Annotated in this window: 49 protein-coding genes and 1 tRNA gene (1 of these 50 cut by a window edge); 33 read left to right on the top strand and 17 right to left on the bottom strand. The window is 69.1% G+C overall.

Translation table 11 applies throughout. The features are described from left to right. A protein-coding gene (locus BpN12_RS30730) for a sensor histidine kinase (RefSeq protein ID WP_246795887.1) crosses the window boundary here: on the top strand, positions 1-727 show its 3' portion. The gene continues 632 nt to the left of window position 1, outside the view; 727 of the gene's 1359 nt are visible here — the last part of the coding sequence; its start codon lies off the left edge, out of view; its stop codon occupies positions 725-727. A 363-nt stretch (positions 728-1090) separates the two neighbouring features. Here the strand turns inward: BpN12_RS30730 and BpN12_RS30725 are convergent, their stop codons facing one another. Further along, positions 1091-1828 carry an NAD-dependent epimerase/dehydratase family protein gene (locus BpN12_RS30725; RefSeq protein WP_246795886.1) on the bottom strand — a complete coding sequence of 246 codons (738 nt, stop codon included), beginning with the start codon at positions 1826-1828 and terminating at the stop codon, positions 1091-1093. A gap of 291 nt (positions 1829-2119) precedes the next feature. Between BpN12_RS30725 and BpN12_RS30720 the strand changes: the two genes are divergently transcribed. Next, complete coding sequence (locus BpN12_RS30720) at positions 2120-3274, top strand: methionine aminotransferase (RefSeq protein WP_246795885.1); 1155 nt, start codon at positions 2120-2122, stop codon at positions 3272-3274. Positions 3275-3665: 391 nt separating this feature from the next. Beyond that, a complete protein-coding gene (locus BpN12_RS33350; protein ID WP_280529150.1) occupies positions 3666-4721 on the top strand; it encodes a methyl-accepting chemotaxis protein in 1056 nt (351 codons plus the stop codon). A 140-nt stretch (positions 4722-4861) separates the two neighbouring features. Here BpN12_RS33350 and BpN12_RS30710 read toward each other — a convergent pair whose 3' ends face one another. From BpN12_RS30710 to BpN12_RS30690, 5 genes are all read right to left on the bottom strand, one after another. Next, positions 4862-5221, bottom strand: coding sequence for an LBP/BPI/CETP family protein (locus tag BpN12_RS30710; protein WP_246795884.1), 360 nt, complete (start codon positions 5219-5221; stop codon positions 4862-4864). Between the two features lie 508 nt (positions 5222-5729). Continuing rightward, positions 5730-5806: transfer RNA gene (locus BpN12_RS30705), tRNA-Met, on the bottom strand. A gap of 114 nt (positions 5807-5920) precedes the next feature. Beyond that, positions 5921-7579, bottom strand: a complete 1659-nt coding sequence (locus BpN12_RS30700) for an MFS transporter (protein WP_246795883.1) — start codon at positions 7577-7579, stop codon at positions 5921-5923. A gap of 245 nt (positions 7580-7824) precedes the next feature. Continuing rightward, positions 7825-9402, bottom strand: coding sequence for a sensor histidine kinase (locus BpN12_RS30695; protein ID WP_246795882.1), 1578 nt, complete (start codon positions 9400-9402; stop codon positions 7825-7827). A gap of 27 nt (positions 9403-9429) precedes the next feature. Next, entirely contained in the window at positions 9430-10161 is a 732-nt protein-coding gene (locus BpN12_RS30690; protein WP_246795881.1) for a response regulator transcription factor, read from the bottom strand. A gap of 198 nt (positions 10162-10359) precedes the next feature. On the opposite strand from BpN12_RS30690, the gene recA reads away from it, so the two are divergent. Next, the gene (recA, locus tag BpN12_RS30685; protein WP_280529149.1) at positions 10360-11442 is read left to right on the top strand and encodes a recombinase RecA; all 1083 of its coding nucleotides are present in this window, start codon (positions 10360-10362) and stop codon (positions 11440-11442) included. Continuing rightward, complete coding sequence (gene recX / locus BpN12_RS30680) at positions 11442-12443, top strand: recombination regulator RecX (RefSeq protein ID WP_246795880.1); 1002 nt, start codon at positions 11442-11444, stop codon at positions 12441-12443. Before recA ends, recX begins: the two co-directional genes overlap by 1 nt. A 178-nt stretch (positions 12444-12621) precedes the next feature. Here the strand turns inward: recX and BpN12_RS30675 are convergent, their stop codons facing one another. Beyond that, positions 12622-12873, bottom strand: a complete 252-nt coding sequence (locus BpN12_RS30675; protein WP_246795879.1) for a hypothetical protein — start codon at positions 12871-12873, stop codon at positions 12622-12624. A gap of 373 nt (positions 12874-13246) precedes the next feature. Here BpN12_RS30675 and sucC point away from each other — a divergent pair, with 373 nt between their 5' ends. The 11 genes from sucC to BpN12_RS30620 all read left to right on the top strand — a co-directional run bounded on the left by sucC (position 13247) and on the right by BpN12_RS30620 (position 27325). Next, positions 13247-14413 carry an ADP-forming succinate--CoA ligase subunit beta gene (gene sucC, locus BpN12_RS30670; protein ID WP_246795878.1) on the top strand — a complete coding sequence of 389 codons (1167 nt, stop codon included), beginning with the start codon at positions 13247-13249 and terminating at the stop codon, positions 14411-14413. A gap of 67 nt (positions 14414-14480) precedes the next feature. Beyond that, entirely contained in the window at positions 14481-15362 is an 882-nt protein-coding gene (gene sucD, locus BpN12_RS30665) for a succinate--CoA ligase subunit alpha (protein ID WP_246795877.1), read from the top strand. Between the two features lie 362 nt (positions 15363-15724). After that, the gene (locus BpN12_RS30660; RefSeq protein WP_246795876.1) at positions 15725-16426 is read left to right on the top strand and encodes a TerC family protein; all 702 of its coding nucleotides are present in this window, start codon (positions 15725-15727) and stop codon (positions 16424-16426) included. Between the two features lie 176 nt (positions 16427-16602). After that, complete coding sequence (locus tag BpN12_RS30655) at positions 16603-17211, top strand: pilin (protein ID WP_280529148.1); 609 nt, start codon at positions 16603-16605, stop codon at positions 17209-17211. A 277-nt stretch (positions 17212-17488) separates the two neighbouring features. Continuing rightward, positions 17489-19270, top strand: a complete 1782-nt coding sequence (locus tag BpN12_RS30650; RefSeq protein ID WP_246795875.1) for a PglL family O-oligosaccharyltransferase — start codon at positions 17489-17491, stop codon at positions 19268-19270. 261 nt (positions 19271-19531) lie between these two features. Next, the gene (locus BpN12_RS30645) at positions 19532-19993 is read left to right on the top strand and encodes a DUF2501 domain-containing protein (protein ID WP_246795874.1); all 462 of its coding nucleotides are present in this window, start codon (positions 19532-19534) and stop codon (positions 19991-19993) included. Between the two features lie 108 nt (positions 19994-20101). Then, complete coding sequence (locus BpN12_RS30640) at positions 20102-20464, top strand: TonB family protein (protein ID WP_246795873.1); 363 nt, start codon at positions 20102-20104, stop codon at positions 20462-20464. Between the two features lie 605 nt (positions 20465-21069). After that, positions 21070-23796 (top strand): type VI secretion system Vgr family protein, encoded by a 2727-nt coding sequence (locus tag BpN12_RS30635; protein WP_246795872.1) that lies wholly within the window; start codon positions 21070-21072, stop codon positions 23794-23796. Positions 23797-23814: 18 nt separating this feature from the next. Then, positions 23815-24981: a DUF2515 family protein gene (locus BpN12_RS30630; protein WP_246795871.1), complete on the top strand. Its 1167-nt coding sequence runs from the start codon at positions 23815-23817 to the stop codon at positions 24979-24981. After that, entirely contained in the window at positions 24974-25924 is a 951-nt protein-coding gene (locus tag BpN12_RS30625) for a hypothetical protein (RefSeq protein WP_246795870.1), read from the top strand. The genes BpN12_RS30630 and BpN12_RS30625 overlap by 8 nt, the downstream gene beginning before the upstream one ends. A 273-nt stretch (positions 25925-26197) precedes the next feature. After that, a complete protein-coding gene (locus tag BpN12_RS30620; RefSeq protein WP_280529147.1) occupies positions 26198-27325 on the top strand; it encodes a porin in 1128 nt (375 codons plus the stop codon). A 102-nt stretch (positions 27326-27427) separates the two neighbouring features. On the opposite strand, the gene moaC is transcribed toward BpN12_RS30620, so the two are convergent. Further along, entirely contained in the window at positions 27428-27907 is a 480-nt protein-coding gene (gene moaC / locus BpN12_RS30615) for a cyclic pyranopterin monophosphate synthase MoaC (protein ID WP_246795869.1), read from the bottom strand. Between the two features lie 153 nt (positions 27908-28060). Here moaC and BpN12_RS30610 point away from each other — a divergent pair, with 153 nt between their 5' ends. Beyond that, entirely contained in the window at positions 28061-29746 is a 1686-nt protein-coding gene (locus BpN12_RS30610) for a M48 family metalloprotease (protein ID WP_246795868.1), read from the top strand. Positions 29747-29757: 11 nt separating this feature from the next. On the opposite strand, the gene BpN12_RS30605 is transcribed toward BpN12_RS30610, so the two are convergent. From BpN12_RS30605 to BpN12_RS30585, 5 genes are all read right to left on the bottom strand, one after another. Further along, positions 29758-30381, bottom strand: a complete 624-nt coding sequence (locus BpN12_RS30605) for a DUF2946 family protein (protein WP_246795867.1) — start codon at positions 30379-30381, stop codon at positions 29758-29760. After that, the gene (locus BpN12_RS30600) at positions 30374-31420 is read right to left on the bottom strand and encodes a hydrolase (protein ID WP_246795866.1); all 1047 of its coding nucleotides are present in this window, start codon (positions 31418-31420) and stop codon (positions 30374-30376) included. The genes BpN12_RS30605 and BpN12_RS30600 overlap by 8 nt, the downstream gene beginning before the upstream one ends. 16 nt (positions 31421-31436) lie before the next feature. Continuing rightward, a complete protein-coding gene (locus BpN12_RS30595) occupies positions 31437-31883 on the bottom strand; it encodes a nuclear transport factor 2 family protein (protein ID WP_246795865.1) in 447 nt (148 codons plus the stop codon). 93 nt (positions 31884-31976) lie between these two features. Further along, a complete protein-coding gene (waaF, locus tag BpN12_RS30590) occupies positions 31977-33017 on the bottom strand; it encodes a lipopolysaccharide heptosyltransferase II (protein WP_246795864.1) in 1041 nt (346 codons plus the stop codon). Positions 33018-33124: 107 nt separating this feature from the next. Continuing rightward, entirely contained in the window at positions 33125-33319 is a 195-nt protein-coding gene (locus tag BpN12_RS30585) for a zinc-finger domain-containing protein (protein WP_015876899.1), read from the bottom strand. A 372-nt stretch (positions 33320-33691) separates the two neighbouring features. On the opposite strand from BpN12_RS30585, the gene BpN12_RS30580 reads away from it, so the two are divergent. From BpN12_RS30580 to BpN12_RS30540, 9 genes are all read left to right on the top strand, one after another. Further along, complete coding sequence (locus tag BpN12_RS30580) at positions 33692-34486, top strand: AzlC family ABC transporter permease (protein ID WP_246795863.1); 795 nt, start codon at positions 33692-33694, stop codon at positions 34484-34486. Next, complete coding sequence (locus BpN12_RS30575) at positions 34483-34806, top strand: AzlD domain-containing protein (RefSeq protein ID WP_246795862.1); 324 nt, start codon at positions 34483-34485, stop codon at positions 34804-34806. Before BpN12_RS30580 ends, BpN12_RS30575 begins: the two co-directional genes overlap by 4 nt. A gap of 230 nt (positions 34807-35036) precedes the next feature. Beyond that, positions 35037-36233: a phosphoglycerate kinase gene (locus BpN12_RS30570; RefSeq protein WP_246795861.1), complete on the top strand. Its 1197-nt coding sequence runs from the start codon at positions 35037-35039 to the stop codon at positions 36231-36233. 259 nt (positions 36234-36492) lie between these two features. Then, positions 36493-37929, top strand: coding sequence for a pyruvate kinase (pyk, locus tag BpN12_RS30565; RefSeq protein WP_042625894.1), 1437 nt, complete (start codon positions 36493-36495; stop codon positions 37927-37929). A gap of 268 nt (positions 37930-38197) precedes the next feature. Further along, complete coding sequence (fba, locus tag BpN12_RS30560; protein ID WP_246795860.1) at positions 38198-39262, top strand: class II fructose-bisphosphate aldolase; 1065 nt, start codon at positions 38198-38200, stop codon at positions 39260-39262. A gap of 125 nt (positions 39263-39387) precedes the next feature. Beyond that, positions 39388-40278, top strand: coding sequence for a phosphoribosylaminoimidazolesuccinocarboxamide synthase (locus BpN12_RS30555; protein WP_246795859.1), 891 nt, complete (start codon positions 39388-39390; stop codon positions 40276-40278). Positions 40279-40317: 39 nt separating this feature from the next. After that, positions 40318-40836, top strand: a complete 519-nt coding sequence (gene purE / locus BpN12_RS30550) for a 5-(carboxyamino)imidazole ribonucleotide mutase (RefSeq protein ID WP_246795858.1) — start codon at positions 40318-40320, stop codon at positions 40834-40836. Positions 40837-40903: 67 nt separating this feature from the next. Beyond that, entirely contained in the window at positions 40904-42097 is a 1194-nt protein-coding gene (locus tag BpN12_RS30545) for a 5-(carboxyamino)imidazole ribonucleotide synthase (RefSeq protein WP_246795857.1), read from the top strand. 12 nt (positions 42098-42109) lie between these two features. Next, on the top strand, positions 42110-43198 hold the full coding sequence (locus BpN12_RS30540) for an L-threonylcarbamoyladenylate synthase (RefSeq protein WP_246795856.1): 1089 nt from the start codon (positions 42110-42112) through the stop codon (positions 43196-43198). Between the two features lie 97 nt (positions 43199-43295). Here the strand turns inward: BpN12_RS30540 and BpN12_RS30535 are convergent, their stop codons facing one another. The 3 genes from BpN12_RS30535 to dacB form a co-directional block, all read right to left on the bottom strand. Next, complete coding sequence (locus BpN12_RS30535; protein WP_246795855.1) at positions 43296-44438, bottom strand: SGNH/GDSL hydrolase family protein; 1143 nt, start codon at positions 44436-44438, stop codon at positions 43296-43298. 41 nt (positions 44439-44479) lie between these two features. Further along, positions 44480-45445 carry a sterol desaturase family protein gene (locus BpN12_RS30530; protein WP_246795854.1) on the bottom strand — a complete coding sequence of 322 codons (966 nt, stop codon included), beginning with the start codon at positions 45443-45445 and terminating at the stop codon, positions 44480-44482. A gap of 339 nt (positions 45446-45784) precedes the next feature. Further along, positions 45785-47341 (bottom strand): D-alanyl-D-alanine carboxypeptidase/D-alanyl-D-alanine endopeptidase, encoded by a 1557-nt coding sequence (gene dacB / locus BpN12_RS30525; RefSeq protein ID WP_246795853.1) that lies wholly within the window; start codon positions 47339-47341, stop codon positions 45785-45787. A gap of 143 nt (positions 47342-47484) precedes the next feature. Here dacB and BpN12_RS30520 point away from each other — a divergent pair, with 143 nt between their 5' ends. From BpN12_RS30520 to BpN12_RS30500, 5 genes are all read left to right on the top strand, one after another. Then, positions 47485-48147, top strand: a complete 663-nt coding sequence (locus tag BpN12_RS30520) for a response regulator (protein ID WP_042625885.1) — start codon at positions 47485-47487, stop codon at positions 48145-48147. Positions 48148-48150: 3 nt separating this feature from the next. Then, positions 48151-49470: an ATP-binding protein gene (locus BpN12_RS30515; protein ID WP_246795852.1), complete on the top strand. Its 1320-nt coding sequence runs from the start codon at positions 48151-48153 to the stop codon at positions 49468-49470. A gap of 110 nt (positions 49471-49580) precedes the next feature. Next, positions 49581-51074: a DegQ family serine endoprotease gene (locus BpN12_RS30510; RefSeq protein ID WP_246795851.1), complete on the top strand. Its 1494-nt coding sequence runs from the start codon at positions 49581-49583 to the stop codon at positions 51072-51074. 148 nt (positions 51075-51222) lie between these two features. Then, positions 51223-51648: a carboxypeptidase regulatory-like domain-containing protein gene (locus tag BpN12_RS30505; RefSeq protein WP_246795850.1), complete on the top strand. Its 426-nt coding sequence runs from the start codon at positions 51223-51225 to the stop codon at positions 51646-51648. A 198-nt stretch (positions 51649-51846) separates the two neighbouring features. Beyond that, on the top strand, positions 51847-52563 hold the full coding sequence (locus BpN12_RS30500) for an SRPBCC family protein (protein ID WP_246795849.1): 717 nt from the start codon (positions 51847-51849) through the stop codon (positions 52561-52563). Between the two features lie 99 nt (positions 52564-52662). On the opposite strand, the gene BpN12_RS30495 is transcribed toward BpN12_RS30500, so the two are convergent. After that, positions 52663-53307, bottom strand: a complete 645-nt coding sequence (locus tag BpN12_RS30495) for a TetR family transcriptional regulator (protein ID WP_246795848.1) — start codon at positions 53305-53307, stop codon at positions 52663-52665. A gap of 426 nt (positions 53308-53733) precedes the next feature. Between BpN12_RS30495 and BpN12_RS30490 the strand changes: the two genes are divergently transcribed. Then, positions 53734-54981, top strand: coding sequence for an efflux RND transporter periplasmic adaptor subunit (locus BpN12_RS30490; RefSeq protein WP_246795847.1), 1248 nt, complete (start codon positions 53734-53736; stop codon positions 54979-54981). 13 nt (positions 54982-54994) lie between these two features. Continuing rightward, a partial coding sequence (locus BpN12_RS30485; protein WP_246795846.1) for an efflux RND transporter permease subunit occupies positions 54995-57671 on the top strand: 2677 nt, incomplete at its 3' end.

Below are 57671 nucleotides of genomic sequence, written 5' to 3'. Positions count from 1 at the left end.
CGAGCTGCGGCCGATCGTGAGCGCGTTCAACCAGTGCCTCGAGATCATCGAGAAGCAGACCGCGATGCAGCGGCGCTTCATCGCCGACGCCGCGCACCAGCTGCGCACGCCGCTCACGCTGCTCGGCACGCAGCTGCAGTTCGCGCGCCGCCAGCACGATCCCGAGCAGGTGCAGGACACGCTGAAGGCGATGGACCGCAGCAACCGCTCGCTGGTCGCGCTGACCAACCAGCTGCTCACGCTCGCGCAGGCCGAGGCGGCCGACTACGCGCAATACGCGGGCGTGAAGGTGGACCTGCGCGAGGTCGCGACCGGCACGATCGAGCAGCTCGCACTGCTCGCGCAGCGGCGCCGCGTGGAACTGGTCGCGCGGCTCGACGCGCCGGCCGCGTTCGTGAACGGCAACGAGCAACTGCTGGCGGTGCTGGTGTTCAATCTGGTCGACAACGCGATTCGTTATTCGCCCGAGGGCGGCACCGTCACCGTCTCGCTCGAAGCCGCGCCCGAGGCGGTGCGGCTCGCCGTTGGCGACGAGGGGGCGGGGATTGCCGCCAGTCTGCGCGAGAAGGTGTTCGAGCCGTTCTTTCGGGCTTCCGCGCTGCCCGGCAGCGGGCTCGGGCTCGCGATCGTGCGCGAGATCGCGCGCGCGCATCGGGCGACGCTGCGGCTTGAAGACGGGGCGGATGGGCGCGGGTTGCTGGTGACGGCGGTGTTTCCGGTCGGATGAGCGTGAGAGTCGTGCTCTCGTGGTTCGGCGCTGCCCGGCAGCCGGGTCGGGCTCGCGATCGTGCGCGAGATTGCGCGCGCATCGCGCGACGCTGCGGCTTGACGACGAGCCGGGCCGGCGCGGGCTGCCCGCTGCGGCGGCGTTTTCGGTCAGCCGAGTGGCCGGCTGACCGGGTTTTCGGCCGGGCGGGTCTCGGTTGGCCGGCACCGCTTCGGTTTGACGGCGTCCCGCCGGCGCTCATCGGCCGCGATCCGGCGGCATCGGATCGAGCGCGAATGCGCCGGGATTCGGTTCGGCCTCGGTTTGCCTCGTGCCAGCGTGTCGAGCCTGAGCGCCGCTTCCGGCGCGGCCGCTCACGGGCGCTCAGACCTGCGCGTGTGCCTCGCCCGGCACCCAGCCCAGTTCACGGCGGGCCTTCTCGTTCGACACCTCGCCGTTGTCGTCGACGATGTTGAACACGCCGGTGGCCTTCTTCTGCAGCACCAGCAGCGCCGCGCGCGCCGCCTCGTTCACATGCAGCGCCGGCGCAGCCGGCGGCGTGTCGGCGCCCGTCTCGGGGCCGTAGAGGCGGCCATAGCGCAGCGCCGTGCCTTGCAGCCCCGGCGTGTGCAGCACCGCCTGTTCGAGCGCGGCCACCCCGCCCACCGAAATCTTGCGGGTGCCTTCGGCCTCCAGGTCGAGCGGCTGCGCCTCGCCATACGGCTTCTCGCCCAGCGACGCGAACGCCCAGGCGATGCTCTGCGCGATCAGGCGCTGGCAGCCCGCGGCCAGCGCCGCCTGCACGAGGTTGCGCGTGCCTTCGCCGCGAATCCGCGCGTTGTTGACGATCGCCTGCGCCATCTGCGACGGGTCGAGGCCGGCCGGCAGGTCGGTCAGCTGGTGGATCACCGCGGCCGGCGCGATGCGGCGCAGCTCGCTCGTGAGCCGCTCGGCGTCGAACACGTCGACCACCACCGGCTCGGCGCCCAGGCGCGTGAGCAGCGCCGCGCGCTCGGCATGGCGCGTCGCGCCGTAGACCTGATAACCGGCTTCGACCAGCAGCGGCACCAGCACGCGGCCGATCACGCCGGTCGCGCCGGCAACGAACAGTTTTTCACTCATGACATGGGCTCCCAGGTTCTTCGATGGATTCGATGGCTTCGACGGTGCCGCCTCGCGGGCGGCGCATGACGGGAAAGCCTAACGTGATCGATGGCCCGCTGTAAGGTCCAAATTCGGTGAAAACGACCGGGACATGCGCGAGCGGGCCGGGCCATGCGAGGGCGCCGGACCGGCCGGCGCGAAGCCCGCGCCCCGGCCCGCCCCGTGCCGGCCGCGTTGCGCGGCGTCCGGCGATATGCCAACCTTGTCGCCCGCCGACCAGACCGCCGCCCAGACCGAGGAGTTCACCGAATGCGCAATTCGTGCCGGATCGAGACCAAGCTGCCCCAAAGCGGCATTTCCGTCTTCTCCCGCATCGCGGAGCTGGCCGCGCGTCACGATGCCGTGAACCTGTGGCAGGGCGCGCCGTCGTTCTCGGCCGATCCGGCGCTGATCGCCGGCGCCGAGCGGGCGATGCGCGCGGGCCTGAACCAGTACGCGCCGATGGCCGGCTACGCGCCGCTCAAGGCGATCCTCGCCGAGAAGACCGAGTGCCTGCACGGCGCGCGCTACCGGCCCGACAGCGAGATCACCGTGACCGCCGGCGCGAGCGAGGCGATCTACGCCGCGATCGCGGCGCTCGTGCATGCCGGCGACGAGGTGATCTTCTTCGAGCCCGCGTTCGAGGTGTACGAGCCGTCGATCCGGCTGCAGGGCGCCACGCCCGTGGCACTCGGCATCTGCCTCGACACGCTGCGTATCGACTGGGACGAGGTGACCGCCGCGATCACGCCGCGCACGCGGATGATCATCGTCAACACGCCGCACAACCCTACCGGCGCGCTGCTCGACGCCGACGATCTCGCGCGCCTCGCCGCGCTCACGCGCGACACCGACATCGTGATCCTGTCCGACGAGGTGTACGAGCACATGGTCTACGACGGACGCGAGCACCTGAGCCTCGCGCGCGATCCCGAGCTGGCCGAACGCAGCGTGATCGCGCTGTCGCTCGGCAAGACCTATCACGCCACCGGCTGGCGCGTCGGCTACTGCCTCGCGCCGGCCGAGCTGACCACCGAGATCCGCAAGGTGCATCAGTACGTGGTGTTCTCCGCGCCCGCGCCGCTGCAGGCCGCGCTCGCCGAGGCGCTGGCCGAGCCGCAAAGCTACCTCGGGCTCGCCGCGTTCTACCAGCGCAAGCGCGACCTGCTGGTCGAGTCGATGGCCGGCTCGCGACTCGCGGTGATGCCGAGCGCCGGCGGCTTCTTCATGCTCGCGCGCTTCGATCACTTCTCGGGGCTGCGCGACGACGCGTTCGTGATCGAGATACTCGAAAAGTACGGCGTCGGCACCATTCCGCTCGCGAGCTTCTATCAGGACCGGCGCGATACCGGCATCCTGCGCCTGAGCTTCTGCAAGGACGACGACACGCTGCGCGAAGGCGGCCGACGGCTCGCGGCGATCTGATCCAGGCGCGCCTCGCGGGACGGTTCGACGGGTTCATCGATTCGTCCTGATATCGTCGATTCCACCGCATGCGCTGCGGCGCGACCCTGCGAAATCGATGCCACGCGATGATGCGCACGCCTTGATGAGCGGCACGCGCGTGGTGCGCGCATGCACCATGCACGAGGCTGGCCTGCTGCGGCTGCGCGGTCGGTCATGGCGGTCCTGCCTTGGCATGCGGCCTCGTACAACGTTGCGGCCGCATGAAAATCCCTTGTGAATACAACCGAATAGTCACGTGCGCGGTGGCGCTGCCAGATTTTCGCGCGCGTGGTTTGCGTAAATTGGTCTGTTGTTTGCTCTGATACGACGGCAGCACGCTCCCGCCCATCGGACACCACGGGGAATAGACATGGCCAATCCACGCGAAATCGTCGATTTGACGCATGCAGTCAGAAAGCTCGCCACCGGCAAGATCGGCGACATCAACGACATCAATCGGGAGACGACGTTCCTGGCGCTGAACGCGCTGATCGAGGCCGCGCGAGCCGGCGAAGCGGGCAAGGGCTTCGCCGTCGTCGCGAATCAGGTCAAGCAGGTGTCCACGCGCATCGGCGAGATCACCGAGATCCTCAACAAGGAACTGGCGGGCTCGCTCACGCGGCTCACCGAGCTCGGCGACAGCATGATCGACCGCATGCACGTGCTCGACGGCCAGCGCTGCGCCGACCTCGCGCTGAACATGATCGACATCGTCGATCGCAACCTCTACGAACGCTCCTGCGACGTGCGCTGGTGGGCCACCGATTCCGCGCTGGTCGACTGCGTGACCTACGACAGCGACGAACTGAGCCGGCATGCCGGCGAGCGGCTGTCGGTGATCCTCGACAGCTACACCGTCTACAAGGATCTGTGGGTGGTCGATGCCGAGGGCGTGGTGGTGGCGAGCGGGCGTGGCGCGACCTACCCGGTGGCCGGGCAGCATGTCGGCAAGGCGGGCTGGTTCGACGCCGCGCTGCGCACCGCGAGCGGCGCCGACTACGTGGCGTTCGACGTCGAGACCCAGCCGCTGCTCCGGAACGCGCAGGTCGCCACCTACGCCACCGCGATCCGCGAGGGTGGGGAGGCGAACGGGCGCGTGCTCGGCGTGCTCGTGATTTTCTTCGACTGGGCGCCGCAGGCCGCCGCCGTGGTCAAGGGCGTGCGGCTCAGCGAGGAAGAATGGACGCGCACGCGCTGCCTGATCGTCGACGCGGCGGGACGCGTGATCGCCAGTTCGGACGGGCGGGGCGTGCTGCAGGAGAGCTTCCGGCTGCGCGCCGACGGGCGGACGGCCGGGTTTTATCGCGATGCGGCGAACCGGACGACGGTGTCGTTCGCGGCGACGCCGGGGTATGAGACGTATCGCGGGCTCGGTTGGTATGGGGTGATTTGTCAGCGCGATGCGGGGGCGGGGGCGGGGCGTTAGCTCGGGGCGGTGGCGGCGTCATGGCTGGCTGTTCGGGCGATGACGCGGTGCCGCCCCTCGGGAAATCCGCTGCCGTCGGCGGCGTGCAGCACGATCGCTGCACGCCGCGCCGCGCCGCGCCGCGCCGCGCCGCGTCGGGATCAGGCCGCGTTGGCGGCCAGGATCCGTTCAATCGGCACCCGGTGGGAGCCGCGCGCATCGTGGATCGTTACGAATTCCACGTTCAGCGGATATTTGAGCGTGGTGCTGACGGAGAGCGGCACGATGACCTGGGCCACGATGCCGGTCGGCGGAAGATTGACGAAGTCCAGTTCCGGCGGCGCGATCTGCGCCGGATCGATCCGGAGGAACACGTGGAAGCCGGTGGACCGGTTGGCGCCTCGAGCCGTGATGTGGACGTCCAGGCCGAGAACCGCGTCATCGGGTTGAATCCGGGCGGCCTGATAAACCGGACCTTCATACGGCACCACCCCGAAACGTGAGTTTTTTTCTTGCGTCATTTTCCTCTCCGAGAAAATGAAATGCGTTTGAAAAGCAACGTCTGCGTGTTATTTGAAGCGGGCTTGCTTATGCCGGTGCGAGCAAGAGGTGGGCGGGGTGGCGGGCCGGTTGTCGGTGCGCCGTCCAGCCATCCGGCGGCAGATGAATGCTAGGAAGGCGTGGGGTGATTTTCAAGGATTAGTTTTTAATATGCAATGCAATAAATTGGGTCGATGAATATTTTAAATGTTTGGCTATAAGTGTTTTATCGGTCGTTTTGTTTTTGATATGCAGGGGGATTGTGGGTGCGGCGCGACATTGCGGATGTCGGTGCAATGTCGTGAAAATAATCGAGATTTTCCCAGTTAATCGCCTGTTGATTTCATCGGATCAATGGAGACGAAATTGCCCGTGACGGTGATCGGGAACAGGGGGGGGAGGGGGGCGGTGGAAGCGGCGGGTTGCCGTGAGGGGATCGCGCCAAAGAGAAAAGCCCGATACAACTTTCATTGTATCGGGCTTTGAATATGGTGGCGAATCAGGGACTCGAACCCCGGACCTGCGGATTATGATTCCGTCGCTCTAACCGACTGAGCTAATTCGCCAACAGAAGACGGATTATGAAGAAGGATCGAGGGGGTGTCAACACCTTCCTCGAACTTTTTCGCCTACGCGCCACGGCAAGGGCGACGGCCGCCTCCCGCCCCCGCCGCACCGCCTCAATCCTGCGCGTAGATGTTCGACCCCTTCGTCTCCTTCACGAACAGCAGCCCGATCACGAACGTCACGAGCGCGATCGTGATCGGATACCAGAGCCCCGAGTAGATGTTGCCCTTGGCCGCCACGATCGCGAACGCCGTGGCCGGCAGGAAGCCGCCGAACCAGCCGTTGCCGATGTGATACGGCAGCGACATCGACGTGTAGCGGATCCGCGTCGGGAACATCTCCACCAGCATCGCCGCGATCGGCCCGTACACCATCGTCACGAAGATCACGAGGATCGTCAGCACCACGATCGCCATTGGCCAGTTGATCTGGGACGGGTCGGCCTTCGCCGGGTAGCCGGCGCCCTTCAGCGTCGCGGCCAGCGTCTTGTCGAACGCGGCGGCCTTCAGCTTGGCGTCGGCGCCCTTGCCGTCATAGGTGTCGATCACCGTCTCGCCCACCTTGATCTGCGCGAGCGTGCCGGCCGGCGCGGCCACGTTCTCGTAGTTGAGCCCGGCCTTCGACAGCGCGGCCTTCGCCACATCGCACGAGTTCGTGAACTTCGCCGTGCCCACCGGGTTGAACTGGAACGAGCATTCGTCCGGGTTCGCGATCACGCTGATCGGCGCCTTCTGCGTCGCGGCCTCCAGCGCCGGGTTCGTGTAGTGCGTGAGCGCCTTGAACAGCGGGAAGTAGGCCAGCGCGGCGATCAGGCAGCCGGCCAGGATGATCGGCTTGCGGCCGATGCGGTCCGACAGCGAGCCGAAGAACAGGAAGAACGGCGTACCGATCAGGAGCGCCACGGCGATCAGGATGTTCGCGCTGGTGCCGTCCACCTTCAGCGTCTGGGTCAGGAAGAACAGCGTGTAGAACTGGCCCGTGTACCAGACCACGGCCTGCCCGGCGGTCAGCCCGACCAGCGCGAGGATCACGATCTTGAGGTTCTTCCACTGGCCGAACGCCTCGGTCAGCGGTGCCTTCGAGGTCTTGCCCTCGGCCTTGATGCGCAGGAACACCGGCGATTCGTCGAGCTGCAGGCGAATCCAGACCGACACGGCGAGCAGCAGGATCGACGCGACGAACGGGATGCGCCAGGCCCACGCGGCGAACGTATCCTCGCCGAGCGTCAGGCGCACGCCGAGGATCACCAGCAGCGACAGGAACAGCCCGAGCGTGGCGGTGGTCTGGATCCAGGCGGTGTAGAAGCCGCGCCGGTTCGCCGGCGCGTGCTCGGCCACGTAGGTGGCGGCGCCGCCGTACTCGCCGCCGAGCGCGAGGCCCTGCAGCAGCCGCATCACGATGAAGATCACCGGCGCGGCGATGCCGATCGACGCGTAGCCGGGCAGGAAGCCCACCACGAACGTCGACAGGCCCATGATCACGATCGTCATCAGGAACGTGTACTTGCGCCCGACCATGTCGCCGAGCCGGCCGAACACGATCGCGCCGAACGGGCGCACCGCGAAGCCGGCGGCGAACCCGAGCAGCGTGAAGATGAACGCGGCGGTCGGATTGACGCCGGAAAAGAAGCTCTTGCTGATGTAGGCCGCGAGCGAGCCGGCCAGATAAAAGTCGTACCACTCGAACACGGTGCCGAGCGACGACGCGAAGATCACCCGCTTCTCGTCACTCGTCATCGGCGAATGCGCGATGTGCCCGCCTACTGTCGCCATGAGTCGTCTCCAGTCTTTTGATATCGATATGTCGGTTCGCCATCCTGACGAACTCGCGTCGATTATTGGCGGGCAAACTTACGGCCCACTGACTGATGCGGCGATCAGGGTTTGTCGGGAGGATTCAGTGGCGAGCGAAATAAAATCCGGAAAATTGGCGATAACCTGATGCCAACGTCGCGCATTTTCATTTTGTTATCGAAAATGCCGGCCCGTGCATGGAGGCGCCGGGCGGCGGCTCAGGGTTATTCCCGGGCCGCCCCGCGCGGCGCAAAGCTGACGCGCACGAGCGTGCCCGCGAGAGGCGGCGACGCCTGGTAGACATGGTCCTCGATCGTCAGCGTGCCGCCGTGCTGGGCCACGATCTCGCGCACGATCGCGAGCCCCAGCCCGCTGCCGTCGCCGTCGCGGCCGAGGATCCGGTAGAAGCGTTCGAGCACGCGGCCGCGCTCGTGCGCCGGAATGCCGGGGCCGGTGTCTTCCACCTCGAGATGGATGCGGGCCGGCGCGGCGTCGCCGTCGGGTTCGGCGCGCACGCGCACGGTGATCCGGCCGCCCTCGGGCGTGTAGCGGATCGCGTTGTCGATCAGGTTGCCGAGCATCTCGCGCAGCATCACCGGATTGCCGTCGATCGCGAGCGGCACGGTGCCGGCCGGCTCGCCGTCGGCATCCGGCCCCTCGTAGCCGAGATCCATGCGCCGGGCGAACGCGGCCTGCATCCAGTCGCGCACGGTCACGCGCGCGAGCGCGGCCGGATCGACGGGCTCGAAGGTCAGGCCGCTCGCGCGGTTCTCGGCGCGCGCGAGCGCGAGCAACTGCGTGACGAGCCGCGCGGCCTGGCCCGAGCTGGTCGCGATCTGTTCGAGCGAGCGCGCCACCTCGGCGGACACGTCGTGCCGCAGCGCGAATTCGGCCTGGGTGCGCAGGCCGGCGAGCGGCGTCTTCATCTGGTGCGCGGCGTCGGCGATGAAGCGCTTCTGCAGCGCGATGTTCTGTTCGAGGCGTGCGAGCAGGTCGTTGAACGAGGTGACGAGCGGCTCGATCTCGGGCGGCGCGCGCTGCGCGTCGACAGGCGAGAGATCGTCGGGGCGGCGCTCGCGGATCTGCGCCTGCAGCGAGGTGAGCGGCGCGAGCCCGCGCGAGAGCCCGAACCACACCAGCACGATGGCGAGCGGCAGGATCACGAACTGCGGCAGGATCACGCCCTTGATGATGTCGTTGGCGAGGGCGTTGCGCTTGTCGAGCGTCTCGCCCACCTGCACCAGCACGGGCTGCGCGCCGCGCACGCCGGGCAGCGCGACGGTGGTGTAGGCCACGCGGATGTCGTTGCCGCGCAGCAGGTCGTCGCGGAACACCACGACGCCGGGCGGCGGGCGGTCGTCGTCGCGCGGCAGCGGCAGGTCGGCTTCGCCGGCCACCAGCTCGCCGCGCGCGCCGAGCACCTGGAAATAGACGCTGTCGACGTTGTCGGCGCGCAGCAGGTCGAGCGTGGCGCGCGGCAGCACCAGCTCGGCCACGCCGTTGACAGGCGTGATCTGGCGCGCGAGCACGTAGGCGTTGGTCTCGAGCGCGCGGTCGAACGGGCCGTTGGCGATCGTCTTGGCCACCAGATAGGTGACGGCGATGCTCATCGGCCAGAGCAGCAGCAGCGGCGCGAGCATCCAGTCGAGGATCTCGCCGAACAGCGAGCGCGGGCGCGCGGCGTCGCCGGCATCGGCGTCCTCGGGCGGTGCGAACGGATCTTCGTAGCGCGCGTCGCGTTCGGCGTCGCGCAGATCGGCGGGGCGCCGCGCGGCGCGCGAGGAACGGAACGGGGTGGCCATGGCGTGGCGCGCGCGGCGCGGCGCCCGTCAGCGCAGCGACGGCGTCGCGGCGGGGTCGGCCGAAGCGGCGGCCGGGGCGGGATCGACGGCCGGCGCGGCTTTTTCGAGGCAGTAGCCGAGCCCTCGCACGGTCGCGATGCGCGCGCCGCTCGGCTCGATCTTCTTGCGCAGCCGGTGGACGTAGACCTCGATCGCGTTGTTGCTGACTTCCTCGCCCCATTCGCAGAGATGATCGACCAGCTGTTCCTTGGACACGAGCCGGCCGACGCGCTGCAGCAGCACTTCCAGCAGCCCGAGTTCGCGCGCGGACAGTTCGAGCACGCGCTCGTTGGCATAGGCCAGCCGGCCGACCTGGTCGAAGCTCAGCGAACCGTGGCGGATCACGGTCGGGCCGCCGCCGGCACCGCGCCGCGTCAGCGCGCGCACGCGCGCTTCCAGTTCATTGAGCGCGAACGGCTTGGCCATGTAGTCGTCGGCGCCGAGATCGAGCCCCTTCACGCGTTCGTCGACGCTGTCGGCGGCGGTCAGGATCAGCACCGGCAGCACCGAATTGCGCGCGCGCAGGCGCCGCAGCACGTCGAGGCCGGGCATCTTCGGCAGGCCGAGGTCGAGGATCAGCAGATCGAAAGTCTGCATCGACAGCGCGGTGTCGGCGTCGACGCCGCTGGACACGTGATCAACGGCATAGCCCGACTGGCGGAGTGATCGGGTCAAGCCGTCCGCGAGTATGCTGTCATCTTCGGCAATCAGGATTCGCATGGTGCGTGGCCGTGGGCCGGCGGCACGGCGAGGTGGCGCGGGCGCGGTGTCTCCGGAGTGGATCGGACGTGCGAAACCCGCAAATCGGGCTTGCACAAACCACTGTTTTTTTATACAGTGTCTGCATTCGTGCACCTAACGGCTTGTCTGCCCGGTGCGCCCCAATCAGACGCTGCTCATCATAGCAAAGGACGATTCATGGAAGATAGCAAGAAAGGCGCCGGGATGACCGCGGAAAAGAGCAAGGCGCTGGCCGCCGCGCTTGCGCAGATCGAGAAGCAGTTCGGCAAGGGCTCGATCATGAAGCTCGGTGACGCCGAGGCCAAGGAAGACATCCAGGTGGTCTCCACCGGTTCGCTCGGTCTCGACATCGCGCTCGGCGTCGGCGGCCTGCCGCGCGGCCGCGTGGTCGAGATCTACGGTCCGGAATCGTCGGGTAAAACCACCCTCACGCTGCAGGTGATCGCCGAAATGCAGAAGCTCGGCGGCACGGCGGCGTTCATCGACGCGGAACACGCGCTCGACGTGCAGTACGCCGCGAAGCTCGGCGTCAACGTGCCGGAGCTGCTGATCTCGCAGCCGGACACGGGCGAGCAGGCGCTCGAAATCACCGACGCGCTGGTGCGTTCGGGCTCGGTCGACATGATCGTGATCGACTCGGTCGCGGCGCTGGTGCCGAAGGCGGAAATCGAAGGCGAGATGGGCGATTCGCTGCCGGGTCTGCAGGCCCGCCTGATGTCGCAGGCGCTGCGCAAGCTCACCGGCACGATCAAGCGCACCAACTGCCTCGTCATCTTCATCAACCAGATCCGCATGAAGATCGGCGTGATGTTCGGCAACCCGGAAACCACCACGGGCGGCAATGCGCTGAAGTTCTATGCGTCGGTGCGTCTCGACATCCGCCGGATCGGCTCGATCAAGAAGAACGACGAGGTGATCGGCAACGAAACGCGCGTGAAGGTCGTCAAGAACAAGGTCTCGCCGCCGTTCCGCGAGTCGATCTTCGACATCCTCTACGGCGAGGGCATCTCGCGCCAGGGCGAAATCATCGATCTCGGCGTGCAGGCCAAGATCGTCGACAAGGCCGGCGCCTGGTACAGCTACAACGGCGAGAAGATCGGCCAGGGCAAGGACAACGCGCGTGAATTCCTGCGCGAGAATCCCGACATCGCCCGCGAGATCGAGAACCGCATCCGCGAATCGCTTGGCGTGGTGGCGATGCCGCAGGACGTGATCGGCGGCAGCTCCGAAGCCGACGAGGTGATGGGCGAAGAAGAGTGATGCGTCGAGGCCGGAGCCGCCCGGACGGTTCGCCGCCCACGTCGCCGCGCGAGGGCCGCGTGGCTGACGGCGGGCCGGACGATCGATCCACGGCGGCGCCTGTTTCACGCGACGGGCGGCCCGCCGGCCGCTCCGCAACGAGGGCATCGGACGATGCCCTCGTGTCGTTTCGGCACGCCGCTTCGGGCGAGGCGAGCGATGCCGGCACCGCCGCCTTCGATCACGACGAATCGTTCGACGCCCACGACGTGGCGCACGGTATTCGCGCCCGCACCATGCGCGGCGCGGCGGGGCCCACGAGTCCCGCCCGCGACGAAGCAGCAAGGCCGGCCACGCCACGTTCGTCCACCAGCCGCACGCAGTTTGAAAGCGCGAGCGGCGATCAATACTCCCGCACCAGCGAGCATCCCCGCCGACGCAGTGGCACCGGCAACCGGCGCCGCGCGCCGGGGCCGTTCGACGACCGCGAGCCGCAATCGGGCACCGGCGCCGCATCGTCCACCGAATCCCCCGAAGCCAGCGACACACGCCGCGCCGCGCCCGCACGCCCGGCGCGCTCGCTGAAAGGGCGCGCGCTCGGCTACCTGTCGCGCCGCGAGTACAGCCGCTCGGAACTCGCGCGCAAGCTGGCGCCCCACGTCGAGGAGAGCGACGAGCCCGAGGCGCTGCTCGATGCGCTCGAGCGCGAGGGCTGGCTGTCCGATGCGCGCTTCACCGAGAGCCTCGTGCATCGCCGCGCGGCGCGGGTCGGCACGGCGCGCATTCTCGGCGAGCTGAAGCGTCATGCGGTGGACGGCGCGCTCGTCGAGTCGGTCGGCGAGCAGTTGCGGGAAACCGAGTTCGGCCGCGCGCAGGCCGTGTGGCGCAAGAAGTTCGGCAGCCTGCCGGTCACCCCGGTCGAGCGCGCGAAGCAGGCGCGTTTCCTCGCCTCGCGCGGCTTCTCCAGCGCGACGATCGTGAAGCTGCTGAAGGTCGGCGACGACGAATTCGGCGATTGCTAGGCGCCGCCGCGCCGCAGCCGGTCCATCTTGGCCCGGGTGCCCGGGCCGCGTTCCGCGCATTCACCTCTTGGGATCCGACCCGTCATGCTGCACCGCATTCGCTTTGCCAATGCGGGTCACACCGGATATTCCGTGGCGGCGCGACAAAGACTCGATATGCTAAAATCCGCCGGTTTTCTTATTCGGCCTCAACCTTTCGCATGCCGTCATTCGAGCCCGTGTCACGCCAGCCGCGCCATTGCGCGGCCGCGGCGGAAACCGACCAGCGCGGCGGCGTGCGGGGCAGCGTCGTCGCTTCGCCGGTCGGCCCGCATCGCGCGGCGCCATCGGCACGACGCACGCGACCGAGTGGACAGCCGAACCATGAACTCGGGCCCAGCACCCGCTCCGATCGCGAATCCCATGTCGTCGACGCCGCCGCGTCGTCCATCCGGGCACTCCGTTCCGGTCGCCGCGAAGCCGCCCATCCCGCCTGCCGAGCCCTCGTCGCTCACCCTCCAGCATTCACGTTTCCCCCGTTTTCTCCCGTCGCATCGCGCACCGCTTCGTCGGCCGCGCGGGTGTCGTTCGTGCGCGCCCGGCGTGCCCGGGCCGCCGCCGCACGGCAGGCAGACGGCGCCGGGCACGGCTGCGCGGGGTGGCGCCGACGCGAGGCGGGCCGGCCGTTCTCTCCGACATGGCTCGGCGCGGGCCGCCACGCGCGTTTGCGCGCGGGCGACGCGCACGAATGATCGGAAACATCAGTAGAAAGAAGCGACATTCAATCGACTTTTCATCCAACTCTCAGACTGAAGGAATCACGCATGAAGATTCACGAGTACCAGGGTAAGGAAATCCTGCGGAAGTTCGGCGTCGCGGTCCCGCGCGGCAAGCCGGCGTTCTCGGTGGACGAGGCGCTGAAGGTGGCGGAAGAGCTGGGCGGCCCGGTGTGGGTCGTCAAGGCGCAGATCCACGCGGGCGGCCGCGGCAAGGGCGGCGGCGTGAAGGTCGCCAAGTCGCTCGAGCAGGTCCGTGAATACGCGACCCAGATCCTCGGCATGCAGCTCGTCACGCACCAGACCGGTCCGGAAGGCCAGAAGGTCAACCGCCTGATGGTTGAAGAAGGCGCCGACATCAAGCAGGAACTGTATGTCAGCCTGGTCGTCGATCGCGTGACGCAGAAGATCGTTCTGATGGGTTCGAGCGAAGGCGGCATGGACATCGAGGAAGTGGCCGACAAGCACCCGGAACTGATCCACAAGGTCATCGTCGAGCCGTCGACGGGCCTGCTCGATGCCCAGGCGGACGATCTCGCCGCGAAGATCGGCGTGCCGGCTGCCTCGATTCCGCAAGCACGCGCGATCCTGCAAGGCCTGTACAAGGCATTCTGGGAAACCGACGCATCGCTGGCCGAAATCAACCCGCTGAATGTTTCCAGCGACGGCAAGGTGATCGCGCTCGACGCGAAGTTCAACTTCGACTCGAACGCGCTGTTCCGTCATCCGGAAATCGTCGCATACCGCGATCTGGACGAAGAAGATCCGGCTGAAATCGAAGCGTCGAAGTTCGACCTGGCTTACATCTCGCTCGACGGCAACATCGGCTGCCTGGTGAACGGCGCGGGCCTGGCGATGGCGACCATGGACACGATCAAGCTGTTCGGCGGCGAGCCGGCCAACTTCCTCGACGTCGGCGGTGGCGCGACGACCGAGAAGGTTACCGAAGCGTTCAAGCTGATGCTGAAGAACCCGGACCTGAAGGCGATCCTGGTGAACATCTTCGGCGGCATCATGCGCTGCGACGTGATCGCCGAAGGCGTGATCGCCGGCTCGAAGGCCGTCAACCTGGGCGTGCCGCTCGTCGTGCGCATGAAGGGCACCAACGAAGACCTGGGCAAGAAGATGCTCGCCGAATCCGGCCTGCCGATCATCTCGGCGGACAGCATGGAAGAGGCGGCGCAGAAGGTCGTCGCCGCCGCTGCCGGCAAGTAAGCATCGTTGCATTGAACACGCATGGCGGCGCGCTCGCTCGCGACGCCTATCGAACAGAGGTCAATACATGTCGATTCTGATCAACAAAGACACCAAGGTCATCACGCAGGGCATCACCGGCAAGACGGGCCAGTTCCACACGCGCGCTTGCCGTGAATACGCGAACGGCCGCGAGGCATTCGTCGCGGGCGTGAACCCGAAGAAGGCCGGCGAGGATTTCGAAGGCATTCCGATCTACGCGAGCGTCAAGGAAGCGAAGGCCGAAACCGGCGCGACCGTGTCGGTCATCTACGTGCCGCCGGCTGGCGCGGCAGCGGCGATCTGGGAAGCCGTCGAGGCCGATCTCGATCTCGCGATCTGCATCACGGAAGGCATCCCCGTCCGCGACATGATCGAAGTGAAGGACCGCATGCGCCGTGAAGGCCGCAAGACGCTGCTGCTCGGGCCGAACTGCCCGGGCACGATCACGCCGGACGAGCTGAAGATCGGCATCATGCCGGGTCACATCCACCGCAAGGGCCGCATCGGCGTCGTGTCGCGTTCGGGCACGCTGACGTATGAAGCCGTTGCGCAGCTGACGGCACTGGGCCTCGGCCAGTCGTCGGCGGTCGGTATCGGCGGCGATCCGATCAACGGCCTCAAGCACATCGACGTGATGCAGATGTTCAACGACGATCCGGACACGGACGCGGTCGTGATGATCGGCGAAATCGGCGGCCCGGACGAAGCGACGGCAGCCGAGTGGATCAAGAGCAACATGAAGAAGCCGGTGGTCGGCTTCATCGCCGGCGTCACGGCGCCCCCGGGCAAGCGCATGGGCCACGCCGGCGCGCTGATCTCGGGCGGTGCCGATACGGCCGAAGCGAAGCTGGAAATCATGGACGCGTGCGGCATCAAGGTCACGCGCAACCCGTCGGAAATGGGCCGTCTGCTGAAGGCAGCGATCTGAGTTTCCGTCAGGGCTTCGCCCAGCAGTATCGAAACGCCGGCCTCGCGCCGGCGTTTTTTTGTTAGGCTTCGTGGATGATGTTGAAAGGTGGCGGCGCGGGGCGCGCCGGCTGAGCCAGGTCGTTGCGTTCCGTTGCATTACGTGGCATTCAGCCGCCGCGTTTTATCATGACGACCGGTCGCCGTATCGGGCTGCCGCGTTGGGCCGTCATGTGCGGCCTTGGCCGCGGTGCGCTCGCGCCACGCGTCGATCGCATCCGGCTTCGTGCCACGGCAGGCCTTGCCGCCCGCACGAGCCATCCGCGCCGCGCGCGAGCCGTTCGCGCGCTTTCCTTCCCATCCTCCTTTTTCCCATTCCCGCCGATGATCGAATTTCTCGCCACGCTTCACTGGGCGGCCGTCGTGCAGATCGTCGTCATCGATCTGCTGCTCGGCGGCGACAACGCCGTCGTAATCGCGCTGGCCTGCCGCAACCTGCCCGCCTCGCAGCGCCTGCGCGGCGTGATCTGGGGCACCGTGGGGGCGATCGTGCTGCGCGTGGTGCTGATCGCGTTCGCGGTGCTGCTGCTCGACATCCCGTTCCTGAAGCTCGCGGGCGGCCTGCTGCTGCTCTGGATCGGCGCGAAGCTGCTGCTGCCGGCCGACGACGCGCACGACGGCATCCAGGGCGCGGACCGGCTGTGGGCCGCGGTGCGCACCATCATCGTGGCCGACGCGGTGATGAGCATCGACAACGTGATCGCGATCGCGGGCGCCGCCGAGCGCGCCGATCCGCACCATCGGCTCGCGCTCGTGATCTTCGGGCTGGTGGTCAGCATTCCGGTGATCGTCTGGGGTAGCACGCTGGTCCTGAAGCTGCTCGACCGCTTCCCGGTGATCGTGATGTTCGGTGCGGCGCTGCTCGGCTGGATCGCGGGCGGGCTGATCATCGCCGACCCGGCGCTCGACCGCTGGCCGCAGCTCGACGCGCCCGCCGCCGGTTATGCCGCGAGCATCGCCGGGGCGATCCTGGTGGTGGTGGTCGGCATGCTGTGGAAGCGGCGCCGGACGGCCGGCACGCATTGAGGCGCGGCTTCGCGGCCCTTGCGTGACGCGGCCCGCGGCGGGCGAGGGCGGCGGGCGTTTCCTTGCCGTGCTCGCGACGCTGGCCATCCGGCCGACTGCCCCGCGTCTGGCGGGCTGGCTACGATCGACGTGCCCGTCCTGTCATCGGCGGGCATCGTTCGTTTCCGGAGCCCGTCATGTTCGAAGCCTTGTCCGTTGCCCTTCTTCAGCAGTTCTCGCGGCGCCTGTGCGGCACGCGCATCCGCGCGCCGGCCGGCTCGTGCCGGCCACGGCGCCGCGCCTTCACGCTGATCGAGCTGATGATCGTGCTGGCCATCGTCGGCGTGGTCGCGGCCTATGCGATTCCCGCGTATCAGGACTATCTGGCCCGCAGCCGCGTCGGCGAGGGCATCTCGCTCGCCTCGTCGGCGCGGCTCGCGGTGGCGGAGAACGCGGCGAGCGGCGCGGCGCTCGGCAGCGGCTACGGCTCGCCGCCCGCCACGCGCAACGTCGAATCGATCGCGATCGACGACGAGACCGGCCAGATCCGCATTGCCTACACCACGCGCGTCGCGCAGGCCGGCGCGAACACGCTGGTGTTGGTGCCGTCCGCACCCGACAACGCCGAGGCGCCCACCGCCCGTGTCGCGCTCGCGAAGGGCACGCTGCAGGCCGGCTCGATCACCTGGGAATGTTTCGCGGCGGGCAAGACGGCCTCGTCGCTGCCGGCGCCGGGCTCGGGGCCGATGCCGACGGACGGGGCGACGCTCGCGGGCCGGCTCGCACCGCCGGAGTGTCGCGGCTAGCGCGGGGCGGCTTCGCGCGGCGGCATGGGCAAGTCTGTCCGCATGCCGGCCGATGGCGCGTGAATGCGGCGCGATGCCGAGGGCGGCGGTGGTGGTGCAGTGAGATGGCAGCGCATGGCGGTCACGCGCGCGGTGCGCGATCCAACGTGCCAGCAAACGGGGGCGGACCATCGAAAACCGGCCTGCGGCTGACGATGTGCCGACAGTTGCGCACACGAGCGACTCAGCGCCGGAAATTTTTTGTATAGTGCGCCGGTTGCTGACATCCGGTTCGCTCATGCCTTCTTCCGTTCTGCGTTCTTTGGCGCTGATTGCGCTCGCCGTCGCCCTGATCCTGCCTTACGCGGTCACCAACCACACCTATCCGATCCCGACGTTCTATTCCGAATTCACCGCATTCGGTCTCTATGCGTTGCTCGGCGTGCTGGTGGTGCTGCTCGCGCGCGGCGAGCGCGCGGTTCGGCCGTTCGCGGCGCCGCTCGCGTGGGGTGCGCCGCTCGCGTTCGGCGCGGTGCTGATCGTGCAGACGCTGGTGCTGCCGCTGTCGCAGCCGTCGATGAACTGGCTCGCGCTCGGCTACCTGCTCGCCGCGCTGGTGGCGATGCAGTCGGGCTACGTGCTGGGCCGCGTGCTGTCGGTGGAGGCCGTGGCGCGGATGATGGCCGGTGCGATGATCGTCGGCGGGGTGTTCGCGGTGGGCTGCCAGATCGTGCAGCTGCTCCATCTCGAACACACGTTCTCGCCGTTCGTGGTCAGCTACGGCGTGCTCGCCGACCGCCGGCCTTACGGCAACATGGCGCAGGCGAACCATCTGGCCACCTACATCGCGTTCGCGCTCGCGAGCACGCTGTACCTCGCGCAGGCGCGCCGGCTGCCGGCCTGGGGCTGGCTGCCGCTGTCGATCGTGCTGTCGGCCGGGCTCGCGTTCACGGTGTCGCGCGGGCCGTGGCTGCAGGTGGCGGTGATGGTGGTGGCGGGGCTCTGGGCGGCGCTGGCCGCCGCGCGGCGCGGCGAGGGGCGTGGCGCGGCGTGGCTGTACCCGCTCGCGCTCGCGGTGGTGTTCGTCGCGGTGAACGTGGCGGTGCGCTGGGCCAACCTGCACTACCACCTCGGCCTGGCGGAATCGGCCGCCGAGCGCATGCGCGACGCCGGACAGATCGCGCCGCGCCTCGCGCTCTGGAAATACGGGCTGACGATGTTCCGCGAACATCCGTGGCTCGGCGTGGGCTGGGGCGAATTCCCGCTGCGTCAGTTCGAGCTGGTGCGCGCGCTCGGCGGCGTCGAGATCGCCAACAACTCGCACGACATCTTCATCGACCTGCTCGCGAAGTCGGGCGTGCTCGGCCTCGGCGCGCTGCTCGTCACGCTGCTGCTGTGGTTCGTGCGCGCGCTGCGCGTGCCGCATACCGGCGAGCGGCTCTACGGCCTCGCGCTGCTGGGTGTGCTGCTGATGCATGCGCTCGTCGAGTATCCGCAGCAATACACGTTCTTCACGCTGCCGGCGATGTTCGTGATCGGCCTGCTCGAAACGCGCGCGCTGCGCGCACTGCCGGGGCGGCTCGCCTACGCGGTGTTCGCGGTCGTGTCGGTGGCGGCGCTGCTCGCGCTGTACCCGGTGCTGCGCGACTATCAGCGCGCGGAGGTGCTCTATTACGGCGCGAATCCGGCCGAGCAGTACCGCGAGTCGCCGTCGTTCCTGTTCGGCGCCTGGGGCGAATACGGCGCGGCGACGCTGATGCCGCTCTCGCGCGACGGCCTGCCGGCCAAGCTGGCCGCGCACCAGCACGCGATCGCGCTGCTGCCGGGCGAGACGGTGCTGCGCCGCTACGCGGTGCTCGAAGCGCTCGACGGGCGCGATGGCGACGCGCTCGACACGGTCGCGCGCCTGCGGATCTTCGCCGAGGAGCTGCACGACTGGCCCGCGCAGCTCGCGGCGCTCTACAAGCTCGTCGACGCGCAGCCGTCGCTGGGCGCCTTCAAGCAGGCGCTGGTGGCGCGCTATGGCAAGGACATGGCCGCGGCGGACGACGATGACGACGGCGACGATTCGGACGACTGACGCGTCGTGAGCGAGCGCGAAGCGCGGGTGGCCTCGCGGTGGTGCGTGACGTGATGCAGGGCGCAAGATTCGGCGAATGAAACGATCGGCCGCATGGGTGCGTGTCACGGCATCGATCGCGTCGCCCCGTCGCCGCGGGCATCCGTCAAAGATCGTCAATTTCACCCGGATGGCGCGGCGCCGGCCTCGGTTGGCGGCGAAGCTTCGATTATCCTGACAGCGGCATGGGCGGCACCGCCGTCCACCACCAGGAGGATCACGATGAAACTTCGCACTGGCCGGGCCGTTGCCGCCGGCGTCATGATCGGTCTGTCGTTGCCCGCCACGTTCGCCTGGGCCCAGCTCGGCGACATGCTCAAGCAGGCCGGCGGCGCGGCCACGCAGAATTCGGGCGGCCTCGCCGGCAATCTCGGTGGCCTCGGCGGCGCGATGGGCGGCGGCTCGTCGCTGATGCCGGGCAGCCTCGGCAACGCGGCCGGCGTGCTGCAGTTCTGCATCCAGAACCAGTTCCTCGCCGGCGGCGGCGCGAGTTCCGTGAAGGACGCGCTGGTCGGCAAGCTCGGCGGCAATCCGGGTGCCGATGCCGGGTTCACGAGCGGCAGCAGCGGCATCCTCGATGCCGGCAACGGCAAGACGCTCGACCTGAGCGGCGGCGGCCTCAAGCAGCAGCTCACGCAGCAGATTTGCGACAAGGTGCTGACGCAGGCGAAGTCGATGCTGTAAGCTCGTCGCGCGCCGCTTCCGAACGGCGACACAACGAAGCGAGACCACGCGGCGCGTGCCACCCTCATGAGCCCGCCCGCGCGACGTACCTACGGGGAAGCCTTCCACATGATTCGCCACGCGAAGCATTTCGCCTTGCCGCTCGTGCTTGCGCAGCTTGCCGGCTGCGCGACGTTCCAGTCGCACGACAACACGCTGTCGTGCTCGATCCCGGTGGCCGCGTATCCACCCGACGCGCGTCCGCTCGACCGTCAGCTGACGGTGCTCGTGCGCGCGCTGATCAGCGCCGAGGGCGAGCCCGGGAACGTGACGATTACCACCAGCAGCCGCAACGCGGCGGCGGACCGGGCCGCCGTGGCGGCGATGTCGCGCGCGCACTGCACACAGCACGCCGCGGACGGCGGCCAGCCCGCGCCGTTCACGCTGACGCAGCCGTTCGTGTTCGAGCCGGCCGGCGCGCCGGGCAAATGACGCGCGGGCTTCGCGCCGATGCCGTCCGGCGTCGGCGCGAGGCCGGCAATACGAGCGACGCGATCGTCGGGGCGGCGCGTCGGCGAACCCAAGGCGGGTGCCGCCAGGCGCCTGACGGTGCCGATCGTCCTTCGTGCTTTGCCGCCGGTGCTCTCGCACCGGCAGCGCCCGAACCTTCCCGAACGCCGGATGCCGGATGCCTGAGCCACCGAGCCCAGGGCGCAAGCCATCTCGAGTTGCCCGAATCGCCGAGCCACTGAGCACTGAACTGCGCCACCGGGCCGAAGCCGCCGCGAATGCCTCCGCCGCCGAGCGCGGCTCCCAAGCGCCGCCGCCCACCGCCGTCTCCCTCCCGCATCGCTCGCGGCGCGTCACGCCGCAAACGCCGGCGACGCACCTCCCCCATCGTCCCCCATCCGAAAGAAAAAGGGGCGAATCGTCGCTGATCCCGCCCGCTTCCCGCCCCATCTCCAGATTCGCCGATCGCCCGTTGCGTCGCCCGTTCCCTGTAGAATCGGCGCTGATTGATTCAGCCGGGAAGGCCGTTCCCGGGAGAGCGCAGCACCACTCTGGCCCGGCAGCGGGCCTCGGAAGAGGGGGAGCGGATGAATACGACCGATCTGGTATCGGCGATTCGCGGTGGCCTGATCCAGCAGGATCGACTGATCAAGACCGACATTCCGGCGTTGCCGTCCGACACGATGGTGCCGCGGCGCGCGATCGTCTCGGCGGAGCTGGGACGCGACTTCGACGTCACGCTCGATCTCGTGTCACCGGCCGACGACGTCGAGCTGAAGACGCTGATCGCGCAGCCGATCACGCTCTGGGTCCAGCAGGCCGACCGCAGCTATCTGCCGGTCAACGGCTACATCCATACCGCGCGCCGCCTCGGCGCCGACGGCAGCCTCACCACTTACCAGCTCACGTTCGCCTCCTGGCTGCATTTCCTGCGCTTTCGCCGCGACATGCGTTGCTGGCAGGACCAGAGCGCCGACGCGATCATCACCGACGTCTTCAACGCGCATCCGCAGGCGCGCGGCCGCTTCACGTTTACGCTGTCGAAGCCGCTGCCGGCGCGCTCGTACTGCCGCCAGAGCGAAACCGACTGGAACTTCGTGCATCGGCTGATGGAGGACGAGGGGCTCTACGGCTTCTGGCGCCACGACGCGGACGGCACCTCGCACAGCGTCGTCGTGGTCGACGACATCCACGCGCTCGACCCGCTGCCCGGCGGCACGATCCGCTTCGCGCGGGCCGGCACCGGCGAAGAATCCGACGCGTTCACGCAATGGGCCGGCACGCGCACGCTGCAGAGCGTCGCCTACACGACGCGCACGTTCGACTACAAGGCGCCGTCGGTGCCGTCGAACCCGAAGGGCACCATGCTGCCGACGCGTGCGGACCAGGGCACGCTGCCGGGGCAGCTCGAAGTCTACGAATACACGGGCGCCTACACGTTCGCCACGCAGGATCGCGGCGATCACCTGTCGAAGCTGCGGCTCGAGGAATGGGAGTCGCGCGCGAAGCGCTTCGAGGCGGTGGGCGGCGTGCGCGCGATCGACGCCGGCCGGCGCTTCACGCTGGCCGGCCACCCGGAGCACGATGCCGATGCCGCCGCGCAGCGCGAGTTCGCGGCGCTGAAGGTGCGGCGCTACATCGAGAACAACCTGCCGCTGTCGGAGCAGGAAGCGAACTTCCCGCACGGGCTGAAGGCGCAGCTCGCGGCGGCGAAGCGCGAGAGTGCGAACGAAGCTGAGGGCCCCGCCGATACCGCCGGCTCCGTCACGCATGACGACGGCTCCACCGGCTTCTACCGCGTCGAGGTCGAAGCGCAGCGCACGACGCTGCCGTACCGCAGCCCGTTCGAGCACGCCAAGCCGGAGATGGCGCTCGAGACGGCGATCGTCACCGGCCCGGACGGCGAGGAAGTCCACACCGACGAGCTGAACCGGATCCGCATCCGCTTCGTCTGGGACCGGCTCGACACGGCCGACGGCCAGGCTTCGTGCTGGGTGCGCGTCGTGCAGGCCGACACGGGCGGCGGCTACGGCGGCGTTCACATGCCGCGCGTCGGCGAGGAAGTGGCGGTCGGCTATCTCGGCGGCGACTGCGACCGGCCGATCGTCCTGCATCGCGTCTACAACGGCTCGGTCAAGCCGCAATGGCACGACAACGGGCTGCTGTCCGGTTTCCGCTCGAAGGAATACGCGGGCAGCGGCTACAACCAGATGGTGATGGACGACGCCACCGGCCAGAACCGCGCGCTGCTGATGAGCAGCAGCGCCAACAGCATGCTGCAGCTCGGCTACCAGATCGCGCAGAGCGGCAACGCGCGCGGCGCCTATCTCGGCAGCGGCTTCGACCTGCGCACCGATACCTACGGCGCCGTGCGCGCGAGCCGCGGCCTGCACCTGACGACGCACGCGAAGCCGGCGGGCAGCCAGCCGCTCGATGCCACCGAGGCGCGCCAGCAGCTGCAGGGCGCCGGCTCGCTGGTCGAGGCGATGTCGCGGGCGAGCGCGCAGCATCAGGCAGAACCGCTGCAGGCCGGCCAGGACGCGCTCCAGCAGTTCACCGACGCGACGCTGCAGAGCCAGTCCGGCAGTGCCGCGGGCGGCCTGACGGCGGGCGGCGGCACCGGCAGCGCGAACGTGTTCGGCAAGCCGGTGATGCTGTTCGCGAGCCCGGACGGCATCGCGCTGGCGTCGCAGCAGTCGGTCCACCTGGCCGCGGACCAGCAGATCAACCTGGTCGGCGGCGCCAGCACGCATCTGGTGGCCGGCAAGTCGCTGGTGGCGAGCGTGGTCGACCGGCTCAGCCTGTTCGTGCAGAACGCCGGCGCGAAGCTGTTCGCGGCGAAGGGCAAGGTGGAGATCCAGGCACAGGCCGACAACCTCGAACTGACCGCGCAGAAGACGCTGAAGATCGTCTCGGCGACGCAGCAGATCGAGGTGGCCGCCGACCAGGAGGTGCTGCTGACCTCGGGCGGCGCCTACGTGCGGCTCAAGGGCGGCAACATCGAGATCCACGCGCCGGGCCGCATCGACGTGAAGGGCGCCTCGCACGCGTTCACCGGCCCGACCCAGCTGCATACCAATCTCGGCGCGTTCAAGCAGACCGCCGGGCCTTACGACGAAGCGCTGCAGTTCAAGGACGAACTCGGCAAGCCGGTGCCGAACCTCGATCATCTGCTGCAGCTGCGCGGCGACCTGGTGAAGACGGCCGCGAGCGACCAGGGCTCGATCTCGCGCGTGTTCAGTCAGTCGCCCGATCCGATCCAGGCTTACCTGCACGTGCCGAACATCCAGATCGGCTCCGACCAATTCGAATGACGCAACCGGGAGGCTCGCGTGGCGGACTCATCGCTGGTGAATCAGGAGGAAGGCACGGTGTATCTGAAGGGCGGCCTGCTCGGCGAGAGCACGCTGAACCAGACGCCGGATTCGTACAAGGACTGCACGCTCAAATGCGAGCATCAATGGTCGATGGTCCAGATGGACAACATCGCGCTGGAAGCGGACGGGATGACCTTCCTGAAGGATCCGATGCGGCGCGCGAAGCGCACCGCCGGCAACTACGCGCAGCTGTTTCTCGGCGACGAGGGCACCGACAAGGCCGGGCGTTTCTACTGGCCCGGCCTTGCCGCGTTCGCGGCCAAGGAGGTGGTGGCGGGCATGGATCTCGCGCTGCACTTCCTGTCATGGGACAAGGCGCAGTCGGCGCTCGGGCAGGCGCGGATGTCGGCGATCGTCACGTTCTACTATCTGGCCAAGGGCAACCTGTGGGTGTTCCTCGAGGTCACGACCTGGCATCTGTTCTACCGGCAGTACGGCAAGGAGCTGTTCGAGCATTGCAAGGCGCGCCGCAGCGTGTCGAGCTACGACGACGTGGTGCAGAAGATCGTGCGGGGCCTGCCGTGGGCGATGGGGCAGAACAACGGCCTGATCGACGAGCTGAAGAAGAAGTCGAACCCGCTGTGGGTGATCGGCGGCGACATGATCCGCGACGGCGCCGCGATCGCGGAAATGGAGGACTGCAAGGTGACGGGCTATCTGTCGAACGGCTTCGCGCTGCTGGAGAGCTACGAATCGGCGGGCGCGCAGCAGCGTCCCGAGCTGGCCTACAAGGCGGCGTGGCAGTTCCTGCTGCACGAGCAGACGATGCACCTGCAGGCGATGGTGTACAACCACCAGGAGTTCCGCAACGCGATCGACATGAACGATTTCGGCCGGCGCCCCGTGTTGCGGCTCGTTTCCGGCGCGAAGGATCCGACGCTGTTCTTCAACGCCTCGGCGGCCATCGACCCGAACGATCCGCAGCTGACATCGGCCGGCCTCGGCGAGGATGACATCAAGGTCACCATGGAGCGCAAGGACGGCAGCCTCTACGACGCGACCGAACGCATGAAATACGTGAGAAAGATCCTCGACAAATACCACGCGCTGATGTCGAGCCAGCGCTACCGGCCGTACATGATCCAGCAGATTTCCACGATCGCGGGCTGGAAGGATGCGTAGGCGCCTGCGCTTCGCGGCACTCGCGCTGCTCGTCGCGTCGTGCGCGGGCGGCTACGGCTGGCACATGACGGCGCCCTCGATGGCGCGCAACGGAACCACGACCATGCAACCTGATTTGAGCTTCGGGATCGGCGACAACGGCGACGAGGTGGTCCGCACGGCGCGGGTCCCCGTCAAGCGTTCGCAGCTCTCCACCGCCTTGATGTACGACGCGAGCCGGATCGCGACCGGCGTCGAGCCGGTGTACGAGTTCCGCGACGCGAGGCACGGCATGCTGCTGCCGCAGGCCTCCGACGTCGAGTTCATGTCCGACACCGAGGAGGGCGGCAAGGTCCGCACCATTCACGTCGTGTTCAAGGTGCCGGTCTCGCCCACCGACGTCCACGACACGGCCGCGTTCGACGCCTACGACCAGGCGATGTACCGCTACGTGACGGGCGTGCTGCAGGTGATCCGGCAGGCCGGGTGGAAGCGCTACATTCCGCTCTCGTCGCCGCGGCTCGAAGGCAGGCGCACCTATTCGTTCACGCCCGAGACCTACGCCGGGCCGACCTATGCCGCCTCGCCGTCGCTGGTGGAGGCCGATCCCGGCTACGCGTTGACGTTCGAGGACTGGCGGCATCTGTCGCACGGCGGCACCACGCTCTGGCAATGGTATGCGGACGGGAAATTCGTCGAACTGAAATACGAGCGCGACGAGCGTTCCGCCGATCTGCCGATTACGCTCGGCGATCGGCTCGATCTGCGGATCCAGTCGGAAACCGCGTGGCTCGACACGTTCGGGCCGACCTATGAAACGGGCCGGGCCAAGTACGCGAGCGAGGTTCCCGCGTTCCTGCAGCAGCGGCACGCGGCCGAGGCGAAAGCGCGGGCCGCGGGGGCGCGCATTCTGACCGACTGGATCGATCCGGCGATCGCGGGCGTGGCGGTGCCGAAGTCGTGAGGCGGTGGCGGATCGCATGGATCGATTGCACATCGATTGCAATTCGCTGACGGGATGCTTCGTTTCCCCTGCGGTTGACGGCGGGCTTCGCGGCTAGCCGCTCGCCGAAATTCGCCACCGGTCCGGACCCGAAATCAAGAGTCATCCTGCGCGTGTCGCGCCGCGGCGACACCGGTAAACGCCGCGAAAGTTTGGCTCTCTAGAATCCCCGTCCGCAGTCGTAGTTGCAGCGCAAAACATCATCACGAACCAAACGCGCTTCACGGGGAATTCATGAAAATCGCAAAAACGCTGGTGCCGGCGATGCTGGCCGTTTCCGCCGGTGTGGCTCATGCACAGAGCAGCGTCGCGCTGTACGGGACGATCGACGAAGGTTTCGAGTACGCCAGCAACCTGGGCGGGAAGTCGGACTATGGTCTGGTCAGCGGCAACCGCCAGCTTGGCGATCGCTGGGGCCTGAAGGGCAGCGAGGATCTGGGCGGCGGCCTGCATGCGGTCTTCCAGCTCGAAAACGGTTTCAACGTCAACAACGGCGCGCTCTCGCAGAGCGGCGAGATGTTCGGCCGCCAGGCGTTCGTGGGCCTGTCGTCGGAGCGCTTCGGCACGGTCACGCTCGGCCGCCAGTACGATTCCGTGGTCGACTACGTCGCGCCGCTGAGCGCGGCCGGCAGCTGGGGCGGATCGTTGTTCTCGCACCCGTTCGACGCCGACAATCTCGACGAGACGTTCCGCATCAACAACGCGATCAAGTACGCGAGCCCGGAATACGCGGGGCTGCAGTTCGGCGGCCTGTACGGCTTCAGCAACCAGGCCGGCGGCTTCGCGTCGAACCGCGCCTGGAGCGTGGGCGCGCGCTACCGGCTCGGCTCGCTGGTGGCCGCGGCGGGATTTCTGGATGTCGACGGCGAGGATCTGAACACGAGCGGTGCCGCGGTGGGGACGCTCTACGAGGCGGCCAGGCAGACCGTGGCGGCCGCGGGCCTTGGCTACGCGTTCGGTGCGGCGACGTTCGGGTTGGTGTACACGCATACGAATCTCGACGGCGCGCCGTTGAATACGGCCCTGCGCCACGTGCGATTCGACAACATCGAGTTCAATGCGAAATACGACGTCACGTCGGCGTGGTATCTGGCGATGATGTACCTGTACACGAGCTCGTCGATCCAGATCGACGGCCTGAAGGCAAACCCGTCGGTTCACGTCACGGCGCCGCTCAACAATCCGCATTACAACGAGATCGGGTTGACGGTGGGCTACCACCTGTCGCGACGCACCGAGGTGTATCTGCAGGGCCTTTATCAGCACGCGTCGGGTAATCAGAATGCGTCGATCGGCGCGCTCGACGATTCGTCCACGGGGAATCAGACCGTCGCACGGGTGGGGATTCGGACGGCGTTCTGAGTTGACGTCGGCGGGGCGGTCATTGCCGCCTTCGGCAGCGCGGGTTGCGTCGCGTGATGCGGCGGCCCGCTCGCCGAGCATCGGCGTGAAGCAGGCGGCGGCTCAGACCGCCGCGGTCCAATCCCCCGACTTCCCCCCCTTCTTCTCCACCACCCCCACATCGGTGATCACCATCCCCCGATCCACCGCCTTGCACATGTCATAAACGGTCAGCAGCCCGACCTGCACGGCCGTCAGCGCTTCCATCTCCACCCCGGTCCGGCCGAGCGTCTCGACCTGCGCCGTACACCGCACGCCCGGCAGCGCCTCGTCGAACTCGAAATCGACCGTCACGCGCGTCAGCGCGAGCGGATGGCAGAGCGGAATCAGGTCGGACGTGCGCTTCGCGCCCTGGATCGCCGCGATCCGCGCCACGCCGATCACGTCGCCCTTCTTCGCGCGGCCGTCGCGGATCAGCGCGAGCGTGTCGGGCTGCATCCGGATCGCGCCGCGCGCCACGGCGATGCGGCGCGTTTCCTGTTTGTCGCCGACGTCCACCATATGCGCGTGGCCCGCCGCGTCGAAGTGAGTCAGTCCTGACATGATGCGCTCCTGAAGATGGGCGCCCATCATAGCAGCGCGCCGCCCCAGTACAATGTGCGCGATTCGCCCGGCGTGGATTCCGCGGCGCGCCGCGCGCCGCCGTCGAATCGCGTCGCGGGCCACCCGTCGCCTCCGCCGCGTTCGATGTCATCCATGCGTCTGAAACCCCTGCTCGCCGTTTCGCTGTCGCTGGTTCTCGCGCTGCCGCCGGGCAGCCGCGCGCAGTCGTCGCCCACGCCGCCGCTGCCGCGCATCCTCGACGCGATTTCCACGGCGCCCGAGATTCCGTCCGAGATCGCGCCGGGCGTGTTCGGCACCTACGGCGGCGAGCACGCGCGGCTCGCGGGCACGCCGGGCGCGGCGGCGCCGAGCCTGCGCGGGCCGCTGCAGAACCAGCAGCTGCCCGATCTCGGCGACGGCTCGGGCGGCGCGCTGACGCCGCAGGCCGAGCGCCGCCTCGGCGAGCGCGTGATGCGCGAGATCCGGCGCGATCCCGACTATCTCGACGACTGGCTCACGCGCGACTACCTCAACTCGGTCGCGGCGAAGCTGTCGGCCGCGGCGGCCGCGCAGTTCATCGGCGGCGATCGTCCCGATTTCGACCTGTTCCCGATGCGCGACGGGCAGATCAACGCGTTCTCGCTGCCGGGCGGCTTCATCGGCGTGAACAGCGGCCTCGTGATCATGACGCGCACCGAGTCCGAACTCGCCTCGGTGCTCGGCCACGAAATGGGTCACGTGCTGCAGCGGCACATCGCGCGCATGCTCGGCGCGAGCGAGAAGACCGGCTACGCGGCGCTCGCGGCGATGCTGCTCGGCGTGCTGGCCGGCGTGCTCGCGCGCAGCGGCGACCTCGGCAGCGCGATCGCGGTGGGCGGCCAGGCCTACGCGGTCGACAACCAGCTGCGCTTCTCGCGCGGCGCCGAGCGCGAGGCGGACCGGGTCGGCTTCCAGCTGCTCGCGGGCGCCGGCTTCGATCCGTATGGGATGCCGGGCTTCTTCGAGCGGCTGGAGCGCGCGTCGATGGGCGACGCGGGCGTGCCCGAATACGCGCGCACCCACCCGCTCACGATCGATCGGATCGCCGACATGGATTCACGCGCGCGCCGCGCGCCGTACCGCCAGCCGCGCCAGTCGAGCGAATACGCGTTGGTGCGCGCGCGGCTGCGGATCCTGCAATTGCGCGCGCCGTCCGACATCGCCGACGAGGTGCGGCGCATGCGCGGCGAGATCGACGACCGGCTCGCGCCGAACGTGGCGGCGAACTGGTATGGCATCGCGCTTGGCGAGACGCTGCTCGGCCGCTATCCGGAAGCGGACGCGGCGCTCGCGGCCGCGCGTGCGCGCTTCGAACGTTTCGAGGCGGACGAGGGCACGCAGGCCGCCAGCTCGCTGAGCCTCGACGTGCTGGCGGCCGACATCGCGCGCCGTGCGGGCCGCGCCGACGACGCGGTGCGGCTCGCGGCGGCGGCCCAGCGGCGCTGGCCGGCCTCGCACGCGGCGATCGCGATGCATCTGGAGTCGCTGCTCGCGGCCAGGCGCTTCGGCGAGGCGCAGACGCTCGCGCAGGGGCAGGCCCAGTCGGACCCGCGCCAGCCGGACTGGTGGCGCTATCTCGCGCAGGCGGCGCAGGGCAGCGGCGACGCGATCACGCGGCGTCGCGCGCTGGCCGAACAGCTCGCGCTCGGCGGCGCGTGGCCGTCGGCGATCCGCCAGCTGCAGGAGGCGCGCGACGACAAGTCGGTCAGCTTCTACGAGCAGTCGATCATCACCGCGCGGCTGCACGACTTCGAGGCGCGCTACAAGGAAGAGCAGGCTGAGCGGGACGAACGCGGATAGCGCCGCGTGCCTTAGCTGCCGCCCGTGCCCGGCGTGTCGCCGGCACCGGCCTGGGCCGCCGGGCTCGCGACGAATCCGAAGCGCGCCGGCACCTCGTCGCGGCGGATCGCGGCGAGCGCGAGATCGACGCCGGGCCGCCAGTGGAAGTTGCCGCCGGTGCCGTCGTCGTCGAGCGTGGCGTGGTCGGCGAACAGGTCGAGGTCATGGTCGTGCAGCACGGCCACGCGCGGCGGCGCGCCGGCATCGGAGAACAGCACGCCGCCCGCGTCGTCGAGCCACGCGGCGGCCGGTTCGAACGGCGCGCCGGCCTGGTCGGTCAGCGTCAGCACACCTTCCGCGTCGTCCACGCCATCGGCGGCAGCGGCGAGCCGCACGACCCACGGCGTATAGGCCAGCTCCACGTACACGCGCTGCGGCCCGTTCTGGAAGAACCACTGGCCGGCCTCGTCGCGCGCGTAGTTGCGCGTGATGAACGCGATCAGCGCGGCGTGCCGGATCGGCGAGCCGGGCGCGCCGGCGGCCTGGGCGGCTTCGTCGCGCATGCGCCAGTCGCCGCGCCGGTCGAGCCGCAGCCAGCCGGTGCAGTGCGGTACGTTCGGCCATTTGGCGAGGGCCTGGCGGACGATCTCATCCATGTCGGGCGGGCGCCGGGGGCGCGAAGCGGGAAAGGAAACGGAGCACGCGCAGCGGCATCCAGTCGTCCTGCCCGGGGAACGGGCCGGTCATGAAGCCGACGTGGCCGCCATGCGCGGGCTGGTCCAGTTCGACGGCCTGCGCGACGTCGGCCGGCCCCGGCAGCGCCGAGGCGGGCAGGAACGGATCGTTGCGCGCGTTCAGCAGCAGCGTCGGAATCTCGATGGCGCGCAGCAGCGGGCGCGTGGTGGCGCGGGTCCAGTAGTCGTCGGCGCTCGCGAAGCCGTGCAGCGGCGCGGTGACGATGTCGTCGAACTCGTGCATGGTGCGCGCGGCCAGCATCCGGCGCGCGTCGAACAGCCCCGGATGCTGGAGCAGCTTGGCCGAGGCCTTGATCTTCAGGGTCTTCAGGAACGAGCGCGTGTAGACCATCGAGAAGCCCTGCGAGATCGCGAGGCCGCCGGCGTGGACGTCGAGCGGCGTCGACACGGCCGCCGCCGCCGTGACGATCGCGCGATCGCCGCGCCGCTCGCCGAGCCAGTGCAGCAGCACGTTGCCGCCGAGCGAAACGCCGACCGCGAACACCGGGCCGCGACGGCCGGCGGCGAGCCGGCGCAGGATCCAGTCCACCTCGGCGCCGTCGGCCAGATGATAGAAGCGCGGCAGCCGGTTCATCTCGCCGCTGCAGCTGCGGAAATGCGGCACCACGCCGTGCCAGCCGCGTTCGCGCGCGGCGGCCATCAGCAGCAGCGCGTAGCGCGAGTCGGAGTTGCCCTCGAGGCCGTGGAACACCACCATCAGCGGCGCGTCGGGCGCCGGTTCGGCGCCGGCCGGATGGCTCAGCCAGTCGAGATCGATGAAGTCGCCGTCGGGCGTGTCCCAGCGCTCGCGCCGATAGGCCACGGCGGGGCGGCGCCCGAACAGGGCCGGGAAGATGGTCTGCGCGTGGTTGTTCGGCAGCCAGCGCGGCGCGCGGTAGCGCAGGGCGCCGGCCGGATCTTCGGGCCCGGCGAGCGGCGAGGGAGGGGACGCGGCGGACATCGCGCAGGTGCCTCGCTCAGTGCAGCGGGCCCTGGCCGTGGCGGATCTTGGCGGCGAACTGGGTGGCCGCCTGCTCCGGGATCGGGCTCGCATGGATGTGCGCGATCCGCCATTCGCCGCGCTCGTGGATCATCACGTAGGTCGCGAACACCATGTCCGGCTCGGCGGCCGGGTCCGCGTACTGGTGCGCCTCGGCCACCGTGTAGACCACCGTGCCGAGGCTGTCGTAGACGCGGATGTCGAGCGGCTCGATCGTCACCGGCTGCGACGAGAGGCGTTCCCCGAAGCCGCTGCGGATCTGCTCGAGGCCGTGCAGATGTGCGCCGTCGGACCAGATGCAGCTCGCGAAATCCTCGTCGATCCACAGGACCATCAGGGCGTCGAGGTTCGCGTCGGCGACTGCCTGGTAGTAGGCGTTCAGCGTATCGGCGGCAGCTTCGAAGAGGCGGGCAAAACGTGGCATCGGGTTTGTCTCTCGCGCTTGCGCGCTGTTACGGGGCAGCGGCCGCGAAGCCGCCAGCGTCAGTCATGGCGTCAAGGTCGGACGCGGGGGCCGTCAGCGCTGCCCGACGAGCATCCCGCGCAGATCGGCGAATACCTGTTCCGGGCTCAGCTCGCGCAGGCAGTTCAGATGGCCGAGCGGGCATTCTCGCTGGAAACAGGGACTGCATTCGAGATGCAGCCATTGTACCTTTGCCAGATCGGACAGCGGCGGGGTGTGGCGCGGATCCGTCGAGCCGTACAGCGCAACGAGCGGCCGGCGCAGCGCGGCGGCCACGTGCATCAGCCCGGAATCGTTGGTGACCACCGCGTTGGCGCGCGCGATCAGCGCGCAGGCCTCGGTCAGCGAGGTCTGGCCGCACAGGTTGCGCACGCCGGGCGCCTGGTCGGCGATCGCCTGGGCGGCCGCAGCGTCCTTCGGCGAGCCGAGCGCGATGATCTGCGTATAAGGGAACGATTGGCCGACGATCCGCGCGAGTGCCGCGAAATGCTCGGGCGGCCAGCGCTTGGCGGGGCCGTACTCGGCGCCGGGGCAGAACACGATCAGCGGCTTGCGCGTGTCGAGATGGAAGCGCGCCGAGACGCGCGCGGCCTCGTTGAGGTCCGAATCGAGCCGCGGCATCGGCAGCGCCTGGAGCGTCTCGTCGAGCTGCGCGCCGGGCTTGTAGGCGAGCGCGGCGTAGAACGGCACCATCGGCGGGCGCGCGTCGCGCGCCTTCGGCGGGTTCGCGTGGCGCACGTTGAGCAGTGCATAGCGCGACTCGCCGGTGTAGCCGATGCGCAGCGGAATGCCGGCGAGCCACGGGATCAGCGCCGACTTCAGCGAGTTCGGCAGCACGTAGGCGGCGTCGTAGCCCACCTCCCGCAAGTCGCTCGCGAGCTGCCAGCGGCGCAGCATCTGCAGCTTGCCGTGGGCCAGGTCGGTGGCGTGGACCTCGTGGATCTCGGGCATCCGCTCGAGCACCGGCGCGACCCAGCCGGGCGCCACCGCGTCGATTTGCAGGCGCGGATGCAGTTTCTTGAGCAGCGCGAAAAGCGGCTGCGCCATCAATGCGTCACCGATCCAGTTCGGTGCGATTACCAACGCGCGACGCATCAGGTCGATATCCGGTGTCGTAATGAAACGCGGCGCCGGGGCGCCGCGCTCGGGTTTGCGGGGAGAAGCGGAACGGGGCGTGCCCGGCTCGCCGGGGCCGTCGGCCGTCAGTGGCCGTGGACGACTTCGCCGTCGCGCAGCTTGTAGCGCGTGCCGCAGTAAGGGCAGCGCGCCTCGCCGTGCGTGACGTCGATGAACACGCGCGGATGGGCGCTCCAGCGCGCCATCGCCGGGTTCGGGCAGTACGCCGGCAGATCCTTCGCCGACAGTTCGACGAGCGGTCGTTCCTTGATTTCACTCATGGGGCGGTCTCTTGTTGCGGTAAAGGGGGAACGGCGCGCGCGCCGCCCGGCGAATCACGGGCTGGATCAGGCGTGCCGCCGCTGCCCGACACGATAGCGAAAAAACCCCGCGCGCGGCATGCCGTTGTCCGATCGGTCACACCACGCCGTTTCGCGGGTCCGCCGCGCGTCGCCCGGGTCGGCGCGTGCCCGGCGCCGGGTCAGGCGCAGCCGGGCCGCGCCGGTCGGGCATTTTAGCGTCTTTTGCCGCCGCAACGGTTCGCTCGGGCACGGTCCGGCGCTATAATCGCCTGGTCGTTCAACAAAAGCACAACGGGAGACAACGCGGTCCGCGCGCCTGCCCGTCTCATTTGCGCCGCCCGGCGCCGTCTCATGCTCGCTCGCCTGTCCGCCACCGATCGTTATGCCTTCTTCCAGGCGTCGCGCGACTACGCGCCGACGCTGACCGCGATGCTGTCGTGGGGTCTCGTTACCGGTATCGCGATGAGCAAGTCGGTGATGACGACGGGGCAGGCGGTCTGGATGTCGCTGCTCGTCTACGGCGGCTCGTCCCAGCTCGCGGTGCTGCCGCTGATGGCGGCCAAGCTGCCGCTCTGGACCCTCCTGCTGACGGCCGCGATGGTCAACCTGCGCTTCGTGATCTTCAGCGCCGGCCTCGCGCCGCACTTCTCCTACCTGCCGATGTGGCGCCGGGTCCTGATCGGCTATTTCAACGGCGACGTGATCTACCTGCTGTTCATCAAGCAGGGCTTCGCGACCGGCCACGTGCCGGGCAAGGAAGCCTACTTCTGGGGCATGGCGCTGCTCAGCTGGGTGTCATGGCAGGCCTCGTCGCTGGCCGGCATCGCGCTGGCGAGCGCGGTGCCCGACAGCTGGGGGCTGGGCCTGGCCGGCACGCTCGCGCTGATCCCGATCATGGTGTCGGCGGTGGCGAACCGCTCGACGCTCGCGGCGGTGGCGGTGGCCGGCGTGGTCGCGCTGCTGGCGCTCGACCTGCCGTACCGGCTCGGGCTGCCGCTCGCGGTGTTCGCCGCGCTCGCGGCCGGCACGCTGGCCGACACCTTCGTCGAGCGCGCGGACTGGCGCCGGCTGCGCGCCGAGGTGCGCAGCCGCGACGCGGTCGATCCCGCCGAAGCGGCCGGCGACGGCGAAGGGGGGCGGCGATGAGCGGCGCCCCGGTCTGGTGGGTGATCGCGGGCATGACGCTCGTCACCGCGCTCACCCGCGCGCTGTTCCTGATCGGCGGCGAGCGCACCATCCTGCCCGAGCGCGCCCAGCGCGCGCTGCGCTACGCGCCGGCCGCGGCGCTCGTCGCGGTGGTGCTGCCGGACGTGCTCGACACGCCGGCCGGGATCTCGTTCTCGCTCGCCAACCACGATTTCTACGCGGCCGCGGCCGGCCTCGGCTGGTTTCTCTGGCGGCGCAGCATGATCGGCACGATCGTGGTCGGCATGCTGGTGTTTACCGCCCTGCGTCTCATTATTTGACCCCTGAAACCGCGCGCGGCGGCTTGCTGCCATGCAGCAGCGCGGCCTCGCGGCCAAATAGGGGGAATTCGCCCCGCGGCGCGGCAGGCCGCGGGGTGGATCGGCTAGAATGGCCCTTTCCGGAAACCTCGAACGTGTCGCACGGCCCAGCCCGGCCGTCCGGCGCCCTTGTCGGCAGCCCGCGCGCGAGGTTTCAGCACCGCCTTCCTCATCAACCTTCAATCAGTCCCATGAGCCAAGTAAAGCGTCTTACCGACCTGATCGCCGAAGGCAAAGTCTCCGGCCAACGCGTGTTCATCCGCGCCGATCTGAACGTGCCCCAGGACGACCACGGCAACATCACCGAAGACACGCGCGTGCGCGCCTCGGTGCCGGCGATCAAGGCGGCGCTCGACGCGGGCGCGGCGGTGATGGTCACCTCGCATCTGGGCCGCCCGACGGAAGGCGAATTCAAGCCCGAGGATTCGCTCGCGCCGGTGGCCAAGCGCCTGGCCGAGCTGCTCGGCCGCGACGTGCCGCTGGTGGCGAACTGGGTCGAGAACGGCGTGCAGGTGACGCCGGGCAACGTCGTGCTGCTCGAGAACTGCCGCGTCAACAAGGGCGAGAAGAAGAACGACGACGCGCTCGCCCAGAAAATGGCCAAGCTCTGCGACATCTACGTCAACGACGCGTTCGGCACCGCGCACCGCGCCGAGGCCACCACCCACGGCATCGCGAAGTACGCCGGCATCGCCTGCGCGGGCCCGCTGCTGGCTGCCGAACTCGACGCGCTCGGCAAGGCGCTCGGCAACCCGAAGCGCCCGCTGGTGGCGATCGTCGCCGGCTCGAAGGTGTCGACCAAGCTGACCATCCTGAAGTCGCTGGCCGAGAAGGTCGACCAGCTGATCGTCGGCGGCGGCATCGCCAACACGTTCATGCTCGCGGCCGGCCTCACGATCGGCAAGTCGCTGGCCGAGCCGGACCTGGTGGACGACGCGAAGGCGATCATCGACGAGGCCCGCAAGCGCGGCGCATCGGTGCCGATCCCGTCGGACGTCGTCACGGCCAAGGAATTCGCGGCCACCGCGCAGGCCACCGTCAAGCAGGTCGGCGAGATCGAGGCGGACGACCTGATCCTCGACATCGGCCCGGAAACGGCCAGGGCGCTCGCCGGCCAGCTCGAGAAGGCCGGCACCATCGTCTGGAACGGCCCGGTCGGCGTGTTCGAGTTCGACCAGTTCGGCAACGGCACCAGGACGCTCGCCGAGGCGATCGCGAATTCGCCGGCGTTCTCGATCGCCGGCGGCGGCGACACGCTCGCCGCGATCGCCAAGTACGGCATTCACGACAAGGTCAGCTACATCTCCACGGGCGGCGGCGCGTTCCTCGAGTTCCTCGAGGGCAAGACGCTGCCGGCGGTGGAGGTGCTGGAAACGCGCGGCGCCTGAGGCGGTGGCGCGAGGTCGCGCGGTAGCGCGCCGGAAGGCGGCGGGGGCGGCGCGGGCACGCTCTGGTTCGCGCGCCGGCGGGCGGTCGGGTCGCATCGCGGCCAACCGCCCGGCCAGCATGATGACGGACAGCCAGAACAAAGCGATGCCGGCCGAAGCCGGCGCGCGCACCGGAGCACCGGCCGCTGGGCCTGGTGGCTCCGGCTCTCGCAGCAGTATCTCCAGCGCTTCCTCCACCCAGACCATCATGAGGAGTTTCATGCTTCGCGCCACCAAGATAGTCGCCACGATTGGCCCGGCTTCCAGTTCGCCCGAGATTCTGCTGCAGATGATTCAGGCGGGCCTCGACGTCGTGCGGCTCAACTTTTCGCACGGCACCGCCGACGACCACCGCCAGCGCGCCGAGATGGTCCGCGAGGCCGCGCGCAAGGTCGGCCGGGAAATCGCGATCATGGCCGACCTGCAGGGTCCGAAGATCCGCGTCGGCAAGTTCGAGAACGGCAAGACCACGCTCGCGCCGGGCCAGCCGTTCATCCTCGACGCCACCTGCGAACTCGGCAACGACGAGCGCGTCGGCCTCGACTACAAGGATCTGCCGCGCGACCTGAAGACGGGCGACGTGCTGCTGCTCAACGACGGCCTGATCGTGCTGACCGTCGAGCGCGTGCTCGGCGACGAGATCCACACCATCGTCAAGGTGGGCGGCGAGCTCTCGAACAACAAGGGCATCAACCGGCAGGGCGGCGGGCTGTCGGCGCCGGCGCTGACCGCGAAGGACATGGAGGACATCCGCACGGCGATGTCGCTCGGCGCGGACCTGGTGGCGGTGTCGTTCCCGAAGAACGCCACCGACATGGAAATGGCGCGCCAGCTCGCGAACATCGCGGGCGCGCCCTACGGCATCAAGCCGAAGATGATCGCGAAGATCGAGCGCGCCGAGGCGATCCCGGCGCTGCAGGACATCCTCGACGCCTCGGACGGCATCATGGTGGCGCGCGGCGACCTGGCCGTGGAAGTCGGCAACGCGGCCGTGCCGGCGCTGCAGAAGCGCATGATCCGCATGGCGCGCGAATCGAACAAGCTGGTGATCACGGCCACCCAGATGATGGAGTCGATGATCCACGCGCCGGTGCCGACGCGCGCCGAGGTGTCGGACGTCGCCAACGCCGTGCTGGACGGCACCGACGCCGTGATGCTGTCGGCCGAATCGGCCGCGGGCAAGTATCCGGTGGTGACGATCGAGACCATGGCCGCGATCTGCGTCGAGGCCGAGAAGTCGGAGCAGGTCGAACTCGACCGCGATTTCCTCGACCGCACCTTCACGCGGATCGACCAGTCGATCGCGATGGGCGCGCTGTTCACGGCCTACCACCTCGGCGCCAAGGCGATCATCGCGCTGACCGAGTCGGGCTCGACCGCGCTCTGGATGTCGCGCCACTACACGCACGTGCCGATCTTCGCGCTGACGCCGCGGGTGGGCAGCGAGCGCACCATGGCGCTGTTCCGCAACGTCACGCCGCTGCACGTCGATTTCAACAGCGACCGCGATTCGGCGATGCAGGCCGCCATCGAGATCGTGATGCGGCAGGGCTACGTGGCGCTCGGCGACATGGTGGTGCTGACCGTCGGCGAGCCGATGGGCCAGGCGGGCGGCACCAACACGCTGAAGATCGTGCGGGTCGGCGAAACGTTCTGAGCGATCCGTCCCGGTATTTCGGGTCATGAAAAGCCGCGCGGGGTCGAAAGCCCCGCGCGGCTTTTTTCGTACTTTTGTCGTGGTAGCCGGCACGGAATTCGTAACAAATTGCTGAATCGCGCGGCAATCGGGGCTGGGGCCCGGCAGCTTCGCGATAAAATGGCGCCCATTCGACGCTCGGCGCGTCGCGCCGCCCCGTGTTCTCGTCCGGGGCGAGCGTTGCGCCGCCGCCCAAAGCGCACCGGTTTTCATTAGACGGAGTACCACAATGCCTCTCGTATCAATGCGTCAACTGCTGGATCACGCGGCAGAGCATGGCTATGGCCTGCCGGCATTCAACGTGAACAACCTGGAGCAGGTGCAGGCGATCATGGCGGCGGCCGACCAGGTCGGCGCGCCCGTGATCATGCAGGCGTCGGCCGGCGCCCGGAAGTACGCGGGCGAGGCGTTCCTGCGCCATCTGATCGAATCGGCGGTCGAGTCGTATCCGCACATTCCGGTCGTGATGCACCAGGATCACGGCCAGTCGCCGGCGGTCTGCCTCGCGGCGATCCGCAGCGGCTTCTCGAGCGTGATGATGGACGGCTCGCTGGAGGCCGACGGCAAGTCGGTGGCGTCGTATGAATACAACGTCGACGTGTCGCGCAAGGTCGTCGAGATGGCGCACGCGATCGGCGTGACGGTCGAGGCCGAACTCGGCGTGCTCGGCTCGCTCGAGACCATGAAGGGCGACAAGGAAGACGGTCACGGCGCCGACGGCACGATGACGCGCGAGCAGCTGCTGACGGACCCGGAGCAGGCGGCCGACTTCGTCAAGCAGACCCAGTGCGACGCGCTGGCGATCGCGATCGGCACCTCGCACGGCGCCTACAAGTTCTCGAAGAAGCCGACCGGCGATATCCTGTCGATCGAGCGGATCAAGGAGATCCACGCGCGGATCCCGAACACGCACCTGGTCATGCACGGTTCGTCGTCGGTGCCGCAGGAACTGCTGGCCGAGATCCGCGAGTTCGGCGGCGACATGAAGGAAACCTACGGCGTGCCGGTCGAGGAAATCCAGGAAGGCATCAAGCACGGCGTGCGCAAGATCAACATCGACACCGACCTGCGCCTGGCGATCACCGGTGCGATCCGTCGCTACCTGTTCGAGAACCCGTCGAAGTTCGATCCGCGCGACTACCTGAAGCCGGCCCGCGAAGCGGCCAAGCAGGTCTGCGTGGCGCGCTACCTCGCGTTCGGCTGCGAAGGCCAGGCCGCGAAGATCAAGCCGGTGGCGCTCGACAAGATGGCCGAGCGCTACAAGGCGGGCGAGCTGGCCCAGCTCGTGCGCTAACATAGATGTCGTGGCCGCCCGGTGCATCGGGCGGTTTTCGGCCGGAAGCCTTGCCGCCGTTCCCGCCTGTCGACGGGGAACGGCGTTTCCCTTTTTGTTTGGCTCACATTTTCTGCGAAACGACGATGTCTACCCTTTACGAATCCACGCTCCGTTCGCTGCCGCTCCTCGGGCGCGGCAAGGTCCGCGACAACTACGCGGTCGGCACCGACAAGCTCCTGATCGTGACGAGCGACCGCCTCTCGGCGTTCGACGTGGTGATGGGCGAGCCGATTCCGAACAAGGGGCGCGTGCTGAACCAGATGGCCAATTTCTGGTTCGAGAAGCTCTCGCACATCGTGCCGAACCACCTGACGGGCGACGCGCCGGAAGCGGTGGTGGCGGCCGACGAGGTCGCGCAGGTCGAGGGCCGCGCAGTGGTGGTCAAGCGCCTCGAGCCGATCCTCGTCGAGGCGGTGGTGCGTGGCTACCTGGCCGGCAGCGGCTGGAAGGACTACCAGGCCACCGGCGCCGTGTGCGGCGTCGAGCTGCCGCCGGGCCTGCAGAACGCGCAGAAGCTGCCTGAGCCGATCTTCACGCCGGCCGCCAAGGCCGAGCTGGGCCATCACGACGAGAACATCAGCTACGACGAATGCGAGCGCCGCATCGGCACCGAGCTGACCGCCACGATCCGCGACATCTCGATCCGCCTCTACAAGGAAGCGGCCGACTACGCGGCCACGCGCGGCATCATCATCGCCGACACCAAGTTCGAGTTCGGCCTCGACCAGCACGGCAAGCTCTACCTGATGGACGAGGCGCTGACGGCCGATTCGTCGCGCTTCTGGCCGGCCGACCAATACCAGGTCGGCACCAATCCGCCGTCGTTCGACAAGCAGTACGTGCGCGACTGGCTCGAAACCCAGGACTGGCCGAAGGCGCCGCCGGCGCCGAAGCTGCCCGACGAAGTGATCGCGCGCACCAGCGCGAAGTATCAGGAAGCGCTCGAGCGCATCACGGGCCACGCGCTCGCCTGAGCGCGCCGGCCCCCGCGGATAACGAAGGAAACGCCGTACATGAGTGAAGTCCAGACCGCCCACACGCACAGCGCGCCGCTCGTCGGCGTGCTGATGGGTTCCAGTTCCGATTGGGACGTGATGAAGCATGCCGTCGCGATCCTGCAGGAGTTCGACGTGCCCTACGAGGCGAAGGTCGTCTCCGCGCACCGGATGCCCGACGAGATGTTCGCGTATGCCGAACAGGCGCGCGAGCGCGGGCTGCGCGCGATCATCGCCGGCGCGGGCGGCGCGGCGCACCTGCCCGGCATGCTCGCCGCGAAGACCACGGTGCCGGTGCTCGGCGTGCCGGTGGCGAGCAAGTACCTGAAGGGCGTCGATTCGCTGCACTCGATCGTGCAGATGCCCAAGGGCGTGCCGGTGGCCACCTTCGCGATCGGCGAGGCGGGCGCGGCCAATGCCGGCCTGTTCGCCGTGTCGCTGCTGGCCGGCACCTCGGCCGATTACGCGAACCGGCTCGCCGCGTTCCGCGTGCGCCAGAACGAAGCCGCGCACGCGATGGTGCTGCCGCCGCTGTAAGCGGCGCGGCCCCCGAAGTCCCCCACGGCGGCGCGTCCGACGACGCCCGCCGCGCTTGATCACTGACATGACTGCACATTCCACTCCGGTTTCACCGATCCTGCCCGGCGCCTGGCTCGGCATGGTCGGCGGCGGCCAGCTCGGCCGCATGTTCTGCTTCGCCGCGCAGGCGATGGGCTATCGCGTCGCCGTGCTCGATCCCGACGCGACGAGCCCCGCCGGCGCCGTGGCCGACCGCCACCTGCGCGCGGCCTACGACGACGAGGCCGCGCTCGCCGAACTCGCCGCGCTGTGCGCGGCCGTGTCGACCGAATTCGAGAACGTGCCGGCCGCGAGCCTCGATTTCCTGGCCCGCACCACGTTCGTCGCGCCGGCCGGCCGCTGCGTGGCGATCGCGCAGGACCGGATCGCCGAGAAGCGCTTCATCGCCGCCTCGGGCGTGCCGGTCGCGCCGCACGTCGTGATCGAATCGGCCGACGCGCTGGCCGCGCTCGGCGATGCCGAACTCGACGCCGTGCTGCCCGGCATCCTGAAGACGGCCCGCCTGGGCTACGACGGCAAGGGCCAGGTGCGCGTGGCGACGGCCGCCGAGGCGCGCGCCGCGTTCGCCTCGCTGCGCGGCGTGCCGTGCGTGCTGGAGAAGCGCCTGCCGCTCGAGTACGAGGTGTCGGCGCTGATCGCGCGCGGCGCCGACGGCCGCTCGGCCGCGTTCCCGCTCGCGCAGAACACCCACCACGACGGCATCCTGTCGCTGACGGTGGTGCCGGCGCCGGCCGCCGACGCCGCGCTGGTCGCCGCCGCGCAGCAGGCGGCGGTGCGGATCGCCGATTCGCTCGACTACGTCGGCGTGCTCTGCGTCGAGTTCTTCGTGCTCGAGGACGGCACCATGGTCGCCAACGAGATGGCGCCGCGCCCGCACAACTCCGGCCACTACACGGTCGATGCCTGCTCGGCGAGCCAGTTCGAGCAGCAGGTGCGCGCGATGGCGCGGCTGCCGCTCGGCAACCCGCGCCAGCATTCGCCGGCCGCGATGCTGAACGTGCTCGGCGACATCTGGTTCGCCGACGGCGCGAGCGAGGCGGTCACGCCGCCGTGGGAGCACGTCGCCGCGATGCCGGCCGCGCACCTGCACCTGTACGGCAAGGAGGAGGCGCGCGTGGGCCGCAAGATGGGCCACGTGAACTTCACCGCCGAGACGCTCGACGCGGCGCTCGCGGCCGCGCACGACTGCGCGCGGCTGCTGCGCGTGCCGCTCGACTGAGGGCGCGCCGCGATGACTTCCGACGCCCGTCCGACGCCCGCCGGCCACGCGCCCGATGCCCCCGATGCGCCGGGGGGGCTTGGCGTGCCGGCCGCACGGATCGACGAGGCCGCGGCGCGGCTTGCCGCCGGCGAACTCGTCGCGTTCCCGACCGAAACCGTCTACGGCCTCGGCGGCGACGCCGAATCGCCGCAGGCGGTCGCGCGCATCTACGCGGCCAAGGGCCGGCCGGCGAACCATCCGGTGATCGTCCACCTGCCGCCCGGCGGCGACCCGGGCTACTGGGTGCCGGCGCTGCCGGCCGACGCGCGCAAGCTGATCGAGGCGTTCTGGCCCGGCCCGCTCACGCTGATCCTGAAGCGCGCCGCGCACATTCCCGACGCGGTCAGCGGCGGGCAGGACTCGGTCGGGCTGCGCTGCCCGTCGCATCCGGTCGCGCAGGCGCTGCTCGCGGCGTTCAGCGCGCGGCGCGCCGGCCATGGCGGCGTCGCCGCGCCGTCCGCGAACCGCTTCGGCCACGTCAGCCCGACCACCGCGCAGCACGTGCGCGACGAGTTCGGCGATACGGTCCACGTACTCGATGGCGGCGCGGCCGAGGTCGGCATCGAATCGACGATCCTCGACCTGTCGCGCGGCTTCCCGGCGCTGCTGCGGCCCGGCCACGTCACGCCGCGGCAGATCGCCGAGGTGCTCGGCACCATGCCGCGCCTGCCGGACGGCGGCGACGCCGGCGCGCCGCGCGCCTCGGGCACGCTGAAGGCGCACTACGCGCCGCGCACGCCGCTCGCGCTGCTGCCGTTCGGGCGGCTCGCGCCGCTGCTCGACGCGGCCGCGGCGGCCGGCGAGCCGGTCGCGCTGGTGGCGCGCACCTCGAGCGCCGGCGCCTGGGCCACGGCCGGCGGCGTGCATTTCGTGGCCGCGCCGGAAGACCCGCAGGCCTATGCGCGCGAGCTCTACAGCCTGCTGCGCGCGCTCGACCGCGCGAGCGTGACACGGATTCTCGTCGAGCAGCTGCCCGACACGCCGGAATGGATCGCCGTGAACGACCGGCTCGGCCGCGCCGCCGCCGCGTTCGAGCACGGCGCCGGCACGGGGCACTGAGCCGCGGCGCCCCGAAATCCGGTTTTCCATGAAAAACGCCCGGCGCATTGCGCCGGGCGTTGTCGTTTGACGCGCCGGTCGGCGCGGATGTCGGTGCTTACTTCGGCGCGCCCACGCCGGCCGCCGTGATCTGCTGCTCGACGAACTGCGCGAACAGCGCATGCAGGCGCGTGGTCGGGTGGACCGTGTCGGCGAACATGTAGGTCTGGTCGGCGTTCGCGACCGTGTAGGTCTGCGGCGAGCAGAACAGCGACGAGGCGAACGCGCTCGGCTGCGCGACGCCGGCCTTGGTCGCGGCGGCGGCCATCGCGTCGAGGTTGCAGGCGGTGCCGGTGTTGCCGACCGAGAAGCCGTTGGCCGCGAAGTTCGCGCCGATGCCGTCCTGCCAGGTGAAGGTGTCCATCAGCTTGACCTTCGTGGTGTCGACGTTCAGTGCCGTCAGCGTGGCCGCCAGCGTCTGGTTGAAGAGCGCCGAGAGCTGCGTGAGCGCGGCCGCCGTGGCCGCGCCGCCCGCCACCGCGAGCGGCGTGGTGCCGATGTCGGGCATGTTCGAGACGAACACGTGGGCCGCGCCCGACGAGGCGATCTGCGCGACGATCCCGCCCAGCTGCTGCGCGGCAAGACCCACCGCCTGCGCCGCCGCGAGCTGCGCGGCCGGCGTGCTGCCGGCCGCCTGCGCGATCTGCGCCTGCAGCAGGATGTCGTTCGCGCCGCCGTTCACGAGCACGATCTGGTTCGCGTTGAAGCTGCCGTACTGCTGCAGGTATTGCTGGAGCTGGGTCGAGATCGGCGTGGTGGTGGCCTGCGCGAAGTCGGCGTTCGCCACCGACGCGTCGGCGTGGCCGATGCCGGGCTGCTGCGTCACGCGCGAGCCGCCCTGCGCGTAGCCGAGGCCGCCCGTGGCCTGCAGCGGCACGCCGAACCCGCCTTCGTAGGCCGGCTTGAGCGTGTCGCCGTAGAACTCGGCCACTTTCTGGGTCCAGACTTCGCCCGGATTGGTGGTGAAGCGGCCGCCGCCGAAGCCGAGCAGGATCTGCGGCGAGTAGGTGCCGACGTCGGACAGGCTGTCGCCGAACGACACGACCTGCATCTTCACGCTGGCCGTCGGGGTGGGCGCGGCGTTGTCGTCACCGCCGCCGCAGGCGGCGAGCAGCGCGAGCACGGCGCTCGCGATCGCCAGCTGGGCCGTGCGCTTCAGGCGGCTCGGCAGGCGGGGCGTGGCGGTGGGTGTCGGCTTCATGCATTCATCTCCTCGTATAGATATGGCCAGACTGCTTTGTGTTACGCGTCGTCGGACGCGTGGTGCCCGATGTCCGGCGGCACGGCGGCGGGTCGCGCCGTGTCTTCCGGCCCCCGTCGGGCCGCGGCGGCCGCGGATGGCGGCGCGCCGGTAACCTGCGCATGATAAGCGCTCGCCCATTCGGGCGCTCCGAAAATCGCGCGCCACTTGTTGCGCGCGCCGGCGACCGAGATCGCGTCGGCGGCCATCGAGCGCCATTCGTGGAACGTCGCGACGAGCGGATTGTTCGAGTTCAGCGGCTCGACGATGCCGTAGACCGGCGCGTCGCGCGGATCCTCCTCGACGTAGCTGCCGAACAACCGGTCCCAGATCACCAGCACGCCCGCGTAGTTGCGGTCGATGTAGCGCGGGTTGCGCGCGTGGTGCGCGCGATGGATCGACGGCGTGTTCAGGACGGTTTCGAGCCAGCCGAGCTTCGGAATCGTCTGAGTGTGGACGAAGAACTGGAACGCGAGATTGATCAGCACGATGCCGACGATCTGCTGCGGCGCAAAACCGAGCAACGCGAGCGGCAGCCAGAACAGCCACATGCCGGCCACCGGATACATCAGGCTCTGGCGGAACGCGGTCGAGAAGTTGAGCCGCTCCGACGAGTGGTGGACCACGTGCGCGGCCCACAGCCAGCGCACCCGGTGGCTCGCGCGATGGAAGCCGTAGTAGAGCAGGTCCTGCGCGATGAACAGGACCACGAACGACAGCCAGCTCGCGGGCCACGTGAAGACGCGGTAGTGGTCGTAGCAGTAGGCGTAGATCGGGATCACCACGAGCCAGGCGAGCTTGTCGGCGCCCTGGTGCATCAGCGCGAGCGCCGCGTTGCAGAGCGTGTCGCGCCAGCCGTAGACGGCGTCCCGCGGGCGTGTGCGCGCCAGGTGCCACGCTTCCCAGCCGATGCAGAGCAGGAACACGGGCGCCAGCGCGAGCAACAGCAATTCGACGTTGAATTGCATGGGCGTCTCCCCCTCTTCGAGTCTGGTCAGCCATCGCCCCGGCTCGTTCATGGCCGGCCGGGTTGGATGCAGAGCCAAAGCCTACGCAATCGCCGCGCCGGGCGCGACAAGTTCCGTAGAGGGAGTGTTCGGGGGAGGGTTTGCCCGCAAGCGCGGCGGGACGGGGCGCGGGCGGTGTCGCGCGCGGGCTGCTTCAGGGGCGGGCGCCGCCCGGCGGTGGCATTTGGGCGGGCGGATGAACCGAAGGCCGGAGTGGGCTGACTCGCCTGCTCGCGCGCCGGATTCCGGCTGACGTGGGCGCGTGCGCGGCGGCCCGCCGAAGCGAGCCGTCGCATCCGTTCACTCGCCGCCCGGCCCCGCGTAGACCCATTCGAGCAGCGCGTCGTGGGCCGCGCGCGCGGCGGCCGCGTGCGCGTCGTTGATGAAGCTGACCACCACGTAGCTGTTGCCGTCGGCCGAGGCCACGTAGCCGGCGATCGCGCGCACGTCGCGCAGCGTGCCGGTCTTGATGTGCGCGTTGCCGAGCACGGGCTGGTTGGTCAGGCGGCGCTTCATGGTGCCGTCCACGCCGACGATCGGCAGCGATTCGACGAACGACTGCGCCACCGGGCTCGCGTTGGCGGCCTGCAGCAGCGCGGCCAGCGACTGCGCGCTGATGTGCTCGTCGCGCGACAGGCCCGAGCCGTTGTCGAGCACCAGTTCCGGCATCGCGATGCCGCTCCTGGCGAGGAACGCGCGGATCACGCCGGCCGACTGCTCGGGCGTGGCGGGCGGCTTGCCCTCGAGCGCGCCGAGCGACAGGAACAGGTTGCGCGCCATCGTGTTGTTGCTGTTCTTGTTGATGTCGTAGACGATGCTCGACAGCACCGGGCCGTGGTGGACGGCCACCGGGCGCGCCGTGTTCGGTACCTTGCCCTCGAGGATGCGGCCGTTGAAGGTGCCGCCCGTCGAGCGCCACAGCGCGAGGAAGCCCTGCGAGAAGAACTGCGAATGATCGAGCACGGCGATGTTGGTCGTGATCGGTTCGCAGTGCTGCGGGAAGCGGCCCGCGAAGCTGGCGGTCAGCGCGCCGTTCGCGTCGGTCGAGAGATGCGGGCGCGCGGCCGCCGCGGCCGCCGCGCATGAGCCGCCGCCCTCGCTGACGTCGTTGTCGATGGTCAGGTTCGCGAGCGGCGGCACCACGTCGATCGCCACCGCGCCGCTGTCGCTCGGCGTGACCGTGAACGACAGCGACTTGAACGCGTAGAGCAGCGGGTCGGGGCCGACGTTGTACGGCGCGTAGGTGTCGTCGTCGAACGCGGGCAGATCGCGCGTGGACGGCGCGAAGAAGGTCTTGTCGAGCACCAGCGCGCCGTCGACGTTGACGATGCCGGCGCGGCGGATCTTGTCGACCAGGTCGATCAGTTCCTCGGGCACCAGCTTCGGGTCGCCGGTGCCCTTGATGTAGAGGCTGCCGTGCAGCGTGCCGGTGGGATCGACCGTGCCGTCGGCCCAGGCGCTGGTGCGGTAGCGGTAGTCGGCGCCGAGCATCGCGAGACCCGAGTAGGTGGTCACGAGCTTCATGGTCGAGGCCGGCAGCATCGGCCGCTCGCCGTTCCAGTTCACCACCGGCGCGCGCGCGCCGATCTTCTCGACCACTACGCTGATGGCCGAGGCCGGCACGTGGGCGCGCTGCAGCCCGGCCAGCACCGAGGCCGGCAGGATGCCGCGCGCGGCGGCCACGCTGGCGGCGGGGGCGGCCGCCACGGCCGCCGCGTGCTTCGCGGCGCGCGGTTTCCTGCGCGCCTCGGCCGGCGCGGCGAACGCGAGCGCGGCGCAGGCGGCCAGCACGAGGGCGGCGCGCCCGTGGCGCGCGCGGGAATGAAGGACAACGGTAAGACGGCGGATAGGATTCATCGACGAACGAGTAGGGCGAAGCCGGCCGACTTTGACCGGAAGCGCACATTGTAGAGACAAGCATCGCGGGCGGGATGACGAAATGCGCCGCGCGGGGCGCTACAATGGCCGCCATTGATTGCGGCGTCACGGATGCGGACACGATGCGAATACTGCTGGTCGAAGACGACAGGATGATCGCCGAGGGCGTGCGCAAGGCGCTCAAGGCCGACGGCTGCGCGGTGGACTGGGTGCAGGACGGCGAGGCCGCGCTGACCGCGCTCGGCGGCGAGACCTACGACCTGATGCTGCTCGATCTCGGGCTGCCCAAGCGCGACGGCGTGGACGTGCTGCGCACGGCGCGCTCGCGCGGCCACGCGCTGCCGGTGCTGATCATCACCGCGCGCGACGCCGTGTCGGACCGCGTGAAGGGGCTCGACGCCGGCGCCGACGACTATCTCGTCAAGCCGTTCGACCTCGATGAACTGGCCGCGCGCATGCGCGCGCTGATCCGCCGTCAGGCCGGCCGCAGCGAATCGGTGATCCGCCACGGCGCGCTCACGCTCGACCCGGCCTCGCACCAGGTCACGCTCGACGGCGCGCCGGTGGCGCTCTCGGCGCGCGAGTTCGCGCTGCTCGAGGCGCTGCTCGCGCGGCCCGGCGCCGTGCTCTCGAAGAGCCAGCTCGAGGAGAAGATGTACGGCTGGGGCGAGGAGATCGGCAGCAACACCGTGGAGGTCTACATCCACGCGCTGCGCAAGAAGCTCGGCTCGGACCTGATCCGCAACGTGCGCGGGCTCGGCTACATGGTCGTCAAGGAATCGTAGCGCGTGCGGTCGATTCGTCATCAATTGCTGATCTGGCTGCTCGCGATCGTGGTCGCGGGCGTCGGCGCGGCCGGCTGGTTGATCTACCGGCAGGCGCTCGCCGAGGCCAACGAGCTGTTCGACTACCAGCTCCAGGAGATCGCGGCGGCGCTGCCGTCCGAGCCGTTCTCGCAGGTGTTCGGCTCGCGCACCAACGGCGGCGACGAGGGCATCGTGATCCAGATCTGGAATCGCAACGGCAACCTCATGTACTTCTCGCACCCGCGCGCGCCGATCGCGCCGCGCGCGGAGCTCGGCTTCTCGACCGAACACACCGATCGCGGCGAATGGCGCGTGTACGGCGCGATCGTCGGCGACAACGTGGTGCAGCTCGCGCAGCCGGTGTCGGTGCGCAACCGGCTCGCGGCCAGCGTCGCGCTGCGCACCGTGTGGCCGCTGATCGTGCTGCTACCGTTCCTCGGCGCGGCGGTCTGGATGATCGTCGGGCGTGGCATGCGGCCGTTGCGGCGCGTCACGCGCGCGGTCGAATCGCGCCGCCCCGAGGCGCTCGACCCGCTGCCCGACGCGCGCCTGCCGCAGGAGGTGCAGCCGCTCGTGCATGCGCTGAACGGGCTGCTATCGCGGCTCGCCGCCGCGCTCGACACGCAGAAGGCGTTCGTCGCCGATGCCGCCCACGAGCTGCGCACGCCGCTCGCCGCAGTGCAGATCCAGGCCCAGCTGGTGGCGCGCGCGCAGGACGACGAGACGCGCCGCGAGGCGCTCGCCGACCTGCAGAGCGGCGTCACGCGCGCCACGCGCCTGGCCGAGCAACTGCTCGCGCTGGCGCGCTCGGAGCCCGACGGCGCCACCGTGGTCGAGCCGGTCGCGCTCGACGAGGTGCTGGCCGGCTGCGTCAGCGCCCATGCGGTCGTCGCGCAGAAGCGCGGCATCGATCTCGGCATCGAGGGCACCGAGCCGGCCGTGGTCGACGCCGATATCGGCGCGCTGCGCGTGATGTTCAACAACGTGCTCGACAACGCCGTGAAGTACACGCCCGACGGCGGCCGCATCGACGTCTCGCTCGGCTTCGCGCCGGACGGCCGCGCGCTCGTGCGGGTCGCCGACAGCGGGCCGGGGATTCCGCCCGACGAGCGCGAGCGCGTGTTCGACCGCTTCTACCGCGACTCGTCCGCGCGGGCGCGCACCGACGTGTCGGGCAGCGGCCTCGGGCTCGCGATCGTCAAGCGCGTGGCCGCGCAGCAGGGCGCCGTGGTCACGCTCGGGGAATCGGGCGCGGGCGGGCTGCTGGTGGAACTCGCGTTCGGCGCTGCGCGGCGCTCGTGAAAGCTGTTTGAAGGCCGCCCGGCGTGGGCTTGCGCTCTGTCCCCGGTTCGGTTAAGCCTCCTTTAAGACAGCGCCGTTACGCTGCGAACCAACGATGAGGAGGTAGCACGATGAACACCCGTTTCCTGGCGCGCAGCGCCGTTGCCGTGGCCGTCGCGGCCGCATTGTCCGCAGGTTATGTCGCCGGCACGCATCACGCGCAGCCGCCTCAGATCATCACGCCGGCCGCGGCCGCCGCGCTGATGCCGGCCGAGGCCGCCGCGAAGACCGGCATCCCCGACTTCTCGGGGCTCGTCGAGACCTACGGTCCGGCCGTCGTTAACATCAGCGCGAAGCACGTCGTGAAGGCGTCGGCGCGGCGCGGCGGCGGTGGCCCGCAGCAGCTGCCGATCGATCCGAGCGATCCGTTCTACCAGTTCTTCAAGCACTTCTACGGCCAGGTGCCGGGCATGGGCGGCGGCGGCCAGACCGACGACCAGCCGAGCACGAGCCTCGGCTCGGGCTTCATCGTCAGCCCGGACGGCTACATCCTCACCAATGCTCACGTGATCGACGGCGCCAACGTGGTCACCGTCAAGCTGACCGACAAGCGCGAGTACCGCGCCAAGGTGATCGGCTCGGACAAGCAGTCCGACGTCGCGGTGCTGAAGATCGACGCCACCGGCCTGCCGGTCGTGAAGATCGGCGATCCGCAGCAGAGCAAGGTCGGCCAGTGGGTGGTGGCGATCGGCTCGCCCTACGGCTTCGACAACACCGTCACCTCGGGCATCATCAGCGCCAAGTCGCGCGCGCTGCCCGACGAGAACTACACTCCGTTCATCCAGACCGATGTGCCGGTCAACCCCGGCAACTCGGGCGGCCCGCTGTTCAACCTGCAGGGCGAGGTGATCGGCATCAACTCGATGATCTACTCGCAGACGGGCGGCTTCCAGGGCCTGTCGTTCGCGATCCCGATCACCGAGGCGATCAAGGTCAAGGACGAACTGGTGAAGACCGGCCACGTGAGCCGCGGCCGGCTCGGCGTGGCGGTGCAGGGCCTCGACCAGACGCTGGCCAGTTCGTTCGGGCTGCCGAAGCCCGACGGCGCGCTGGTCAGCTCGGTCGATCCGAAGGGGCCGGCCGCGAAGGCGGGCCTGCAGCCCGGCGACGTGATCCTGGCCGTCAACGGCGTGCCGGTGCAGGACTCCACCATGCTACCGGGACAGATCGCGAGCCTGAAACCGGGCACCAAGGCCGACCTGCAGATCTGGCGCGACAAGTCGAAGAAGGACGTTTCGGTGACGCTGACCTCGCTGGCGGATAATCAGCAGACCGCCAGCAACGACGGCCCGGCCGAGCAGGGGCGCCTGGGCGTGGCGGTGCGGCCGCTGAGCCCGCAGGAACGCGCCGGCACCTCGCTCACGCACGGGCTGGTGGTGCAGCAGGCCACCGGGCCGGCCGCGAACGCCGGCATCCAGCCGGGCGACGTGATCCTGGCCGTGAACGGCCGGCCGGTGACGAGCCCCGAGCAGTTGCGCGACGCGGTGAAGAACGCCGGCAACAGCCTCGCGCTGCTGATCCAGCGCGACGACGCGCAGATCTTCGTGCCGGTCGACCTGAGCTGAGCGGCCTGATCCGGCCGGTGCGGGCTCGGGCCAGTCTGTGCCAAGCTATGTCCGGGCCGGATGGCGCGCTGTGCCGCCCGGCCAGTCTACGTCGCGGCGCGCGTGAGCGCGCCGCTCCCGATTTCCCGACCCAGTAAGGAGACGAACGATGCAACAACAACGCGTTTCGAAGTACGTGCTTGCCGTGGCGCTGGCTGTCGGCCTCGTCGGCGGAGCTTATGCGCAGTCCGACGCCGGGCTGCCGGACGTGCAGCAGCAGGGCAGCGTCGGCTACGTGTCGGGCGGCGTCGGTCTCGACGAGTCGACCGCGTTCCAGCGCGCCTCGCACCACTGGCCGCTGTCGCTGCGCTTCACCGGCAAGGGCGGCGAGTTCCTGTCGGGCGTACACGTGTCGATCGTCGGCCACGGCGGCGACGAGGTGCTGAAGGCCGACACGCGTGGCCCGTACATGCTGGTGCGGCTCGCCCCGGGCAGCTACAAGATCACCGCGACCTACAACGACAAGACGCAGACGCGCAGCGTCAGCGTGCCGGCCAAGGGCGGCGCGAAGGCGGCGTTCTCGTGGGGCGGCTGATGACGTCGGCTGCCGTCATGCCGGCGGCAGTAACGTCGACGTAAGCGGCCCGACGCGCGATCTCCTCACGCGATCGCGGCGTTTCCGAGATAATGAAAACCACGGCTCAGGCCGTGGTTTTTTTTCGTCCGCCGCCGGCTCGCCGGCCGGCATGGCATCGCAGGCGGCGCGCGGCGACCGCGGATTTCGAGGAGAGGCATGGAGCTGAACGACGCGCTGCGCATTCCGCTTGCGCCGTCGGATGTCTGGGCGGCGCTGCAGGACCTGGCGCTGCTGCGGGCGAGCGTCGAGCATTGCGAGGCGCTGGCCAGGCTTTCCGCTGACGATTACACGTTCGTGCTGACGGTGCCGCTCGGGCCGCTGCGCGCGCGTTACGACGTCCGCGCCCACCTGCGCTCGCCGTCCGCGAGCCGGCCGCGCCGCGCGTTCGAGTTCATCGCGCGCAGCGAGGGCATCGGCATGCTGCGCGGCCAGTTCGAGATCCGCCTCGCCGCCTGGCGCAGCGGCGACACGTTCGGCACGCGGATCCACTACGGGATGCGCGCCACCGCCACCGGCGCGCTGGGCGCGCTGCCCGCGCGCCAGATCGAGCATGCGCTGCAGAGCCTCGCCGAGGACTTCTTCTCCGAATTCAGCGCGAGCCTGCTGGCCCGCTACGGCCTCGCGCCGAATCTCGCAACGGTCGAGCCGCGCCGCCGCCACGTGTTCCTGCGTCCCGACGAGCTGACGGCCGCGCTGCGCCGCGCGCGCGCACATTCATCGGCGCTCGGCGGCGCGTTGACGGGCCGCGCGCCCGGCGCGCTGCCCGGCGGGCGACCGGCGGGCCATCCGCTGCCGCCGTGGGCGTGGGGGGGATTGGTCGTCCTGGTGATCGTGCTGCTGGGGCTGGCGCACTGGTTTTCCGGCGGGGCGTGATGGCCGGCGCGGGATGAGGTGCGGGATCCGTGCGGGAAAGAAGACGGGAGGCGCATTCGGCGGCAACGGCCGGTGACCCTTGCCACGTCGGCGGGCCGCTCAGCCCGGCAGCGGCGCGCGCCGCATCGCCGGGCTCAGGCTCAGCATGTCGAACACGGCGTCGACGAGCCGTTCCGCGTGCTGCTCCGCATCGATCTCGTCGGGCAGCATCAGCATGTCGCGCACGAAGCCGCTCACCAGCGTGTGCAGCATCAGCGTGGCGCGCCAGGTGTCGAGGTCGGCCGGCAACTCGCCGCTCGCCACCGCCTGCTTCAGGTCGCCCTCGATGTTGTGCAGCGCCTCGGACATGCCGGCGCGGTTGCGCTGCAGCAGCGGCTCCATGTCGGCCACGTACTCGCACTTCATGAACAGGATGCTGAACACGCGCCGCAGCTGCGAATCGCGCGCCACGCCGAGCAGGCACCAGACCAGGATCTTGCGGATCCGGCCGAGCGGATCGGCGCGGGGCTTGTCCGAAGTCGCCTTCAGCTCGTCGATCGGCAGGAACACGCGATCGAACATCGCGTCGAACAGCTCGCTTTTGTTGGCGAAGTGCCAGTAGATCGCACCGCGCGTGACGCCGGCGTGCTGGGCGATGTCGGCGAGCGTCGTGTGCGACACGCCTTTCTCGAAGAACACGTGTTCGGCGGCGTCGAGGATGCGGTTGCGGGTTTCGAGCGCTTCCTCTTTGGTGCGTCTGACCATTGCGAGTGCCTGTGGTGACGTCGTTCGACGTCGGAAGTGATGAACGGGATTGGCTGTCGATTGATTCGGATTGTGCAAGAATCGGCGCGACGTGGCTGGTTACGTAATCGTCGGTAATTTGTAAGCAGTTGTATCGTCCATGATCTACTTTTACATACATACATGAACGTATATACAATACCACCCACGCTCGAACTCCCCAAGCAGTCGATCGAAACCCTCGCGGCTATCAGTTAATATCGCTTTCGCTGATTTCCTCCCGTATCTGCGCCGCGGCTGTCACGCGGCGTCTCCCGGCACAGCGGTTGGTGTGCCGTTGTCGTATTCGCAGTCCAGCATCTGGTGGGTTCGATCAGCGCCGCAAGGCGCGTTCGTGTCGTGGCTACAGCCCGCACTCAATTCTTTTGTTACAAACGAGGTCGCTCCATGCGCGTCGAACGGGTTCCATACCGCTTAATCAGTGTTGCCGCGGCAGCCGTATTCCTTGCCGCTTGTGGAAAAAAACAACCGGCACCGCAACAACAGATGCCGGAAGTCGGCGTCGTGACGGTGCAGCCGCAATCGGTACCGGTGGTCAGCGAGTTACCGGGTCGCACCAACGCGTTCCTGGTGGCCCAGGTCCGGGCGCGCGTCGACGGCATCGTGCTGCGTCGCGAATTCACCGAAGGCGGTGACGTGAAGGCCGGCCAGCGGCTCTACAAGATCGACCCGGCGCCGTACCTCGCCACGCTCAACAGTGCCAAGGCCACGCTCGCGAAGGCCCAGGCGAACCTGGTCTCGACCAACGCGCAGGCCGCGCGCTACAAGGTGCTGGTGGCCGCCAACGCGGTCAGCAAGCAGGACTACGACAACGCCGTGGCCTCGGCCGGCCAGGCCGCGGCCGACGTCGCGTCGGGCAAGGCGGCGGTGGACACCGCGCAGATCAACCTCGGCTACACCGACGTGCTGTCGCCGATCTCGGGCCGCGTGGGGATCTCGCAGGTCACGCCGGGTGCCTACGTTCAAGCCAGCGCGGCGACGCTGATGTCGACCGTGCAGCAGTTCGATCCGATGTACGTCGACCTCACGCAGTCGAGCCTCGACGGCCTGAAGCTGCGCCAGGACATCCAGAGCGGACGCGTGAAGACGGCCGGCCCGAACGCGGCGAAGGTGTCGCTGGTGCTCGAGGACGGCAAGACCTACTCGGCTGAAGGCAAGCTGCAGTTCACCGACGTGACGGTGGACCAGACCACCGGCTCGGTGACGATCCGCGCGATCTTCCCGAACCCGAACCACGTGCTGCTGCCGGGCATGTTCGTGCGCGCGCGCATCGAGGAAGGCGTCAACGACAACGCGTTCCTGGTGCCGCAGATCGGCGTGCAGCACGACCCGAAGGGCCAGCCGACCGCGCTGGTGGTGGGCCAGGACAACAAGGTCGCCACCCATGTGCTGAAGACCGCCGGCACCTACGGCCAGGACTGGATCGTCGAGGGCGGCCTGCAGGCGGGCGACCGCGTAATCGTGCAGGGCGTGGCGAAGGTGCAGCAGGGCATGACCGTCAAGCCGGTGGCCGCGCAGCTGCCGGCCGATCCGAACGCCGCTTCCGACGCCGGCGCCGCGCAGGCACCGGCCGGTGCCGCATCGGGCGCATCGGGCGCGGCGGCATCCGCGGCGGGCGCATCCGCCGCGAAGTAACGAGGGGTCTCAAATGGCAAAGTTTTTTATCGATCGGCCGATCTTCGCGTGGGTGATCGCGATCGTGCTGATGCTCGCGGGCGTCGCATCGATCTTCACGCTGCCGATCTCGCAGTACCCGACGATCGCGCCGCCCGCGGTGCAGATCACGGCGAACTATCCGGGCGCGTCGGCGAAGACGGTCGAGGACACGGTCACGCAGGTGATCGAGCAGCAGATGAGCGGCCTCGACAACTTCCTGTACATGTCGTCGACCAGTGACGATTCGGGCAACGCCACCATCACCATCTCGTTCGCGCCGGGCACCAACCCGGACATCGCGCAGGTGCAGGTGCAGAACAAGCTGTCGCTGGCCACGCCGATCCTGCCCCAGGTGGTGCAGCAGCTCGGCCTGAAGGTCACGAAGTCCAGCACGAGCTGGCTGATCTGGATCGCGTTCAACTCCGACGACGGCAGCATGGGCCGCAACGACCTGACGAACTACGTCGCCTCGCACGTGCTCGATCCGATCAGCCGCCTGAACGGCGTCGGTCAGACGCTGCTGCTCGGCTCGCAGTACGCGATGCGGATCTGGCTCGACCCGAACAAGCTGACCAACTTCAGCCTGACGCCGTCCGACGTGACGGCCGCGATCACGGCGCAGAACGTGCAGATCGCGGGCGGCCAGATCGGCGGCACGCCGGCCAAGCCGGGCACGGTGCTGCAGGCCACCATCACCGAGCAGACGCTGCTGCAGACGCCGGAGCAGTTCGGCAACATCCTGCTGAAGGTGAACCAGGACGGCTCGCAGGTGCGCCTGAAGGACGTGGCGACCATGAACCTCGGGGCGGAGAACTACAACTTCGACACCAAGTACATGGGCCAGCCCACGGCCGGCCTCGGCATCCAGCTGGCCACCGGCGCCAACGCGCTGGCCACGGTCGATGCGATCAAGGGCAAGGTGCAGGAGCTGTCGAAGTACTTCCCGCACGGCATGGTGGTGCATTACCCGTATGACACGACGCCGTTCGTGCGCCTGTCGATCGAGGAAGTGGTCAAGACGCTGCTGGAAGGCATCGTGCTGGTGTTCCTCGTGATGTACCTGTTCCTGCAGAACCTGCGCGCGACGCTGATCCCGACCATCGCGGTGCCGGTGGTGCTGCTCGGCACGTTCGCGATCATGGCGGCGGCGGGCTTCTCGATCAACACGCTGTCGATGTTCGGCCTGGTGCTCGCGATCGGCCTGCTGGTGGACGATGCGATCGTGGTGGTGGAGAACGTCGAACGCGTGATGGTGGAGGACGGCCTTTCGCCGAAGGAAGCCACGAAGAAGGCGATGGGCCAGATCACCAGCGCGCTGGTGGGCGTGGCGCTGGTGCTGTCGGCGGTGTTCGTGCCGGTGGCGTTCTCGGGCGGCTCGGTGGGCGCGATCTACCGGCAGTTCTCGCTGACGATCGTATCGGCGATGGTGCTGTCGGTGCTGGTCGCGCTGATTCTCACGCCGGCGCTGTGCGCGACCATCCTGAAGCCGGTCGAGAAGGGCCATCACGAGGAGAAGAAGGGCTTCTTCGGCTGGTTCAACCGCAACTTCGACAAGGGCCGCGAGAAGTATCACGTGGGCGTGCATCACGTGATCAAGCGCTCGAGCCGCTGGCTCGTGATCTACCTCGCGGTGATCGTCGGCGTCGGCTTCCTGTTCGTGCGGCTGCCGAAGTCGTTCCTGCCGGACGAGGACCAGGGCTACATGTTCATGATCGTGCAGACGCCGCCGGGCTCGACCCAGGAGACCACCGCGCGCACGCTGGCCGACATCACCACGCACATGGCGACGCAGGAAAAGGACGTGGTGGATTCGGTGTTCACCGTGAACGGCTTCAGCTTCGCGGGCCGCGGCCAGAACGCCGGCCTCGTGTTCGTCAAGCTCAAGCCGTTCGAGGAGCGCCGCAGCGCCGACCGCAAGGTGCAGGCGCTGCTGAAGCGGACCATGGGCCACTACGCGACCTACAAGGACGCCGTGGTGATCCCGTTCAATCCGCCGTCGATTCCGGAACTCGGCACCGCCGCCGGCTTCGACTTCGAGTTGACCGACAACGGCGGCCTTGGCCACGATGCGCTGATGGCCGCGCGCAACCAGCTGCTCGGGATGGCCGCGAAGGATCCGGCGCTGGCGCTGGTGCGCCCGAACGGCCTCAACGACACGCCGCAGTTCAAGGTCGACATCGACCGCGAGAAGGCCAACGCGCTCGGCGTGACGCCGGCCGCGATCGACCAGACCTTCTCGATCGCGTGGGCCTCGCAGTACGTCAACAACTTCCTCGATACCGATGGCCGGATCAAGAAGGTGTACGTGCAGGCCGACTCGCCGTTCCGCGTCACGCCCGAAGACCTGAACATCTGGTACGTGCGCAACAGCGCGGGCGGGATGGTGCCGTTCAGCGCGTTCGCGACCGGCCACTGGACCTACGGTTCGCCGAAGCTGGAGCGCTACAACGGCATCTCGTCGGTGGAAATCCAGGGGCAGGCGTCGCCGGGCAACAGTACCGGCCAGGCGATGGCGGCGATGGAGAAGATCTCGCAGAAGCTGCCGAACGGCATCGGCTACTCGTGGACGGGCCTGTCGTTCCAGGAACTGCAGTCGGGCTCGCAGGCGCCGATCCTCTACGCGATCTCGATCCTGGTGGTGTTCCTGTGTCTGGCGGCGCTGTATGAGA

This window comes from Burkholderia perseverans (assembly GCF_022870505.1).
GTDB lineage: Bacteria > Pseudomonadota > Gammaproteobacteria > Burkholderiales > Burkholderiaceae > Burkholderia > Burkholderia plantarii.
This window is presented reverse-complemented; position numbering and strand designations above follow the sequence as displayed.

Bases quoted from the DNA above. Each gene is read 5' to 3' on its own strand.
- BpN12_RS30675 (WP_246795879.1), bottom strand. From the start codon at position 12,873: ATGGACGACGCGGCGGCGTCGACGACATGGGATTCGCGATCGGAGCGG.
- BpN12_RS30690 (WP_246795881.1), bottom strand. From the start codon at position 10,161: ATGCGAATCCTGATTGCCGAAGATGACAGCATACTCGCGGACGGCTTG.
- BpN12_RS30600 (WP_246795866.1), bottom strand. From the start codon at position 31,420: ATGTCCGCCGCGTCCCCTCCCTCGCCGCTCGCCGGGCCCGAAGATCCG.
- BpN12_RS30695 (WP_246795882.1), bottom strand. From the start codon at position 9,402: ATGGCCACCCCGTTCCGTTCCTCGCGCGCCGCGCGGCGCCCCGCCGAT.
- BpN12_RS30595 (WP_246795865.1), bottom strand. From the start codon at position 31,883: ATGCCACGTTTTGCCCGCCTCTTCGAAGCTGCCGCCGATACGCTGAAC.
- recA (WP_280529149.1), top strand. From the start codon at position 10,360: ATGGAAGATAGCAAGAAAGGCGCCGGGATGACCGCGGAAAAGAGCAAG.
- BpN12_RS30530 (WP_246795854.1), bottom strand. From the start codon at position 45,445: ATGCAATTCAACGTCGAATTGCTGTTGCTCGCGCTGGCGCCCGTGTTC.
- BpN12_RS30625 (WP_246795870.1), top strand. From the start codon at position 24,974: ATGCGTAGGCGCCTGCGCTTCGCGGCACTCGCGCTGCTCGTCGCGTCG.
- BpN12_RS30500 (WP_246795849.1), top strand. From the start codon at position 51,847: ATGGAGCTGAACGACGCGCTGCGCATTCCGCTTGCGCCGTCGGATGTC.
- BpN12_RS30570 (WP_246795861.1), top strand. From the start codon at position 35,037: ATGAGCCAAGTAAAGCGTCTTACCGACCTGATCGCCGAAGGCAAAGTC.
- pyk (WP_042625894.1), top strand. From the start codon at position 36,493: ATGCTTCGCGCCACCAAGATAGTCGCCACGATTGGCCCGGCTTCCAGT.
- BpN12_RS30585 (WP_015876899.1), bottom strand. From the start codon at position 33,319: ATGAGTGAAATCAAGGAACGACCGCTCGTCGAACTGTCGGCGAAGGAT.
- BpN12_RS30710 (WP_246795884.1), bottom strand. From the start codon at position 5,221: ATGACGCAAGAAAAAAACTCACGTTTCGGGGTGGTGCCGTATGAAGGT.
- dacB (WP_246795853.1), bottom strand. From the start codon at position 47,341: ATGAATCCTATCCGCCGTCTTACCGTTGTCCTTCATTCCCGCGCGCGC.
- BpN12_RS30650 (WP_246795875.1), top strand. From the start codon at position 17,489: ATGCCTTCTTCCGTTCTGCGTTCTTTGGCGCTGATTGCGCTCGCCGTC.
- BpN12_RS30495 (WP_246795848.1), bottom strand. From the start codon at position 53,307: ATGGTCAGACGCACCAAAGAGGAAGCGCTCGAAACCCGCAACCGCATC.
- BpN12_RS30520 (WP_042625885.1), top strand. From the start codon at position 47,485: ATGCGAATACTGCTGGTCGAAGACGACAGGATGATCGCCGAGGGCGTG.
- BpN12_RS33350 (WP_280529150.1), top strand. From the start codon at position 3,666: ATGGCCAATCCACGCGAAATCGTCGATTTGACGCATGCAGTCAGAAAG.
- BpN12_RS30725 (WP_246795886.1), bottom strand. From the start codon at position 1,828: ATGAGTGAAAAACTGTTCGTTGCCGGCGCGACCGGCGTGATCGGCCGC.
- BpN12_RS30635 (WP_246795872.1), top strand. From the start codon at position 21,070: ATGAATACGACCGATCTGGTATCGGCGATTCGCGGTGGCCTGATCCAG.
- BpN12_RS30645 (WP_246795874.1), top strand. From the start codon at position 19,532: ATGAAACTTCGCACTGGCCGGGCCGTTGCCGCCGGCGTCATGATCGGT.
- sucC (WP_246795878.1), top strand. From the start codon at position 13,247: ATGAAGATTCACGAGTACCAGGGTAAGGAAATCCTGCGGAAGTTCGGC.
- BpN12_RS30505 (WP_246795850.1), top strand. From the start codon at position 51,223: ATGCAACAACAACGCGTTTCGAAGTACGTGCTTGCCGTGGCGCTGGCT.
- BpN12_RS30575 (WP_246795862.1), top strand. From the start codon at position 34,483: ATGAGCGGCGCCCCGGTCTGGTGGGTGATCGCGGGCATGACGCTCGTC.
- BpN12_RS30555 (WP_246795859.1), top strand. From the start codon at position 39,388: ATGTCTACCCTTTACGAATCCACGCTCCGTTCGCTGCCGCTCCTCGGG.
- BpN12_RS30540 (WP_246795856.1), top strand. From the start codon at position 42,110: ATGACTTCCGACGCCCGTCCGACGCCCGCCGGCCACGCGCCCGATGCC.
- BpN12_RS30580 (WP_246795863.1), top strand. From the start codon at position 33,692: ATGCTCGCTCGCCTGTCCGCCACCGATCGTTATGCCTTCTTCCAGGCG.
- BpN12_RS30535 (WP_246795855.1), bottom strand. From the start codon at position 44,438: ATGAAGCCGACACCCACCGCCACGCCCCGCCTGCCGAGCCGCCTGAAG.
- waaF (WP_246795864.1), bottom strand. From the start codon at position 33,017: ATGCGTCGCGCGTTGGTAATCGCACCGAACTGGATCGGTGACGCATTG.
- BpN12_RS30700 (WP_246795883.1), bottom strand. From the start codon at position 7,579: ATGGCGACAGTAGGCGGGCACATCGCGCATTCGCCGATGACGAGTGAC.
- BpN12_RS30610 (WP_246795868.1), top strand. From the start codon at position 28,061: ATGCGTCTGAAACCCCTGCTCGCCGTTTCGCTGTCGCTGGTTCTCGCG.
- BpN12_RS30545 (WP_246795857.1), top strand. From the start codon at position 40,904: ATGACTGCACATTCCACTCCGGTTTCACCGATCCTGCCCGGCGCCTGG.
- BpN12_RS30655 (WP_280529148.1), top strand. From the start codon at position 16,603: ATGTTCGAAGCCTTGTCCGTTGCCCTTCTTCAGCAGTTCTCGCGGCGC.
- BpN12_RS30620 (WP_280529147.1), top strand. From the start codon at position 26,198: ATGAAAATCGCAAAAACGCTGGTGCCGGCGATGCTGGCCGTTTCCGCC.
- BpN12_RS30640 (WP_246795873.1), top strand. From the start codon at position 20,102: ATGATTCGCCACGCGAAGCATTTCGCCTTGCCGCTCGTGCTTGCGCAG.
- moaC (WP_246795869.1), bottom strand. From the start codon at position 27,907: ATGTCAGGACTGACTCACTTCGACGCGGCGGGCCACGCGCATATGGTG.
- fba (WP_246795860.1), top strand. From the start codon at position 38,198: ATGCCTCTCGTATCAATGCGTCAACTGCTGGATCACGCGGCAGAGCAT.
- sucD (WP_246795877.1), top strand. From the start codon at position 14,481: ATGTCGATTCTGATCAACAAAGACACCAAGGTCATCACGCAGGGCATC.
- BpN12_RS30720 (WP_246795885.1), top strand. From the start codon at position 2,120: ATGCGCAATTCGTGCCGGATCGAGACCAAGCTGCCCCAAAGCGGCATT.
- BpN12_RS30510 (WP_246795851.1), top strand. From the start codon at position 49,581: ATGAACACCCGTTTCCTGGCGCGCAGCGCCGTTGCCGTGGCCGTCGCG.
- BpN12_RS30490 (WP_246795847.1), top strand. From the start codon at position 53,734: ATGCGCGTCGAACGGGTTCCATACCGCTTAATCAGTGTTGCCGCGGCA.
- BpN12_RS30605 (WP_246795867.1), bottom strand. From the start codon at position 30,381: ATGGATGAGATCGTCCGCCAGGCCCTCGCCAAATGGCCGAACGTACCG.
- recX (WP_246795880.1), top strand. From the start codon at position 11,442: ATGCGTCGAGGCCGGAGCCGCCCGGACGGTTCGCCGCCCACGTCGCCG.
- purE (WP_246795858.1), top strand. From the start codon at position 40,318: ATGAGTGAAGTCCAGACCGCCCACACGCACAGCGCGCCGCTCGTCGGC.
- BpN12_RS30660 (WP_246795876.1), top strand. From the start codon at position 15,725: ATGATCGAATTTCTCGCCACGCTTCACTGGGCGGCCGTCGTGCAGATC.